Source organism: Aureitalea sp. L0-47 (genome assembly GCF_026126405.1).
In the GTDB taxonomy this organism is placed as follows: Bacteria; Bacteroidota; Bacteroidia; order Flavobacteriales; family Flavobacteriaceae; genus Pukyongia.
Genome location: NZ_JAFMTQ010000020.1, coordinates 1 through 40,377, shown reverse-complemented (window position 1 = coordinate 40,377; position 40,377 = coordinate 1). Strand labels below are relative to the sequence as shown.

At 42.9% G+C, this 40,377-nt stretch carries 50 protein-coding genes; 41 read left to right on the top strand and 9 right to left on the bottom strand.

All coding sequences use genetic code 11. From position 1 onward, the window contains the following. Window positions 1–155 precede the first annotated feature (155 nt). A complete protein-coding gene (locus J1N09_RS14605) occupies window positions 156–3,401 on the bottom strand; it encodes a SusC/RagA family TonB-linked outer membrane protein (RefSeq protein ID WP_265201008.1) in 3,246 nt (1,081 codons plus the stop codon). Window positions 3,402–3,521: 120 nt separating this feature from the next. Beyond that, the gene (locus tag J1N09_RS14600; protein ID WP_265201007.1) at window positions 3,522–5,219 is read right to left on the bottom strand and encodes a BamA/TamA family outer membrane protein; all 1,698 of its coding nucleotides are present in this window, start codon (window positions 5,217–5,219) and stop codon (window positions 3,522–3,524) included. Window positions 5,220–5,405: 186 nt separating this feature from the next. Between J1N09_RS14600 and rpsL the strand changes: the two genes are divergently transcribed. The 37 genes from rpsL to J1N09_RS14415 all read left to right on the top strand — a co-directional run bounded on the left by rpsL (window position 5,406) and on the right by J1N09_RS14415 (window position 28,518). After that, entirely contained in the window at window positions 5,406–5,780 is a 375-nt protein-coding gene (gene rpsL / locus J1N09_RS14595; RefSeq protein WP_104812874.1) for a 30S ribosomal protein S12, read from the top strand. 24 nt (window positions 5,781–5,804) lie between these two features. After that, on the top strand, window positions 5,805–6,281 hold the full coding sequence (gene rpsG, locus J1N09_RS14590; RefSeq protein WP_265201006.1) for a 30S ribosomal protein S7: 477 nt from the start codon (window positions 5,805–5,807) through the stop codon (window positions 6,279–6,281). A 7-nt stretch (window positions 6,282–6,288) separates the two neighbouring features. Next, window positions 6,289–8,421 carry an elongation factor G gene (gene fusA / locus J1N09_RS14585; protein WP_265201005.1) on the top strand — a complete coding sequence of 711 codons (2,133 nt, stop codon included), beginning with the start codon at window positions 6,289–6,291 and terminating at the stop codon, window positions 8,419–8,421. 10 nt (window positions 8,422–8,431) lie between these two features. Further along, on the top strand, window positions 8,432–8,737 hold the full coding sequence (rpsJ, locus tag J1N09_RS14580; RefSeq protein WP_010181931.1) for a 30S ribosomal protein S10: 306 nt from the start codon (window positions 8,432–8,434) through the stop codon (window positions 8,735–8,737). A 201-nt stretch (window positions 8,738–8,938) separates the two neighbouring features. After that, window positions 8,939–9,550 (top strand): 50S ribosomal protein L3, encoded by a 612-nt coding sequence (rplC, locus tag J1N09_RS14575; RefSeq protein WP_265201004.1) that lies wholly within the window; start codon window positions 8,939–8,941, stop codon window positions 9,548–9,550. Beyond that, window positions 9,550–10,179, top strand: a complete 630-nt coding sequence (gene rplD / locus J1N09_RS14570; protein ID WP_265201002.1) for a 50S ribosomal protein L4 — start codon at window positions 9,550–9,552, stop codon at window positions 10,177–10,179. The genes rplC and rplD overlap by 1 nt, the downstream gene beginning before the upstream one ends. Window positions 10,180–10,186: 7 nt before the next feature. Then, complete coding sequence (gene rplW / locus J1N09_RS14565; RefSeq protein WP_265201001.1) at window positions 10,187–10,477, top strand: 50S ribosomal protein L23; 291 nt, start codon at window positions 10,187–10,189, stop codon at window positions 10,475–10,477. A 25-nt stretch (window positions 10,478–10,502) separates the two neighbouring features. Further along, window positions 10,503–11,327, top strand: a complete 825-nt coding sequence (gene rplB / locus J1N09_RS14560) for a 50S ribosomal protein L2 (RefSeq protein ID WP_265200999.1) — start codon at window positions 10,503–10,505, stop codon at window positions 11,325–11,327. 3 nt (window positions 11,328–11,330) lie between these two features. After that, the gene (gene rpsS / locus J1N09_RS14555) at window positions 11,331–11,609 is read left to right on the top strand and encodes a 30S ribosomal protein S19 (protein WP_265200997.1); all 279 of its coding nucleotides are present in this window, start codon (window positions 11,331–11,333) and stop codon (window positions 11,607–11,609) included. A 6-nt stretch (window positions 11,610–11,615) separates the two neighbouring features. Further along, window positions 11,616–12,023 (top strand): 50S ribosomal protein L22, encoded by a 408-nt coding sequence (rplV, locus tag J1N09_RS14550; protein ID WP_265200996.1) that lies wholly within the window; start codon window positions 11,616–11,618, stop codon window positions 12,021–12,023. A gap of 7 nt (window positions 12,024–12,030) precedes the next feature. Continuing rightward, entirely contained in the window at window positions 12,031–12,747 is a 717-nt protein-coding gene (rpsC, locus tag J1N09_RS14545; protein WP_265200995.1) for a 30S ribosomal protein S3, read from the top strand. Between the two features lie 18 nt (window positions 12,748–12,765). After that, a complete protein-coding gene (rplP, locus tag J1N09_RS14540; protein ID WP_265200994.1) occupies window positions 12,766–13,185 on the top strand; it encodes a 50S ribosomal protein L16 in 420 nt (139 codons plus the stop codon). Window positions 13,186–13,196: 11 nt separating this feature from the next. Next, on the top strand, window positions 13,197–13,388 hold the full coding sequence (gene rpmC, locus J1N09_RS14535) for a 50S ribosomal protein L29 (RefSeq protein WP_265200993.1): 192 nt from the start codon (window positions 13,197–13,199) through the stop codon (window positions 13,386–13,388). 17 nt (window positions 13,389–13,405) lie between these two features. Further along, window positions 13,406–13,663 (top strand): 30S ribosomal protein S17, encoded by a 258-nt coding sequence (rpsQ, locus tag J1N09_RS14530; protein WP_265200992.1) that lies wholly within the window; start codon window positions 13,406–13,408, stop codon window positions 13,661–13,663. A gap of 2 nt (window positions 13,664–13,665) precedes the next feature. Further along, on the top strand, window positions 13,666–14,034 hold the full coding sequence (gene rplN / locus J1N09_RS14525; RefSeq protein WP_265200990.1) for a 50S ribosomal protein L14: 369 nt from the start codon (window positions 13,666–13,668) through the stop codon (window positions 14,032–14,034). Between the two features lie 12 nt (window positions 14,035–14,046). Beyond that, complete coding sequence (gene rplX, locus J1N09_RS14520; protein ID WP_265200989.1) at window positions 14,047–14,361, top strand: 50S ribosomal protein L24; 315 nt, start codon at window positions 14,047–14,049, stop codon at window positions 14,359–14,361. A 2-nt stretch (window positions 14,362–14,363) separates the two neighbouring features. Continuing rightward, window positions 14,364–14,915, top strand: coding sequence for a 50S ribosomal protein L5 (gene rplE, locus J1N09_RS14515; RefSeq protein WP_265200988.1), 552 nt, complete (start codon window positions 14,364–14,366; stop codon window positions 14,913–14,915). A gap of 3 nt (window positions 14,916–14,918) precedes the next feature. Beyond that, window positions 14,919–15,188: a 30S ribosomal protein S14 gene (rpsN, locus tag J1N09_RS14510; protein ID WP_265200987.1), complete on the top strand. Its 270-nt coding sequence runs from the start codon at window positions 14,919–14,921 to the stop codon at window positions 15,186–15,188. 66 nt (window positions 15,189–15,254) lie between these two features. Further along, on the top strand, window positions 15,255–15,656 hold the full coding sequence (gene rpsH / locus J1N09_RS14505; protein WP_265200985.1) for a 30S ribosomal protein S8: 402 nt from the start codon (window positions 15,255–15,257) through the stop codon (window positions 15,654–15,656). A gap of 18 nt (window positions 15,657–15,674) precedes the next feature. Continuing rightward, window positions 15,675–16,217 carry a 50S ribosomal protein L6 gene (rplF, locus tag J1N09_RS14500; protein ID WP_265200984.1) on the top strand — a complete coding sequence of 181 codons (543 nt, stop codon included), beginning with the start codon at window positions 15,675–15,677 and terminating at the stop codon, window positions 16,215–16,217. A gap of 11 nt (window positions 16,218–16,228) precedes the next feature. Continuing rightward, window positions 16,229–16,585 (top strand): 50S ribosomal protein L18, encoded by a 357-nt coding sequence (gene rplR / locus J1N09_RS14495; protein WP_265200983.1) that lies wholly within the window; start codon window positions 16,229–16,231, stop codon window positions 16,583–16,585. 5 nt (window positions 16,586–16,590) lie between these two features. Then, a complete protein-coding gene (rpsE, locus tag J1N09_RS14490; protein WP_265200982.1) occupies window positions 16,591–17,115 on the top strand; it encodes a 30S ribosomal protein S5 in 525 nt (174 codons plus the stop codon). Window positions 17,116–17,126: 11 nt separating this feature from the next. Next, on the top strand, window positions 17,127–17,306 hold the full coding sequence (rpmD, locus tag J1N09_RS14485) for a 50S ribosomal protein L30 (protein WP_265200979.1): 180 nt from the start codon (window positions 17,127–17,129) through the stop codon (window positions 17,304–17,306). A 10-nt stretch (window positions 17,307–17,316) separates the two neighbouring features. Next, window positions 17,317–17,769: a 50S ribosomal protein L15 gene (rplO, locus tag J1N09_RS14480; RefSeq protein WP_265200978.1), complete on the top strand. Its 453-nt coding sequence runs from the start codon at window positions 17,317–17,319 to the stop codon at window positions 17,767–17,769. 13 nt (window positions 17,770–17,782) lie between these two features. After that, window positions 17,783–19,135, top strand: a complete 1,353-nt coding sequence (secY, locus tag J1N09_RS14475; RefSeq protein ID WP_265200977.1) for a preprotein translocase subunit SecY — start codon at window positions 17,783–17,785, stop codon at window positions 19,133–19,135. 2 nt (window positions 19,136–19,137) lie between these two features. After that, a complete protein-coding gene (infA, locus tag J1N09_RS14470; protein WP_034259287.1) occupies window positions 19,138–19,353 on the top strand; it encodes a translation initiation factor IF-1 in 216 nt (71 codons plus the stop codon). Window positions 19,354–19,475: 122 nt separating this feature from the next. Continuing rightward, window positions 19,476–19,592, top strand: coding sequence for a type B 50S ribosomal protein L36 (gene ykgO / locus J1N09_RS14465; RefSeq protein ID WP_010519235.1), 117 nt, complete (start codon window positions 19,476–19,478; stop codon window positions 19,590–19,592). Window positions 19,593–19,595: 3 nt separating this feature from the next. Next, complete coding sequence (rpsM, locus tag J1N09_RS14460; RefSeq protein WP_265200973.1) at window positions 19,596–19,970, top strand: 30S ribosomal protein S13; 375 nt, start codon at window positions 19,596–19,598, stop codon at window positions 19,968–19,970. An 11-nt stretch (window positions 19,971–19,981) separates the two neighbouring features. Further along, window positions 19,982–20,380 carry a 30S ribosomal protein S11 gene (gene rpsK, locus J1N09_RS14455; RefSeq protein ID WP_265200972.1) on the top strand — a complete coding sequence of 133 codons (399 nt, stop codon included), beginning with the start codon at window positions 19,982–19,984 and terminating at the stop codon, window positions 20,378–20,380. A gap of 86 nt (window positions 20,381–20,466) precedes the next feature. Continuing rightward, the gene (rpsD, locus tag J1N09_RS14450; RefSeq protein ID WP_265200971.1) at window positions 20,467–21,072 is read left to right on the top strand and encodes a 30S ribosomal protein S4; all 606 of its coding nucleotides are present in this window, start codon (window positions 20,467–20,469) and stop codon (window positions 21,070–21,072) included. Between the two features lie 21 nt (window positions 21,073–21,093). Then, window positions 21,094–22,086, top strand: a complete 993-nt coding sequence (locus tag J1N09_RS14445; RefSeq protein WP_265200970.1) for a DNA-directed RNA polymerase subunit alpha — start codon at window positions 21,094–21,096, stop codon at window positions 22,084–22,086. A 73-nt stretch (window positions 22,087–22,159) separates the two neighbouring features. After that, entirely contained in the window at window positions 22,160–22,639 is a 480-nt protein-coding gene (gene rplQ / locus J1N09_RS14440; protein WP_265200969.1) for a 50S ribosomal protein L17, read from the top strand. Between the two features lie 86 nt (window positions 22,640–22,725). Then, on the top strand, window positions 22,726–23,847 hold the full coding sequence (gene carA, locus J1N09_RS14435; RefSeq protein WP_265200968.1) for a glutamine-hydrolyzing carbamoyl-phosphate synthase small subunit: 1,122 nt from the start codon (window positions 22,726–22,728) through the stop codon (window positions 23,845–23,847). After that, window positions 23,844–25,130 (top strand): phosphopyruvate hydratase, encoded by a 1,287-nt coding sequence (gene eno, locus J1N09_RS14430; protein ID WP_265200967.1) that lies wholly within the window; start codon window positions 23,844–23,846, stop codon window positions 25,128–25,130. The genes carA and eno overlap by 4 nt, the downstream gene beginning before the upstream one ends. Window positions 25,131–25,314: 184 nt before the next feature. After that, on the top strand, window positions 25,315–26,601 hold the full coding sequence (locus J1N09_RS14425) for a citrate synthase (RefSeq protein WP_265200966.1): 1,287 nt from the start codon (window positions 25,315–25,317) through the stop codon (window positions 26,599–26,601). 63 nt (window positions 26,602–26,664) lie between these two features. After that, entirely contained in the window at window positions 26,665–27,582 is a 918-nt protein-coding gene (locus J1N09_RS14420) for a dimethylarginine dimethylaminohydrolase family protein (RefSeq protein WP_265200964.1), read from the top strand. Window positions 27,583–27,600: 18 nt separating this feature from the next. Continuing rightward, the gene (locus J1N09_RS14415) at window positions 27,601–28,518 is read left to right on the top strand and encodes an FKBP-type peptidyl-prolyl cis-trans isomerase (protein ID WP_265200963.1); all 918 of its coding nucleotides are present in this window, start codon (window positions 27,601–27,603) and stop codon (window positions 28,516–28,518) included. A gap of 5 nt (window positions 28,519–28,523) precedes the next feature. Here the strand turns inward: J1N09_RS14415 and J1N09_RS14410 are convergent, their stop codons facing one another. Further along, window positions 28,524–29,546, bottom strand: a complete 1,023-nt coding sequence (locus J1N09_RS14410) for a hypothetical protein (RefSeq protein WP_265200962.1) — start codon at window positions 29,544–29,546, stop codon at window positions 28,524–28,526. Between the two features lies 1 nt (window position 29,547). Continuing rightward, entirely contained in the window at window positions 29,548–30,105 is a 558-nt protein-coding gene (locus tag J1N09_RS14405; RefSeq protein ID WP_265200961.1) for a sugar O-acetyltransferase, read from the bottom strand. A 98-nt stretch (window positions 30,106–30,203) separates the two neighbouring features. Here J1N09_RS14405 and J1N09_RS14400 point away from each other — a divergent pair, with 98 nt between their 5' ends. Together J1N09_RS14400 and ctlX are read left to right on the top strand one after the other, a co-directional pair. Then, window positions 30,204–31,028 carry a transporter gene (locus J1N09_RS14400; protein ID WP_265200960.1) on the top strand — a complete coding sequence of 275 codons (825 nt, stop codon included), beginning with the start codon at window positions 30,204–30,206 and terminating at the stop codon, window positions 31,026–31,028. A 53-nt stretch (window positions 31,029–31,081) separates the two neighbouring features. Beyond that, window positions 31,082–32,014, top strand: a complete 933-nt coding sequence (ctlX, locus tag J1N09_RS14395) for a citrulline utilization hydrolase CtlX (protein WP_265200959.1) — start codon at window positions 31,082–31,084, stop codon at window positions 32,012–32,014. A 3-nt stretch (window positions 32,015–32,017) separates the two neighbouring features. Here the strand turns inward: ctlX and J1N09_RS14390 are convergent, their stop codons facing one another. Then, the gene (locus J1N09_RS14390; protein ID WP_265200958.1) at window positions 32,018–33,448 is read right to left on the bottom strand and encodes an SDR family oxidoreductase; all 1,431 of its coding nucleotides are present in this window, start codon (window positions 33,446–33,448) and stop codon (window positions 32,018–32,020) included. 74 nt (window positions 33,449–33,522) lie between these two features. On the opposite strand from J1N09_RS14390, the gene J1N09_RS14385 reads away from it, so the two are divergent. Continuing rightward, window positions 33,523–33,717, top strand: a complete 195-nt coding sequence (locus J1N09_RS14385; protein WP_265200956.1) for a DUF1700 domain-containing protein — start codon at window positions 33,523–33,525, stop codon at window positions 33,715–33,717. On the opposite strand, the gene J1N09_RS14380 is transcribed toward J1N09_RS14385, so the two are convergent. Continuing rightward, window positions 33,714–34,148, bottom strand: a complete 435-nt coding sequence (locus tag J1N09_RS14380; RefSeq protein ID WP_265200955.1) for a hypothetical protein — start codon at window positions 34,146–34,148, stop codon at window positions 33,714–33,716. The genes J1N09_RS14385 and J1N09_RS14380 overlap by 4 nt on opposite strands. 200 nt (window positions 34,149–34,348) lie before the next feature. Here J1N09_RS14380 and argS point away from each other — a divergent pair, with 200 nt between their 5' ends. Further along, window positions 34,349–36,121 (top strand): arginine--tRNA ligase, encoded by a 1,773-nt coding sequence (gene argS, locus J1N09_RS14375; RefSeq protein ID WP_265201009.1) that lies wholly within the window; start codon window positions 34,349–34,351, stop codon window positions 36,119–36,121. Here the strand turns inward: argS and J1N09_RS14370 are convergent, their stop codons facing one another. From J1N09_RS14370 to J1N09_RS14360, 3 genes are read right to left on the bottom strand one after another with little or no spacing between them, the layout of a single operon-like run. Further along, on the bottom strand, window positions 36,122–38,701 hold the full coding sequence (locus J1N09_RS14370; protein ID WP_265200954.1) for a TonB-dependent receptor plug domain-containing protein: 2,580 nt from the start codon (window positions 38,699–38,701) through the stop codon (window positions 36,122–36,124). Continuing rightward, window positions 38,664–39,569: a FecR family protein gene (locus J1N09_RS14365; protein WP_265200952.1), complete on the bottom strand. Its 906-nt coding sequence runs from the start codon at window positions 39,567–39,569 to the stop codon at window positions 38,664–38,666. The genes J1N09_RS14370 and J1N09_RS14365 overlap by 38 nt, the downstream gene beginning before the upstream one ends. A gap of 58 nt (window positions 39,570–39,627) precedes the next feature. Further along, a complete protein-coding gene (locus tag J1N09_RS14360; RefSeq protein ID WP_265200951.1) occupies window positions 39,628–40,137 on the bottom strand; it encodes an RNA polymerase sigma factor in 510 nt (169 codons plus the stop codon). Window positions 40,138–40,377: the final 240 nt, after the last annotated feature.

Below are 40,377 nucleotides of genomic sequence, written 5' to 3'. Positions count from 1 at the left end.
TTCAAAATGAAGTTCGGATCTGAATTCTCCTCCCCAACCTGGTTGGGATTTACTAATAATTCAAGCTCAACCGTCTCACAAGCTGTGAAGAGCGTCAGAAGCGAAGCAAGAATTGAGATTTTAAATATATTTTTCATAATAGGATTATTAATTTTTTAGAATGTTGCTTTAACGCTAAATGAGTAACGTCTGTTAGAAGGTCCAGTTTGGAATTCAAGTCCCTGACCGTTACCTACACCTGTACTCAATGCCTCTGGGTCAATATTGAACGCCTGAGGGATATTGAATGTTCTTACGTAAAGGTTTTGTCCGGAAACAGCAAAAGTTACATTTCCAAATGGAGTTTTTTCTAACATCTTTTCAGATAGAGAATAAGTAAGAGATACATCACGAAGTCTCAAGTGAGAAGCATCGTAGATACCTTGTCCTACTGGGTCAACTAAACTGATGAAGTAAACATCATTCGCACCAATTTGAATTTGGTTTTCGATAGGGTTACCGCCCTCATCCAGAAGTAGCTCACCGGTGTTCGGGTTAGCTAGTATACCTGGAATAACGAAGGTACCTTCACGATTATCTGTATTCACGGTTGTTACACCACGTCTGTAGTACTGAGTAGCAGTCTGAGAGAAAATATCACCTCCGTGCTGGTATTCTACCTGAGCAGATAATGTTAAATTTTTGTACGTAAATGAGTTGATAGACGTAACATTCCAGTCTGGGTTAGGATCACCCACAGTTTCAATTGGAAGACCTAAGTCATCACTGTCGAAAATCTTACCTGAGTCAGGGTTGATCAATAGTGCACCATTTACACCTAGACCTGGACGATCCTCGAATCCTTCGATCACAGGGTTCGCTGGGTCATAACGAACAGCGTAGCTACCTTTGATTACACCTAAAGGCTCACCTTCAGCTGCGTAGTTACCTAGTCCGATAAATCCGGCAAATGGGAAATCTTCAAGATCACCTAATTCAGTTACTATGTTTTCGTAAGCTGTGAAATTGTTTTTAATATCCCAGCTAAAATCTTTTGTCTTAAGTGGAGTAAGATCTAAACCTACTTCAATTCCTTCGATCTCAGAACTTGCAATGTTATCGGCGATAGTACTGAAACCTGTAGAAGGGTTAAGCGGTCTACCTGGTACAATTTGATCGTCGATGAAACGCTTGTACAAGGTAAGGTCTAGAGAGATTCTTCTGTTGAAGAAGTCAGCCTCAGCACCTACTTCAAACTCTCTTTGAAGTTCAGGCTGAAGGTCACGATTCAATCTTGCCCCAGGGTTAGATGCAGTTGTAACGTTAGCACCTCCAGGAGGGAAGAAGGTACCGGAAGCCTGAGCTAGTACTCCTCGAGTGTTATATGGACCAGGGAAGGCCGCAGACGTACCATAAGCAGCTCTGAACTTAAGGAAGTTCAATGCTCCGTTCGTTGACACACCGTCAAGAGAAGTCGGGATGAAAGAAAGGGAAGCACCAGGATAGAACAGTGATCTGTTCTCAGATTCCAATGTAGATCCCCAGTCATTACGACCAGACAGTACTAAGAAAAGGAAGTTGTCATATTCGAAAGTTGCTTCAGCATAAGCACCAAGAATGTTACGCTCCTGGAAGAAATCCAATCCACCGTCATCATAGGCGGTAAAGTTGTTGTGATTCCAGAAGTTAAATACAACCTGTCCTGTACTCAAAATACCTGAACGCTCAAACGTATCACGTCTTGCGTTGAAACCAAGAACTGTAGATAGTCCTAAGTTCTCAGCAAGGTTAATGTTACTGAAACTCACGTTGAAGTTGTGGTCGTAAATATAATTGCTGATGTTAGCCGTACGGAATACACCGGATAGGTTAACAACGTCACCCTTTGCCACTCGGAATTCCTGAGTTTCTGCATAGGTATCGAGACCGAAACGGTAAGTTGCTAAGATGTTATCTGAAATTTCGTAGCTGGTAGTTAGCTGTCCGTAGAAACGGCTGTTCACCTGCTCAGTTCCTGAATAATTCAATAACCAGTAAGGGTTATTCTGGTCACCACGATAGTAAACACTCTCTCCAGTAGAAGGATTCTCGAAAGGAAGACTTTGAAGATCCAGGTTTCTAGGAATGAAAAGAAGACGTGTAAATAATGACACAGATCCTGCGGCGTTATTCGCTGCAATTGGAGGTGTGTTTACACGAAGGTTACTGTAGTTTGCAGTTGCTGAAACTGAAAATTTATTTGAAAGTTTAGTAGTACCACCCATACCAATATTGTAACGGGTAAGTCCATTGTTTGGGATATAACCGTCTTCAGTGGTATAACCAAAGTTCACGTTGTACTTACTTCCACCGTCGCCAGGAGAACCAGCGATGTTTACGGAAGTGGCATGACCTAATCCCGTTCTGAAGAAATCACTAACGTTGTCAGGAGCTGCTTCATAAGGAATTTGAAGTCCGTCGAACTGAGGGAAGATATCTCCCTGAGATGCATACGGGTGATCGATCATTAAACCAAGGTCAAAACGCGCACCCCAGTTACCAACGAATCCAGGGTTAGGAGCGTTGTTCGCACCTTGACCATAATCGTTTTGATAATCTGGGAGGTTAGAGATTTGAGTGGCATATACCTGTTGAGAGAAAGTAATCTCGAATTTTTTGTTTTGGTCTTTCTTACTACCACCTTTGGTTGTGATCAATACTACACCATTTCTACCTTGCTGACCATATAGTACAGCGGCACTCAAACCTTTAAGTACCTGAATAGATTCGATGTTGTTTGGATCTAAGTCAAGGAAACGGCTACTAGTAATCGAGTTACCACCGGCAAAACCTGTAACGTTGTTAGTTCCACTGTCGAAAGGAACACCATCTACTACGAAAAGTGGCTGGTTGTTACCGTTAATCGAACTCTTGGAACGAATCACGAAGTTAGTACCAGAACCAGTAGCACCACCAGTACCTGTTACCTGTACCCCGGCAACTTTACCGTTCAGTGTTCTAACTACATCGGATTCCGGCTTGTTCTCAACGGCTTCCGCTTCAATTGTACTTACGGCATAACCTAGCGTCTTACGCTCCCTGGCAATACCATAACCGGTTACAACTACTTCGTCAAGAACGGCTGCGTCTTCCTCCATTTGCACACTCATAGTGCTCGTAGCAGCAGTAACGGCTTGCTCCATAGTTTTGAAACCAACGTAACTGTATACGAGTTTCTGGCCTACACTAGCCTGAATGGAATAGTTACCATCGAAATCAGACTGAGTACCAGTAGTCGTACCCTTTACGACAATGTTAACTCCAGGTAAGGGTAATCCGGTATTATCAGACACCGTTCCGGAGATTGTTTTTTCTTGTGCGAACGTAAGTTGCACTACAAACGCTAGTAATAGCGTTAAAATTCCACTAAACTTTGTTCTCATTTTATAATTTATTTGAATTAGCCAATGCCAAAAATCACAATAAAAAGTTAATTACACAACTTTTCACACTTAAAATTTGCTTTTTTTTTTACCGAATTGTTAAGCCATTGTTAGCTTTATTCAGAATCGTGAAGTGAGACTCAGGTGGATTTTTGTGTTCGAAAATTTGAAATTCTGATTTTCCGAAATTCCATTGGCAAAACTGAATTTTAAAAGTCCGGCTTTTGTGAATAATCCAAGCCCGATTCCGAAGCTGTAAAGTTCTTCTTCCAGCTGGTTTATTTCATTCTCAAAATATCCGAAATCAATAATACTGTGAAGATAGAATCCGGCATTGAAACGATAACGGTATTCTGTGTTGAAAACCGTGTACAGGCTGGCGTCTATACTGTTTTCATTAAAGCCCCGAATGCTGTTGATTCCCCCGAAGCGAAAAAGCTCATTGGTTAGAAAACGATCACTTAATAGAACACTGGTGTTATTCTGGATGAAAACTAAGTTGTTATAATTAAGCTCGAACAAATTGTAAGCCCATAAACTCAGCCGTGTCTGATCTTCGGAGACTTCACCAAAGTCCCTGCTTCCGAATTCCGAATCAATTGTCACCTGGGTCTTAGCAGGAAAGAGCGGGTCGTTTTGCCTTCGTATGAATTCAACTCCGGCAAGGAAGAAGCGTCCATCGTAATCCTCAATTGCACTACCGACCAGGTTTTCATCCAGCAGGTTGCTGGACTCCGAGGCCTTGTAGCCAACATAAATAGATGAAGGGGGTGTGATCTGGTAACTCACTTTGGCGATCTGATCTGTGGTCACAAACGTGCTGTCCCGCTTAAAGATCTTTAATTCGAGTTCGGCACCAACAGGGCTTCCGAATAAATAAGGCAAGCGAACCCTTGCTCGGAAATTTTGCTGTTCGTTTCCATCTGCCTTGTAGTTAACGAGTAATTGCTCACCAAAGTTCAGATTGTTGTTAAGTTCAAGATTAAGATAACCGTTGAACTGTATCCTGTTTGTTTCTTCATCTGTTGCAAACCCCAATATCCCGTCGAACAAATTGTTGTTCCTTTTTTCCAGGTAGAAGTAAATGGTTGTCTTCTCTTCCTCGAATAATACCTCCGGAGCTTTCCGGGTGTTTACAAATCCCAGGCTGTTCAAAACATCATTTTGTTCGTTTATCTTGTTTCTGTCGAATGGCCTTCCCGTCTTTATCCCGGCGAAATGCTTGAGGAAAGATTTAGGGAATTTCGGGTATCCCTTTACCGCGATGGAATCTATTCTTCTCGCAACACCTTCATCCAAAAGCAGGTTGGCGACTATACTATTGTCTTCCCCTTTTCTGAAATCGCTGAGTCGTATTCGTGCAAATGCTTTCCCGTCTCCGGTTTTGATTTCATTCAGAAGGGTAAGTGCATTTTCAACATTTGGGAAGGTGAGTATGAAATGATCGGTTTCCACCTTATCGGAAATTCGCGATAATTCTTTTTTGCTGAATAGCTCGCGGTTGTAAAGTACTTTCAGGTATCGATACTTGGTCCCGAGAATATAGCTGGCTTCAAATACTGAATCATTCTTCCGGTCGATCTGCTGAAGCGCTGCTTCCAGGTAACCGTACCTTTGAAGCTTGTATTGTAGGGTGTCGGCCTCCTTTTGAAGAGAACTTAAATTGGGATGCTTCGGAACGATCTCCAGGCTGTCTTTCAGTTCATTTGGAAAGGATGTTTCAGCATTAACTTCAAGAAACAATTCCTGAGCGATCACATTTCCATATTGCAGGTTATATATATTAAGGTATAAGAAAATGTAGAAAATTTGCTTCAAAGAGGTGTTCTTTCAACTGTAAAACTAACGTTTCGACGGTAGTTTTCATATCTCATTGACTTGATTTTTACAAAGGGTCTAAAAATAAATTTTCTATGGTTTGATTAATCCATATTAATTTTTACCTTTGCACGCCCTTTTATAGGGGAAACTGTATAAATTATTTAAGTATAACAAGGATTTTATATGCCAACTATTTCACAATTAGTACGAAAAGGAAGAGCCAAAATAACCAAGAAGAGTAAATCGGCTGCTTTGGATTCGTGCCCGCAACGCCGCGGTGTGTGTACACGTGTATATACTACTACTCCTAAGAAACCAAACTCTGCTATGCGTAAAGTAGCGAGGGTTAGGTTGACAAACGGAAAGGAAGTAAACGCGTACATCGGTGGTGAAGGTCACAATCTCCAGGAGCACTCGATAGTATTGGTTAGAGGTGGAAGGGTGAAGGATTTGCCAGGTGTTAGATATCACATTGTACGAGGAGCTTTAGACACCGCTGGTGTTGAAGGTCGTCTGCAAAGAAGATCTAAGTACGGTGCAAAACGCCCTAAGAAGTAATTCAAAAAACTTTAAAGAGAAGACATGAGAAAAAGAGCAGCCAAGAAAAGACCACTTTTACCGGATCCACGATTTAACGATCAGTTGGTTACGCGTTTCGTGAACATGATGATGTGGGACGGAAAGAAGTCGGTGGCTTTTAAAGTATTCTACGACGCGATCGATATCGTGGAAGAGAAAAAACAAGACGAAGAAAAAACGGCATTGGAAATGTGGAAAGATGCACTCTCGAACGTGATGCCTCACGTGGAGGTACGTAGCCGACGAGTAGGAGGTGCTACATTCCAAATCCCTATGCAGATAAGACCAGATCGTAAGATCTCTACTGCGATGAAGTGGTTGATCCTCTTTGCACGTAAGAGAAACGAAAAGTCGATGTCACAGAAATTAGCTGCCGAGATACTGGCAGCTGCGAAAGAAGAAGGTGCAGCGGTTAAAAAGCGCGTGGATACGCACAAAATGGCCGAAGCTAACAAAGCATTCTCACATTTCAGATTCTAAATAAAAAATGGCACAAAGAGATTTAAAATATACTAGAAATATAGGTATTGCTGCGCACATTGATGCTGGTAAGACCACAACAACGGAGCGTATCCTTTATTATACCGGAGTGAGCCATAAAATTGGTGAGGTACACGATGGTGCTGCAACTATGGACTGGATGGAGCAGGAGCAGGAGCGTGGAATTACCATTACTTCCGCTGCAACTACTTGTACCTGGAACTTTCCAACCGAAAACGGACAACCTACTGCGGATGCAAAGGGATACCACTTCAATATTATTGACACTCCGGGTCACGTTGACTTTACGGTTGAGGTGAACCGTTCACTGCGGGTCCTTGATGGACTTGTTTTCCTTTTCAGTGCTGTTGATGGTGTTGAGCCACAGTCTGAAACGAACTGGAGGCTAGCGGACAACTACAAAGTACCTCGTATGGGCTTTGTGAACAAAATGGACCGTCAGGGATCCAATTTCCTTATGGTTTGCCAGCAGGTAAAAGATATGTTAGGTTCAAATGCGGTGCCAATCGTATTACCTATTGGAGATGAAATAGATTTTAAAGGAGTTGTAGACCTGGTAAAGAACCGTGCGATCGTATGGCACGAAGAATCCATGGGATCTACTTTCGATGTGATCGAAATTCCCGAGGAACTCAAGGCTGAAGCAGCTGAATACAGAGGAAAACTAATCGAAGAGGTTGCGGCTTATGACGAGAACCTGCTTGAGAAATATATGGAGGATGAGGATTCTATTACTGAAGATGAGGTGCACGCTGCGCTTCGTGCTGCGGTAATGGACATGAGTATCATCCCGATGATCTGCGGTTCGGCATTTAAAAATAAAGGTGTTCAGTTCTTACTGGATGCTGTTTGTCGTTACCTACCATCACCGGTTGATAAAGAAGGGATCACAGGAATTAATCCTGATACTGAAGAAGAAGAAATTCGCAAACCCAATGTGAACGAACCATTCGCGGCATTGGCATTTAAGATCGCAACCGATCCTTTCGTAGGTCGTTTGGCTTTCTTCCGCGCATACTCTGGTCGTCTTGATGCTGGTTCTTATGTTTTGAACAATCGTTCAGGTAAGAAAGAGCGTATTTCACGTATCTACCAGATGCACTCGAACAAGCAGAACGCTATCGATTATATAGAAGCCGGAGACATTGGAGCTGCGGTAGGATTTAAGGATATCAAAACGGGAGATACGCTTTCTGATGAGAAGAACCCGATCGTTCTCGAATCTATGGACTTCCCGGATCCGGTAATTGGTATCGCTGTGGAGCCTAAGACGAAAGCTGATGTTGATAAGCTAGGTATGGCACTTGCCAAGTTGGCGGAAGAAGATCCAACTTTCCAGGTACGTACTGATGAAGCTTCAGGGCAAACAGTGATCTCTGGAATGGGAGAGCTTCACCTGGACATTATTGTAGATCGACTTAAACGTGAGTTTAAAGTTGAGGTAAACCAGGGTCAGCCACAGGTTGAATACAAGGAGGCAGTTACAAAATCTGCAGATCATCGCGAGGTTTACAAGAAGCAAACCGGTGGTCGTGGTAAATTCGCCGATATCGTATTTACTTTAGGGCCTGCAGAAGAAGGAAAAGTAGGACTTGAATTCGAGAACAATATCAAAGGGGGTAATATTCCTAAAGAATTTGTTCCTTCTGTTGAGAAAGGATTCAAAGAAGCAATGAAGAATGGTCCATTGGCCGGATTTGAAGTAGACAGTATGAAAGTGACTCTAAAGGATGGATCGTTCCACCCTGTGGATTCGGATCAATTGTCTTTCGAATTGGCTGCCAAATTAGGATTTAAAGCGGCAGCGAAGGCTGCAGGAGCTGTGATCATGGAGCCTATCATGAAACTGGAGGTATTGACTCCGGAGGAAAATATGGGTGACATTGTAGGAGACCTTAACCGTCGTCGTGGTCATGTAAATGATATGAGCGACCGTGCAGGATCTAAAGTTGTTAAAGCGGAAGTACCTCTTTCAGAAATGTTCGGTTATGTAACCACATTGAGAACGTTGTCTTCAGGTCGTGCAACATCTACCATGGAATTTTCACACTACTCGGAAACACCATCTAGCATTTCCGAAGAGGTGATCGCAGCAGCAAGAGGAACCGCTAACGTTTAATATTTCAGCAATGAGTCAGAAAATTAGAATCAAACTAAAATCTTACGATCATAATTTAGTGGACAAATCTGCTGAGAAAATCGTTAAGACCGTAAAAAGTACAGGTGCAGTAGTAACAGGGCCAATCCCACTACCAACGCACAAGAAGATCTTTACCGTATTACGTTCACCACACGTGAACAAGAAGAGTAGAGAGCAGTTCCAGTTGAGCTCTTACAAAAGGCTACTGGATATCTACAGCTCTTCTTCCAAGACCATCGATGCGTTGATGAAATTGGAATTGCCAAGTGGTGTTGAAGTAGAGATCAAGGTATAATGAACAACTGAAGCGAAAATGCTTCAAGACATGTCCGGAGCTGCGAGCAAAGGAAAAACGGAAACAAAATAAAATTCAGGGCTGAATTTATTTTGGCCCTGTTTTTTTGAAAAGCAAGTTTCCGTCCTCTTTCGCTAAAGCTTCAGAGGATAAAAGACAAGAACAGAAATAATAAATAGTAATAATTAATAAATAATAAATATGTCTGGGTTAATTGGAAAAAAGATAGGGATGACCAGCATCTTTGACGAGAACGGAAAGAACATTCCGTGTACCGTTATAGAAGCAGGCCCCTGTGTTGTTACCCAAGTCAGAACCGAAGAGGTTGACGGGTATAATGCTCTTCAACTTGGTTTCGATGACAAAAAGACTGCAAACAAAGCTGCCGAGGGCCATGCAAAAAAGGCCGGTTCAGCTGCGAAACGTCGTGTTGTTGAATTCCAGGGATTTGAAGAGGAGTATAAATTAGGTGATACGATCACCGTGGAACACTTTGCAGAAGGCGAGTTCGTGGATATTGCCGGAACGAGTAAAGGTAAAGGATTCCAGGGTGTGGTAAAACGCCACGGCTTTGCCGGGGTGGGACAAGCGACTCACGGTCAGCACAACCGACTACGAGCTCCTGGATCCATTGGTGCGGCTTCATATCCTGCGAGAGTATTCAAAGGAATGAAAATGGCCGGACAAATGGGGAATGAAAAAGTAAAAGTACAGAACTTAAGAGTGTTGAAAGTGGTTCCTGAAAAGAACCTGCTTGTTGTAAAGGGATGTGTTCCTGGTCACAAGAACGCTTATGTAACTATCGAGAAATAATGAAGGTAGCTGTAGTAGATAAGAATGGAAAAGACACCGGAAGGAAAGTAGAACTTTCTAAAGAGGTGTTCGGAATAGAGCCTAATGACCACGCTGTATACCTTGATGTTAAGCAGTACCTGGCCAATCAGCGTCAGGGAACTCACAAGGCGAAGGAGCGAGGTGAGATCGTGGGTAGTACCCGTAAGATCAAAAGGCAAAAAGGAACCGGAACCGCACGTGCAGGTAGCATCAAATCTCCTGTATTCAGAGGTGGAGGTAGAATCTTTGGTCCTAGACCAAGGAACTACGGGTTTAAATTGAACAAAAACGTCAAGCGATTGGCTAGAAAATCTGCCCTTAGTATGAAGGCAAATGACAAAGCGATCGTGGTGATGGAAGATCTTAGTTTTGATGCACCAAAGACAAAAGAGTTCACTTCTGTATTGAAGTCACTAGGACTCGAAAACAAAAAGTCTTTGTTCGTATTGGGAGAGTCGAATAATAATGTATATTTGTCGTCTCGTAATTTGAAAGGTGCTGAAGTTGTAACTAACACAGAATTAAGTACTTATAAAATTATGAATGCAAACAGCCTTGTGTTGTTTGAAGGTTCTTTGGAAGGAATTGAAACTAACTTGAGTAAATAGAAGCGAGATGAATATCTTAATCAAACCTATTATTACTGAAAAAGCTACTAACGATGCTGAGTTGAATAACCGGTATGGTTTTGTAGTTAATCCTAAGGCGAATAAGGTAGAAATCAAGAAGGCGGTTGAGTCTATCTATGGCGTTTCTGTTACTAAAGTTCGCACAATGAATGTCCGCCCGGACAGGAGAGTACGATATACAAAATCGGGAATCCAATCTGGTAAAACAAACGCGTATAAAAAGGCGATTGTACAGGTGGCGGAAGGTGATACAATTGATTTTTACAGTAACATCTAAGCAATTAGATATTAATTAGACGACAATGTCAGTAAGAAAATTAAAGCCTATCACTCCAGGTCAGCGTTTTAGAGTTGTTAATGGGTTTGACGCCATTACAACTGATAAGCCGGAGAAAAGTTTACTTGCTCCGAATAAAAGATCTGGTGGTAGAAACAGTCAAGGTAGGATGACCATGCGCTACAGAGGTGGTGGTCACAAGAAAAAATACCGAATTATTGATTTTAAACGCGACAAGGATGGGATACCAGCTACTGTTGCGTCTATTGAATACGATCCAAACCGTACAGCGTTCATCGCTTTGGTTAATTACCAGGATGGAGAAAAGCGTTATGTGATTGCACAGAACGGACTTCAGGTTGGGCAGAACATCGTTTCCGGGGAGAAAGTTGCTCCTGAGATCGGAAACAGTATGACACTTGCCAACATTCCACTGGGTACCATTATTTCCTGTATAGAGTTACATCCCGGTCAGGGAGCAGTGATGGCACGTAGTGCCGGAGCTTTTGCTCAGTTGATGGCACGTGATGGTAAATATGCTACTGTCAAATTGCCTTCAGGAGAGACCCGTATGGTTCTTACTTCTTGTAAGGCGACCGTTGGAGCTGTTTCTAACAGTGACCACCAGTTGCTTGTTAGTGGTAAAGCCGGTAGATCGAGATGGCTTGGTAGACGACCTAGAACAAGACCTGTGGTTATGAACCCGGTTGATCACCCAATGGGTGGTGGGGAAGGTAAGTCTTCAGGAGGACACCCAAGATCGAGAAATGGTATTCCTGCGAAGGGATACAGAACTCGTTCTAAATCTAAAGCGAGTAACAAATACATTATCGAACGTAGAAAGAAATAAGCTATGGCAAGATCATTAAAAAAAGGACCTTACGTTCATTATAAATTAGAAAGTAAAGTTCAGCAGAATGTTGAGTCGAACAAGAAGACAGTGATTAAAACCTGGTCTCGTGCTTCTATGATCACTCCGGATTTTGTAGGACAGACCATTGCGGTTCACAACGGGCGACAGTTTGTTCCTGTATATGTAACCGAGAACATGGTAGGACATAAATTAGGAGAATTTTCACCCACCAGATCATTCCGTGGTCACGCAGGTGCGAAAAACAAAGGAAAAAAGTAATAAGCCATGGGAGTTCGTAAAAGAGAAAGAGCAGAACAGATCAAGGAAGCGAAGAAGACACAGTACTTTGCTAAGTTGAACAATTGCCCTACTTCGCCAAGAAAGATGCGACTTGTTGCCGATCTTGTTCGTGGTGAGAAAGTAGATAAAGCGCTTAATATTTTAAGGTTCAGCCAGAAGGAAGCTTCTCGTCGATTAGAGAAGTTATTGCTTTCTGCAATCGCCAACTGGCAGGCTAAGAACGAAGATGCTTCTATCGAGGATGCAGATTTGTTTGTGAAGGAGATTCGAGTGGATAGTGGTACGATGTTGAAAAGACTTCGTCCGGCGCCACAGGGTAGAGCGCATAGAATTAGAAAACGTTCCAACCATGTTACATTGGTTTTAGGAGCTAACGATAACACACAAAGCTAAATTTTAAATGGGACAGAAGACAAATCCAATCGGGAATCGCTTAGGTATCATTAGAGGATGGGAATCCAACTGGTACGGAGGCAACGACTACGGTGACAAGCTCGCCGAAGACGACAAGATTAGAAAATATGTTCACGCTCGTTTAAGTAAGGCTAGTGTGTCCAGAGTGATCATTGAGCGTACGCTTAAACTTGTAACCGTTACTATCACCACGGCTCGCCCCGGTATCATTATCGGTAAAGGTGGCCAGGAGGTAGACAAGTTAAAAGAGGAGCTTAAAAAGATCACAGGTAAAGAGGTACAGATCAACATCCACGAGATCAAGAGACCCGAGCTTGATGCGCACCTTGTTGCTGCGAGTATCGCAAGACAGATCGAGAATCGTATTTCGTATCGTCGAGCGATCAAAATGGCAATCGCCGCTGCAATGCGTATGAATGCAGAGGGAATTAAGATCATGATCTCAGGACGATTGAACGGAGCTGAAATGGCGCGTTCAGAATCGTACAAAGATGGTCGTATCCCTTTATCAACCTTTAGAGCCGACATCGACTATGCATTAGTTGAGGCACACACTACCTATGGTAGACTGGGTGTTAAAGTATGGATCATGAAAGGTGAAGTATATGGTAAAAGAGAGCTTTCTCCCCTTGTTGGCCTGGCCAAGAAAGGTGGAAAAGGCGGATCCGGGCGAGGTGGTAATAAATCACGTCGTAGAAAGTAATTTTTTAAAGAAAAGAAAATGTTACAACCCAAGAGAACAAAATACCGTAAACAACAGAAGGGACGGATGAAAGGAAATGCCGGAAGAGGTAATCAGCTTTCTTACGGAACTTTCGGTATCAAGTCTTTAGATTCGAAATTCGTGACCTCACGTCAGATCGAAGCTGCGCGTATTGCCGCTACCCGTTATATGAAAAGGGAAGGATCCATTTGGATCATGATATTCCCGGATAAGCCGATTACCAAGAAGCCTCTTGAGGTACGTATGGGTAAAGGTAAGGGTGCTGTCGAATATTGGGCAGCCGTTGTAAAACCTGGTCGTATACTCTTTGAAGTATCTGGTGTAACTGTGGAAACAGCAAAAGAGGCCTTGCGTCTCGCTGCACAGAAATTACCGGTAAAAACGAAGTTTATTGTGTCCAGAGATTATCAAGAATAATTTATTGAAAGATGAAACAATCAGAAATAAATCAGGCGTCGACAGCTGAACTGCAGGAAAAACTTGCAGAGACTAGACAGGCGTATTCAGACCTGAAGATGGCACATACCATTTCACCGTTAGAGAATCCAATTCAGTTAAGAGCACATCGAAAAGCTATTGCGAGAATTGCGACAGAACTAACAAATAGAAAAGAACAATAACGGTACGAAGCTGAAAGATGGAAAACAGAAATTTAAGAAAAGAGCGTATAGGTGTAGTAACGAGCAACAAAATGGAAAAATCCATTGTTGTTGCCGAGACTAAAAAAGTTAAGCACCCTATGTATGGGAAATTCGTTTTGAAGACGAAGAAATACGTAGCACACGACGAACAGAACGACTGCAACGAAGGGGATACTGTAAAGATCATGGAAACACGACCTTTGAGTAAGACCAAGTGCTGGCGTTTAGTAGAAATCATTGAAAGAGCGAAGTAATCATGATACAGCAAGAATCAAGACTTAAAGTAGCAGATAACACAGGAGCAAAGGAAGTTCTTTGTATCCGGGTGTTGGGCGGAACCAAAAAAAGATACGCTTCCATTGGAGATAAGATCGTAGTAACTGTTAAAGACGCTACGCCTAATGGACAGATAAAAAAAGGTGCCGTTTCTACCGCAGTAGTGGTACGTACCGTGAAAGAAGTAAGAAGACCGGACGGATCTTATATCCGTTTCGACGACAATGCTTGTGTACTTCTGGGACCGCAGGGTGAAATGAGAGGAACACGTGTATTTGGCCCAGTGGCGAGAGAGCTTCGTGATAAACAATTTATGAAAATAGTATCATTGGCACCCGAGGTGCTTTAATGCGATATCAAGATGGCAAAGCTTAAGATAAAATCAGGAGATAACGTAGTAGTGATCGCAGGAGAACACAAGGGATCCGAAGGTCGCGTACTAAGGGTGTTTCGTGAGAAGAACAAAGCAATAGTAGAAGGAGTGAATACGGTAAAGAAGCATGAGAAGCCAAGTGCGGCAAATCCTCAGGGTGGAATTACCGAAAAAGAGGCTCCTATTCATATCTCTAACCTTTCACTAATCGATCCTAAATCAGGAGAGCCAACACGTGTAGGGTATAGAATGGAAGATGGAAAAAAAGTACGATTTGCTAAAAAATCGAATCAAGTATTATAGTTATGGGATATACACCAAGACTTAAAGAAGAATATAAGAGCAGAGTAATGAACGCTCTTACCGATGAGTTCGGTTACAAGAATATCATGCAGGTGCCTAAGCTGGAAAAGATCATTGTATCTCAAGGTGTAGGAGCTGCCGTAGCCGATAAAAAACTCATTGATAATTCAATTGAAGAATTATCGAATATCACAGGACAAAAAGCTGTGGCCACAATGTCTAAGAAAGACGTGTCCAACTTTAAGCTTCGTAAAGGAATGCCAATTGGTACAAAAGTGACCTTAAGAGGGGAGCGTATGTACGAATTCCTGGACAGGCTTATAACAACAGCTATTCCTCGTATTCGTGACTTCAACGGAATCAAGGCAACAGGTTTCGATGGAAGAGGTAACTACTCTTTGGGTGTTACTGAACAAATTATCTTCCAAGAGATCAATATCGACAATGTGAAGAAGATCGAAGGTATGAATATTACTTTCGTGACTTCTGCCAAGACCGATAAAGAAGCAAAATCATTATTAGCAGAATTGGGATTACCTTTTAAAAAGAACTAAGAGATGGCTAAAGAATCAATGAAAGCCCGTGAGGTTAAAAGAGCAAAAATGGTTGAGAAGTACGCCGAAAAGCGCAAGGCTTTGAAAGAAGCCGGCGACTGGGAAGGACTTCAGAAGTTACCAAAGAACTCTTCTCCGGTACGTAAGCACAATCGTTGCAAACTAACTGGAAGACCTAAAGGGTATATGAGACAATTCGGACTTTCACGTGTAATGTTCCGTGAAATGGCAAACAAAGGATTGATCCCAGGAGTACGCAAAGCAAGCTGGTAAATTAGTAACAGGTAGAAGGTTTGTTCAAACCAGTAGAACGAAAACCACTATCGTAAATAGAAATAAATGACAACAGATCCGATCGCAGATTATCTAACCAGAGTTAGAAATGCAGTGAAAGCAGGACACCGCGTAGTTGAGGTGCCGGCTTCCAATCTTAAAAGAGAGATCACGAAAATATTGTTCGACCAGGGTTATATCCTGAGCTACAAATTCGAAGATGAGAAAGGTCCTCAGGGAACTATTAAGATCGCTTTGAAATATGACAAGCTCACTAAAGATCCGGTGATCAAAAGAATGCAACGAATTAGTAAACCCGGTTTACGTAAATATTCAAGTGCTAACGAAATGCCAAGAATTCTAAACGGACTTGGAATTGCTATCGTGTCTACTTCAGCAGGAGTTATGACAGGTAAGCAAGCAGAGTCTCAGAATGTTGGTGGAGAAGTACTTTGTTACGTATACTAAAATTAAGACAGCGAAGAAATGTCAAGAATAGGTAATAACCCGGTAGCGATTCCTGAAGGAGTGACCGTTGAAGTAAACGACAACGTAATCACTGTAAAAGGGAAATTAGGCGAGTTGACTCAGGATTTTGACGGAGTTAGCGTAAGAGTGGAAGACGGAAACGTAATTGTGAACCGTCCTTCCGAGGCAAAAGATCACAAAGCGAAGCACGGTCTATACAGATCGTTAGTCAATAACATGATTAAAGGTGTTTCTGAAGGTTGGTCCAAGGAACTGGAATTGGTTGGAGTAGGTTACAGAGCTTCAAACCAGGGTCAGAAACTGGATTTGGCAATTGGATTCTCGCACAATATAGTGTTGGACATCGCTCCTGAAGTAAAAATAGAAACGGTTTCTGAAAAAGGTAAGAACCCGATCGTAAAATTAACATCACACGACAAGCAACTTGTGGGACAGGTAGCGGCTAAGATCCGTTCGTTCCGTAAGCCTGAGCCTTACAAAGGAAAAGGAATCAAGTTTGTAGGTGAACAAATTAGAAGAAAAGCAGGTAAGTCTGCATAAGAAATAAAGTTATGGCATTATCAAAGAACGATAGAAGAGATCGAATTCGATTCCGAATCCGTAAGACGGTTTCAGGAACGGCTGAGCGTCCGCGTTTGGCTGTCTTCAGAAGTAATAAAGAGATCTATGCACAACTTATTGACGATGTTTCCGGAGTTACGATTACTGCTGCATCTTCAAGAGATAAAGATATAGACGCCACTAAGGTGAATAAGACAGAAGCTGCTAAACTGGTAGGAAAGGCTATCGCAGAGAAAGCCCAAAAAGCCGGAGTAGAGGTTGTGTCTTTCGACAGAGGTGGGTATTTATACCATGGAAGAGTTAAATCATTAGCTGAAGGGGCTCGCGAAGGCGGTCTTAAATTTTAAGAACTATGTATCAGGATTATAAAAACGTAGAAACAGTAAAACCCGGTGGTCTTGAATTAAAGGACCGATTGGTAGGTGTACAACGTGTAACCAAAGTAACCAAAGGGGGTAGAGCTTTCGGATTTTCAGCTATTGTAGTTGTTGGGGACGAAAATGGAGTTGTTGGTCAAGGACTTGGTAAGTCGAAGGATGTTGCCAGTGCGATCGCTAAAGCCATTGAAGACGCGAAGAAAAACCTAGTGAGAATCCCGTTGAATAAAGCAACTCTTCCACACGAACAAAAAGGTAAATACGGTGGAGCCCGTGTTACATTGTTGCCAGCGGCTCCCGGTACCGGGGTAATCGCCGGTGGTGCGGTAAGGGCTGTATTGGAAGCAGTAGGAGTTCACGATGTACTTTCAAAGTCTCAGGGATCTTCAAACCCACACAACGTGGTAAAAGCAACCTTCGATGCACTACTTCAATTGAGAAGTGCCCAGATGGTAGCGAAGCAAAGAGGGATTTCTCTGGACAAATTGTTTAAAGGATAAAAGACAAGAAAATGGCAAAGATTAAAGTAACAAAGGTTAAAAGTGCGATCAATCGCACCAAAAACCAAAAGCGTACGCTTGAAGCTTTAGGCCTTAAGCGCATCGGTCAGACGGTAGAGCATGACGACACGCCAAATATTCTTGGTATGGTAAATAAAGTAAAACACTTGGTTTCTATTGAAACCGCTTAAGATAAAAAGAATGGATTTAAGTAACTTAAAACCAGCAGACGGTTCTGTCAGCAGACAGGGAAAGCGAGTAGGGCGAGGCCAGGGGTCCGGTAAAGCCGGAACTTCAGGTCGTGGGCACAAAGGTGCGAAGTCACGTTCCGGATATTCTAAGAAATTAGGATTCGAAGGTGGACAGATGCCATTGCAGCGTCGTGTTCCTAAATTCGGATTCACGAATATTAACCGCAAAGAGTACCAGGGAGTGAACCTGGACACTCTTCAGAAACTAGTGGATGACAAGAAGATTAAGGATACAGTAGACTTTGATACATTTGTAAGTCTTCGTTTGGCTGGAAAGAATGAAATGGTGAAGATCCTGGGAAGAGGAGAATTGAAAGCCAAGCTGAAAGTATCTGCACATAAGTTTTCTGCCTCAGCGAAAGAAGCGATTGAAGCTGCCGGTGGTGAAGCAGTAACCTTATAAATAAAACGCACCAATGAAGTTTATAGAAACCATAAAGAATGTTTTTAAGATCGAGGAATTACGTGATCGTATCGTTGTAACCCTCGGACTATTATTGGTATACCGTTTTGGTGCACAGGTAACGCTTCCTGGGATTGATGCTTCCAAACTTGCTGAATTTGCAGGGAAGTTCGATGCCGGTGGAATTGGAGGGCTTTTAAATGCCTTTACCGGTGGAGCCTTCGCGAATGCTTCCGTATTTGCTTTAGGGATTATGCCGTATATATCGGCCTCCATTGTTGTGCAATTAATGCAGATTGCAGTTCCTTACCTTCAGAAATTACAAAAAGAAGGTGAAAGTGGGCGTAAGAAAATAACCCAGATCACTCGTTGGTTAACTATCGGTATCTGTTTGATCCAGGCACCTAGTTACCTGGCAGGACTACCTGCATTGGGAGTACCAAGTGATGCCTTCATAATGGTACAACAGGGAATGGGAACCATGTTCTACGTTTCGTCTGTGATCATCCTTGTAACAGGTTGTGTATTCGCAATGTGGCTTGGAGAGAAGATCACCGACAAAGGAATCGGAAATGGTATCTCTATTCTGATTATGGTTGGGATCATCGCGACGCTTCCTCAGAGTTTTATTCAGAGTGTGGCTGCAAGATTACAACCCGGAGCCGGTGATGTGATCATGATCCTTATTGAAGTGGTAATTTGGTTTATTATCATCCTTGCTTCTGTGATGCTTGTAATGGCGGTTCGTAAGATCCCTGTGCAGTATGCCAGAAGAACAGCAAGTGGTGGTTATGAAAAGAACATATTTGGAGCGCGACAGTTCATTCCTTTAAAACTGAATGCCTCCGGGGTAATGCCTATCATCTTCGCTCAGGCGATCATGTTTGTACCCTCGGCGGTAGCGAGTTTATCGGACAGTGAATTTGCGAAAACCATCCAGGCTAATTTTAGTGATATTTTTGGTCTTTGGTACAATGTTGTTTTTGCTGTACTGATCATCATATTTACGTATTTCTACACAGCGATCACAGTACCGACCAATAAAATGGCCGATGATCTGAAACGTAGTGGCGGATTTATCCCGGGAATTAAACCTGGTACCGATACCGCGGAGTTCCTTGACAGGGTAATGTCGCAGATCACACTACCTGGTTCGTTGTTCCTTGCGTTGCTCGCTGTAGCACCGGCTTTCGTGGTGAAGCTAATGGGAGTACAACAGGGATGGGGATTGTTCTTCGGTGGTACATCACTACTTATTATGGTAGGTGTTGCTATCGATACCATGCAACAGATTAATTCGTACTTGTTGAATCGTCACTACGACGGTTTGATGAAGTCAGGTAAAAATAGAAAAGCAGTAGCATAATTATGGCAAAACAACCAGCAATTGAACAAGATGGGACCATTGTAGAGGCATTGTCTAATGCAATGTTCCGTGTAGAATTGGAAAACGGTCATATTGTTACCGCGCATATTTCGGGTAAGATGCGCATGCACTACATCAAGTTATTACCCGGAGATAAAGTGAAATTAGAAATGAGCCCTTACGATTTAACCAAGGCTCGTATAACATACAGGTACTAGAAGTTATAAAATGAGCTTTTATTGTTTAATTAAAAGCTTATCATACTAATTAAAGAATAAAAGTGAATTCCTGAATCTGAATAATTTTTTTACAATTTAGAAAAAGGAAAAAATTAGAAGAGATGAAAGTAAGAGCTTCCATTAAGAAAAGAAGTGCCGACTGCAAGATCGTTCGCAGGAAGGGCAGATTATATGTAATTAACAAAAAGAACCCTAGGTTCAAACAAAGACAAGGATAAGTTATGGCAAGAATCGCAGGTGTAGATATTCCTAATTATAAAAGGGGTGTAATCGCGTTAACGTACATCTATGGTGTTGGCAAGAGCCGCGCTCAGGAGGTACTGAAAGAAGCCGGAGTTAGTGAAGACAAAAAGGTAAACGAATGGGACGATGAAGAGATCGGGAAGATTCGTGAAGCCGTTGGGTCTTATAAGATCGAAGGTGAATTACGTAGCGAAGTTCAATTGAGTATTAAACGCTTGATGGACATCGGATGTTACAGAGGTATTCGTCACAGAATTGGTCTTCCTTTACGTGGACAACGTACTAAGAACAATTCCAGAACGAGAAAAGGAAAACGTAAAACTGTTGCTAATAAGAAGAAAGCAACTAAATAATACCTAGAGATATGGCAAAGACTGGCTCAAAAGGAAAAGGTACTAGAAAAAGAAAGGTGAATGTTGAATCGGTTGGGGAAGCTCATGTAACAGCTTCTTTCAATAATATCATCATTTCCCTTACCAATAAGAACGGAGATGTGATCTCTTGGTCTTCGGCCGGTAAAATGGGCTTCCGAGGATCTAAGAAGAACACACCTTACGCTGCTCAGTTAGCTGCTGAAGACGCAGTAAGCGTAGCAAAAGAAGCAGGATTGCGCAAAGTGAAGGTATACGTGAAGGGACCTGGAAATGGTAGAGAATCTGCTATCAGATCTATTCACAACGCCGGAGTTGAGGTAACCGAGATCATCGACGTTACTCCAATGCCGCACAATGGCTGCCGTCCTCCAAAAAGACGTAGAGTATAATTTCAATTAATATCAATCTGAAGGACAAACGGAGCTAGAGGATAGTGAAGACCTTAATTTAGTTCTACCTTCATAATCAATTAAAAATGGCAAGATATACTGGTCCAAAAACTAAAATCGCCCGTAAATTCGGAGAGGCGATCTTCGGAGACGATAAGTCTTTCGAAAAAAGAAATTACCCTCCGGGACAGCACGGAAACAACCGTCGTCGTGGGAAAAAATCAGAATACGCAATTCAGCTGGCTGAAAAGCAAAAGGCTAAATATACCTATGGTATCCTTGAGCGTCAGTTCAGAAATATGTTTAAAAAAGCAACTGCTTCTCCCGGAATTACCGGTGAGGTGTTGCTTCAGCTTTGTGAAGGAAGATTAGACAATGTAGTATACCGAATGGGAATTGCTCCTAGTCGTCGTGCTGCAAGACAATTAGTTTCTCACAGACACATCACGGTTAACGGTGAAAAAGTGAACATCCCATCATTCCAGTGTAAGCCTGGAGATGTTATTGGAGTTCGTGAGAAGTCAAAATCTCTCGAAGCTATCCAGGATTCGATGGCAAACGCCAATCACGTTTATGAGTGGATCACCTGGAACGCTGAAACTATGGAAGGGACTTATGTTTCCGTTCCTCAGCGTCTGCAGATCCCGGAAAACATCAACGAACAGTTCATCGTTGAACTTTATTCTAAATAATAAAAACAGAGGAGTCACACTATGGCAGTATTTAGTTTTCAAAAGCCTGATAAAGTTATCATGATCAACTCGACAGACTTCGAGGGGAAATTCGAATTTCGCCCTTTGGAGCCTGGTTACGGATTGACAATTGGTAACGCACTAAGACGAGTATTACTTTCCTCACTAGAGGGATTTGCAATTACTTCAGTTCGTATTGAAGGAGTTGACCACGAATTTTCGACTATCGCTGGTGTTGTTGAAGACGTTACTGAGATCATCCTGAACCTTAAGCAAATTCGCTTCAAGCGTCAGATCGATGAGATCGATAACGAAACCGTAACAGTTTCTGTTTCGGGAGCACAGCAACTTACCGCCGGAGATTTCCAGAAATTCATTTCAGGATTCCAGGTTCTTAACCCGGACCTAGTGGTTTGTAATATGGACCCCAAGGTAAACCTGAACTTTGAGATCACTATCGAAAAAGGTAGAGGTTATGTTCCTGCTGAAGAGAACAAAAAAGCAAATGCACCTCTAGGTACCATCTTTACCGATTCTATCTACACACCTATCAAGAATGTGAAGTATAGCATTGAGAACTATCGTGTAGAGCAGAAAACCGACTATGAAAAACTGGTTTTCGAGATCATCACTGATGGATCGATCCATCCGAAAGATGCACTTACTGAAGCGGCTAAGACACTAATCCATCACTTTATGTTGTTCAGCGACGAGCGCATCACCCTTGAGGCCGATGAGATCGCTCAAACTGAAACATATGATGAGGAATCATTACACATGCGACAGTTACTGAAAACCAAGCTTGTGGATATGGACCTGAGTGTTCGTGCCCTGAACTGTTTGAAAGCAGCTGAGGTAGATACGCTTGGTGACCTGGTTTCGTATAACAAGAATGACTTGATGAAGTTCAGAAACTTCGGAAAGAAATCCCTTACGGAACTTGAAGAACTAGTAAGCGTGAAAGGCCTGAGCTTTGGAATGGACCTTTCAAAATATAAATTAGATAAAGACTAATCCATCATATTTTGCTCCTTTGTAGCTCGTGCTATGGGGTTTGGTAGCAAGATGATGATTAAATGAAAATGTCATGAGACACGGAAAAAAAGTAAATCACCTGGGAAGAAAGACAGCACATCGTAAAGCGATGCTAGCCAATATGGCATGTTCCCTGATTGAGCACAAACGAATCAATACTACTGTGGCAAAGGCGAAAGCCCTTAAGCAATTTGTTGAGCCGTTGGTGACTAAGTCGAAAGTTGATACTACCCACAATCGTCGTATCGTATTTAGCAAACTTCGTCAGAAGGAAGCTGTAACTGAATTATTCAGAGAAGTAGCGACAAAGGTTGGGGATCGCCCGGGAGGTTACACCCGAATTATAAAATTGGGTAATCGATTGGGAGATAACGCCGATATGGCAATGATCGAATTGGTTGATTACAACGAATTGTACAATGCTGGAAAGCCTGGCAAGAAGAAATCAACCAGACGTAGCAGAAGAGGTGGAGGAAAAGCAACAGCTGCTGCTCCGGCCGCCGAAACTAAAGCGACAAAAGAAGAAGAATAAATGAACATTCATTTGTAAATAACTAAGGGACGAGTTTTAAAGCTTGTCCCTTTTTTTATGTTATTTTTGTGAAACTCTTGAAAAAAATGAAGTACCAGAAAAGAAAAAAAGCAATTGTACTGCTAGCTGACGGAACCATTTTCTACGGAAAAGCAGTCGCGGGAAAAGAAGGCTCGGCCTTCGGAGAAGTATGTTTCAACACCGGGATGACCGGCTACCAGGAAATTTTTACCGACCCCTCCTATTTCGGGCAGATCATGGTGACCACCAATGCCCACATAGGGAACTATGGGACCAGTTCAGAAGAAATCGAATCGGAAGGCATTAAAATAGCCGGCCTAATCTGTAGAAACTTTAGCTATAACTATTCCCGGCCAGCCGCGGACGCTTCTCTTGAAGATTTTCTCGATAAGAACAATTTACTCGCCATTAGCGATGTGGACACACGGGCCCTCGTCAATTATATTCGGGAGAACGGTGCAATGAATGCCGTAATCTCCACCGAAGTGGACAACATCGACGGACTGAAAAAACAATTGGCAGAGATCCCCGATATGAAGGGATTGGAGCTAGCCAGCAAAGTATCTACTAAAGAACCTTATTTTATGGGTGATGCGAACGCAACTTATAAAATTTCGGCTCTTGATATAGGAATCAAAAAGAACATTCTTAGGAACCTAGCGAAAAGGGATTGCTATATAAAAGTCTTCCCTCACAATGCTAGCTTCGAAGATATGAAAGCTTTTGAACCAGATGGCTATTTCATTTCCAACGGCCCCGGAGATCCGGAACCACTAACCGAAGCCATCGAAACGGCAAAAGGAATTATCTCCTCAGGTGCGCCCTTGTTCGGCATCTGTCTTGGTCACCAGGTGATTGCTCGGGCCAATGGTATTTCTACCTATAAGATGCACCACGGGCACCGCGGGATCAATCACCCGGTTAAAAACCTGCTTACAGGGAAGGGTGAGATCACTTCTCAGAACCATGGATTCGCCATTAACCGGGAAGAGGCGGAAGCCCATTCGGACATCGAACTTACTCATGTTCACTTAAACGATCATACGGCTGCCGGGATCCGAATGAAGAACAAACCTGTCTTTTCGGTACAATATCACCCCGAAGCAAGCCCGGGACCACATGACGCGGAATACCTTTTCGATCAATTTATATCAACTGTTAAAGCTAACAAACTAGAAACCGCATGAGCATAATTATAGACATTCACGCGCGACAGATCTTTGATTCTCGCGGAAATCCTACTGTAGAAGTAGATGTTATTACTGAAAACGGATTCATCGGTCGTGCTGCTGTACCCTCGGGAGCTTCTACGGGAGAACACGAAGCGGTTGAATTGCGCGATGGTGGAAAAGACTATATGGGGAAAGGTGTACTTCAGGCAGTTGAGAATGTAAATGGGAAGATCGCCGGTACCCTGCTTGGAGTTAGTGTGTTCGAACAGGCAGAGATCGATAAGATCATGATCGAACTCGACGGTACAAAGAATAAATCTCACCTGGGGGCAAATGCCATTCTGGGTGTTTCCCTGGCTAGTGCCAAGGCGGCCGCCAATGAACTTGGAATGCCTCTTTACAGGTATGTGGGTGGTGTGAACGCTACAACACTTCCCGTTCCCATGATGAATATTATCAATGGGGGATCACACAGCGACGCACCTATCGCATTCCAGGAATTCATGGTGATGCCTGTGAAAGCAACATCCTTTTCGCATGCAATGCAAATGGGTTCCGAGATCTTTCACAACCTTAAAAAAGTACTTCACGACCGTGGACTGAGCACGGCAGTGGGTGATGAAGGAGGTTTTGCTCCAACCCTGGACGGAACTGAAGATGCCCTGGATACCATCGGACTTGCAGTAGAAAAGGCCGGATACAAAATGGGTGACGAGGTAATGATAGCACTAGATTGTGCCGCTGCTGAATTCTACGTGGATGGAAAATATGATTATAAGAAATTTGAAGGTGACAGCGGTAGTGTTAGAACTTCGCAAGAACAAGCGGATTACCTTGCCGAACTATGTGCCAAATATCCGATCATATCCGTTGAGGACGGAATGGACGAGAACGACTGGGAAGGTTGGAAATACCTGACCGAGAAGATTGGTGACAAAGTACAGTTGGTGGGTGATGATTTGTTTGTGACGAATGTTGAGCGCCTAGGGAGAGGTATAGACGAAGGAATTGCTAATTCCATCCTTATCAAGGTGAACCAGATCGGTACACTTACCGAAACCATCGATGCTGTGAGTATGGCTCAGAATGCAGGATACACCACGGTGATGTCGCACAGAAGCGGTGAGACAGAAGATAACACTATTGCCGACCTTGCTGTTGCACTGAATACAGGTCAGATCAAGACCGGATCAGCCTCCAGAAGTGACCGTATGGCGAAATACAATCAACTTCTGAGGATAGAAGAACAGCTTTGCGATGTGGCCTATTACCCCCAGCGCAAGGCATTCAAAATATAGTTTTCAATTTTTCTTTTCTGAAGCTCCGCAAATCGCGGAGCTTTTTTTGTTCGGAAAATTTTTCGGAAAATTGATTTGTTTAAGGATTATTTAACCTATTCGCACGCTGCAATTGTTAAAAAAATCGCCGGATATTTCGTAAATTAGCATCTCTTACATCAAATATAATTATCAAATTAAAAATATGTCAAAAACTGCTTCCATAGTCATAGATGGCACTTCTTACGAATTTCCAATAGTTGAAGGTACCGAAAACGAGCAAGCGATCGATATTAAAAGTCTGAGAGCTGCTACCGGTGGTGTTACCACAATCGATCCGGGATATAAGAATACGGGTTCGTGTGAAAGTGCAATTACTTTTCTCAATGGAGAAGAGGGAATTCTTCGATACCGAGGTTATGCCATAGAGGATCTGGCAGATAGAGCAGACTTCCTGGAAGTGGCGTATTTATTGATATTTGGTGAATTACCTTCAGCAGAAACACTTACGAAGTTTCACGATGATATTAAGGCACAATCTCGAGTAGATGAGGATGTGAAGAAGATCCTTGATGGTTTCCCGAAAACGGCTCATCCGATGGGAGTACTTTCATCCCTTACCTCTGCGCTGGTTGCGTTTAACCCGTCATCGGTGAATGTCGATAGTGAAGAGGAGATGTACAAGGCCATTGTTCGATTGTTAGGTAAGTTCCCGGTTTTAACAGCCTGGACTTATCGCAAGAATGCCGGACTTCCGCTCGATTATGGGGATTCCTCACTGGGTTATGTGGAGAACTTCATTAAGATGATGTTCAAACGTCCGGATAGCGAATACGTATCCAATAAGATCGTGGTGGAAGCTCTGGATAAATTACTTATCCTTCACGCAGATCACGAGCAGAACTGTTCCACCAGTACGGTGCGAATTGTAGGTTCTTCTCACGCGGGGCTTTTTGTATCTATTTCGGCGGGTATCGCTGCTTTATGGGGGCCGCTTCATGGTGGTGCAAATCAGGCAGTGATTGAGATGCTGGAAGCTATTAAGGAAGATGATGGAGATACTAAAAAATACATGGCCAAGGCTAAAGACAAGAGCGATCCTTTCCGTTTGATGGGCTTTGGGCACAGAGTATATAAGAATTTCGACCCAAGGGCGCGAATTATCAAGAAAGCCGCCGATGAGGTCCTCGCAGACCTCGGTGTTGAAGATCCGGTGCTAGACATTGCCAAAGGACTTGAGAAGGAAGCTCTTGAGGATCCTTATTTTGTAGATCGTAAACTTTATCCGAACGTAGATTTCTATTCAGGTATTATCTACCGATCTATGGGTATTCCGGTTGAAATGTTCACCCCGATGTTTGCCTTAGGGCGACTTCCAGGCTGGATAGCTCAATGGAGAGAAATGAGACTCCGTAAGGAACCAATTGGAAGACCAAGACAGATCTACATTGGAGAAAATCACAGGCCATTTAAAGAAGTGTCAGAACGATAATCCAATAAAATATTTCATACAAAAGCATCTCTTTACAGCAGATGCTTTTTTTATATTTGCGCTATGGTAACATTGAATATCACCGATGAGATCTCCCCCCTTAAAGCGGTCATACTCGGAACGGCAAAGAGCAATGGCCCAATGCCGAAAATCGAGGACGCTTACGATCCCAAATCGGCAGAACACATCAAAGCCGGAACCTATCCAACCGAAGAATCCATGATTCGTGAGATGGAAGAGGTTGCCGACTTATTCAGAAGTTATAATATTCGTGTTTTTCGACCTCACACTCTTGAAGACTACAACCAGATATTTTCGCGCGACATTTCCTTTGTGATAGAGGATAAGATCATAATTGCAAATATCCTGCCCGATCGCGAGCGTGAAGTAGACGCCATTGAACATGTGTGGAGTCATGTTAAGAAATCGTTTCGTGTGATCTTACCCGATGACTGTCACGTGGAAGGTGGCGATGTAATGCCATGGAACGATCATATTTTCATGGGTACCTATAGGGGCGATGATTATGCGGATTACATCACAGCCAGGACCAATATGGAAGCTGTGGAGGCAATCCAATCACTTTTTCCGCACAAAACTGTAAAGTCGTTTAATCTGCGCAAATCCAACACCGATGCGAAGATGAATGCCCTTCACCTGGACTGCTGTTTTCAACCCATAGGAAAAGGAAAGGCGATCATTCACAAGGAGAGCTTTCTTGAAGAGGAAGAGTATGAATGGTTGGTGAATTTCTTCGGAAAGGAAAATTGCTTTCATATTACAACAGATGAAATGGCATTGATGTATAGCAACATTTTCTCGATCTCTCCCGAAATCGTTGTTTCTGAAATAAAATTCACCCGCTTGAATAATTGGCTGCGATCTGAAGGTTTTATCGTAGAGGAAGTTGGTTATTCCGAAATAGCCAAGCAGGGAGGATTGCTTAGGTGTAGTACCATGCCTCTTGTTCGGGAGAAATAGATTGAGTAACTTTCACCCATGAAGTTCAAACTCATATTTACATTTTTCATTCTTTGTGGAGTAATGATGTATTCCCAGGAACAGGTCACCGAATCAGGAATCGCTTACAAACTTATAGAAGCCGGTGCCGAGATCGTACCCGATGATCACCGGATCATGATGAGATTTACTCATAGGAATACAAAGGATTCAATCTATTTGGGGAACCTAACGGATAAGTATCCGGCGTATTTCAGAAAAGCAATGTTTGCCGATAAGCCTGGAAAGGTAGAGGAGATCATCTATAATGCCAGGATAGGAGACAGTATAGAAATTCGAACCTCCGTAAAAAATATCCTTGATCCGCTTCCTCCGGGAGTAGATTCAACCGAAGTTTGGACCTCGAACTTCAGGGTAGTGGGTTCGGCGTCTAATGAGGAATACCGGGAACACCGTAAACAACTTATCATCGATATGCGTCCGGATGATGACAAGGACGGCATGAAACAATTCTCTGAGGACATCGCTTTGATCGAAGCATATCTCAAAGAAAACAAAATAGAAGCACAGCGAACGGAATCCGGTTTGTTCTATAAAATTTGGGAAGAAGGAAGTGGGGATCGCGTAAGGGCCGGCGATACGATCAGGACTGAATACACAGGATTTCTGCTTTCTACAGGCTTTCATTTTGATACTAGTTTAGAAACCGTGGCAAAAGAACATGGTTTGTATTCCCCTCGAAGGACCTACGAGCCATTAAAATCTGTAATTGGAAAAGGCATGCTGATTTCCGGTTGGGATGAAGGTTTTCAGTTACTGAGAAAGGGAGACAAAGCCTCGTTTTACATTCCCTCCATACTAGCTTACGGCCCAAGGGAATTATCGGAAGACATTCCGGCAAATTCAATAATGATCTTCGATGTAGAATTAGTCGAGATTATTCGAGTAGACGATTAAATCCTCTATGATACTTTGTTTAGTGGAGGTTGGAGCTTTCGGTAAATTACCAGTGCCATTAACACAATAAGCACTAATCCCAGGGAGATCCAGAACAAGTTCAGGGTTTCGTTATCGTTTTCATTTTTTTCTTCGGTCCCCGTGGTTTTAACTGCCTGGTAGGATTCATAGTTAAAAATTACTTCCGAACTACCATCGACGGAAACTTTTGTTATCTGTGGTCCTTCATAGCCATTATCCATTTTTGATTCAAGTATGTATGCAGACCCGTTTTGAAAGGTGATTCCGCAGGGGAACCAATCTCCTTCCGCAGTAAAAAAGGTTTCCCTTTCTCCCTCTTCTGAAAATTTAATGATCCGTTTTCCGGCGGTTTCCGCTATATACAACCATCCTTCTTTATCCTTACCAATTCCGAGGAGTACATCCTGGTGCGGATCGAACTCGCCATTCGTAAGTGTTATGAGTTCTGTTGCAATTACATTGGCCTGTCCGCTAGTGTCGATCTTTATCACGGCACCATTATCCCTTCCTATATCCGGAGCGTACACATTTCCATCGGTGTCGCTGAATAAACCCTGGTTCCACTCAAAGCGATGATTGGAAATTGCACTGAGGTTTCCTTCAGTATCAATTCGCCATATTTTTTTATTTATTCCGAAGAGAATATCGCCGGCCTTGGTATAGGTGCAGTTTCCTCCAAAGAATTCCTCAATATCAGTAGTGGAATACAATGTGTCTGAAACCACGCTGCCCTTAAGTCGCACCATGGTATGGTGCTCTTCCCCGTGAGCAGAAACAGGATTCCCGTCAACATCCAGACTCACATTATGGGCGTGAAAGTCACTTAGCAGAAGCTCCAGCGTTCCGTTAAAATGAAGTTTCCACAACGATCCTCGTTCATTATGGAAGATATCGGTGAAGTAAATATTACCTTGTTCGTCTACTGCGATACCCCATGCAGGATGTGCTAGTCCGTTAAGAATTGGCAGGGCAAACAGTATTGCGAAAAGCAGTGCTTTCAGGCTCATATCAGTTATCTATTGTGCGTATCACTTTAGCAGGATTTCCAGCAGCGAAAACATTATCGGGTATATCGCGTGTAACTACCGAACCTGCCCCAATAACCACGCCATTTCCTATCGTTACTCCCGGACAAATAATAGCCCCCCCACCGATCCATACATCGTTCCCGATGGTTATGGGTTTCGAATATTCCCTGCCTGAGTTCCTGGCTTTAGCTTCGAGCGGATGAGTAGCTGTGTATATTTGAACATACGGTGCTATCATCACGTTGTTACCTATGGTTACTTCACACACATCCAGAATGCAGCAGTTGAAATTCAAGAATACATTGTCACCTGCTTGTATGTTATAACCGTAGTCGCAATAGAACGGAGGAACTATATTCAGTTTTTTTCCGGCTTTACCCACCATTTCATGTAGTAAAGCGTCCCGCTTCTCCCGCTCCAGTTCTCCCATGGTGTTGAATTGTTGCAACTTGAGTCGAACATTTTTTCTGTCCCTGCTTAATTCAGCATCCAGTGGATCATACATCTCACCTGCAAGCATCTTATCCTTCTCGGTCATTGTTTTTCTTTAAAGGTATAATTTTTCCGGTTTTAGCACGATTTTTTATAAAGTTGTAAGCAAAATGAATCATTCTCGTCTAAGCGGAAAAAATTGTTATGAAGAAGATTCTTATCATCGTATTGCTATTGAGTGGTAGTTTAATGTATTCCCAGGGAAGAGTGGATGGATTCTACCGCGGACAAGAAAATGGAACCGTGGTACTTGGTCTTGGATTTGAAGATGGACAAAAGTACTTTGCCGGAGATGTTACGGGTAAACTGGACCTCACCAGGAGTGTTTTTTATTCCAGTATTTTTGGGGCCTACGGAATAACGGATGACCTGGATGTAAATGTTACTATACCCTATATCGTTAGCGATGATAATGCAGATCTCCAGGATATCGCTATCTATCTAAAATACCGCCTGGCTAGCTTGAAAACCGAAAACGGAAGATTTGAATTTAGCGTTGCCGGTGGTTTTTCAACCAATTTAACCGACTATGACCTTGGTGGTTTAAACGACATAGGACAGCAGGCGACCATCATCGATACAAGGGGAGTTATTCATTTTCAAACGAATACAGGTTGGTTTGCTACACTGCAGAGTGGTTACGCCTTCAAATTCGACCCCACGCCTAATAGTATCCCGGCCACATTCAAGGCGGGTCGAGCCCTCTCAAAGTGGTACTATGATGTGTATTACGATTTTCAGCACTCCTTTGGAGGGATTGATTACAGAGCAACACCCGCACCCCAGGATTTTCGAGAGTTTGGAGTCGATTTCCAGAAGGTAGGAGGTACGGCATATCGATCTCTGGGAGATTCCTTCGGAGTATATGCCAGCTTGTCGTATGTCTTCGACGGCCGCAATATATTCAAGGGTCCTGGTTATGGAGTTGGCCTGGTGTATAACTTCAGAAAAAATAATACCAGCAACTAAAGTTTTTTAAATTTCGGCAGGGAATTTGGCGTATTTTTACGCAAAATTTTTGAATGCAACAGATCACAAATACCATCCTGATGATTCGCCCTGTTTCTTTCAGAATGAATGAAGAAACAGCCGTGAACAATTATTTCCAGGAGGACCTTGATATTCGTAATCAGGATATCAATCGCAAAGCGCAACAGGAATTTGATGCCTTTGTGGACAAGTTACGCGAAGTTGGTATTACAGTGATCGTTGAAAGTGATGATGCCTGGGCGGACACTCCGGATTCCGTATTCCCCAACAACTGGGTAAGCTTTCACTCTAATGGAGACGTTGCGGTTTATCCTATGTTTGCGGAGAACAGGCGAAAAGAGCGTAGGGATGAGGTTTTTATGCGACTCGAGAATGAAGGATTTCACATAGAGAATATTGTTGATTACACCTCTGCTGAAGATGAAGGTTATTTCCTGGAAGGAACAGGAAGCATCCTTATGGATCGTGTGAACAAAAAAGCGTATTGCGCGTTATCTCCCAGGGCGGATGAAGCCCTTTTTATTGAATTCTGTGAAGATTTTGAATACACTCCCGTAGTCTTCACCGCATTCCAGGATGTGGACGGGCAGCGCTTACCAATTTACCACACCAATGTGATGATGTGCCTGGCGGAGAATTTTTGTGTGATCTGCCTGGACAGTATTGATGATCCCAAGGAGAAGAAAAACGTTGTAAAACAGCTCAAAGCGGATGGCAAGGAAGTTATAACTATATCAGAGGTGCAAATGCACCAGTTTGCCGGTAACATGCTGCAGGTGAAGGGAACGGATGATAAGCGTTATTTGGTGATGAGCTTAGCTGCTCATCAGAGTCTTACAAAAGATCAACTATCGAGGATAGAAAAACATTGTGAGATACTTAGCAGTGACCTTGAGACTATTGAAACCTGCGGTGGTGGAAGCGCACGATGTATGATGGCCGAGGTGTTTCTTCCGAAGAAATAAAAACTACGAATTTGTGTTCGCAATCCTGCGAATCATCCCACCGAAAATAAAATAATGAAAGGGTAGCATTGCAAACCAGTAGATCCTACCCCACAGTCCTTTGGGTCTGAAGGTTGCCGTTTGATGAAGAACATTTTTCTCATCTATTTCAAATTCCAGCCAGGCTTCCCCGGGAACACGCATTTCGGCAAAAAGCAGTAAACGCTTCTCTTCTTTGTCGGCCAGGATAACCCTCCAGAAATCAAGTGCATCCCCCTCAAAGATCTTATCCGGATGCGTTCGTCCCCTTCGCAGTCCGACACCTCCCACCATTTTATCAATGAGCCCGCGGATCTTCCAAAGAAAATTACCGTAATACCAACCGTTCTTTCCGCCGATGGCCCAGATCTTTTCCAGTACTTTGTCCGGATCGGTCACCTCAATATTTTGCTCATCCAATAAGCAACCGTACTTGGGAACTTTGATGTATTGGTTGAGATCTTTTCTGAATCGCCCGCTGACCATGGAATCCTTCCAACTGGAAAGCACCTGGTTTTGTTCAATTTTCTTGAAGGCCATTTCAATGGCTTGTTCGTAAGGAATGGGTTCTATATCGAGAGCCTCCTGAAGGCGGTTGTCCTTGGTGATCACTTCTACCTTCATGCTATCCACGAGGTTCAGTGCCAGCTTATAAGAAGTTGAAGTCACAAAATAGAGCCAGTATGAAGAAAACTTGGGGGACAAAAAGGGCACGTCAATAATATATAGCCGCAACTTCCTGATTTTCGCATACCGCTGCATCATCTCTTTGTAAGTGAGTACGTCGGGCCCACCAATATCAAAGGATTCATCGTAGAATCGTTTATCTCCCAACACGCCTGTCAGGTATTGGATCACATTACGGATAGCGATCGGTTGACAGCGAGTCTTTACCCACTTTGGTGTGATCATTATTGGAAGTTTTTCACAAAGATCCCTGATGATCTCGAAGGAGGCACTCCCCGAGCCAACAATAATGGCTGCCCGAAGCACGGTCAGGGCGGCACGGCCACTACTCAATATTTCTTCTACGTTCTTTCGGGACGAGAGATGCTTGGACAGCTTATCTTCGTTAACTATCCCGCCCAGGTAAATCACCTGCTTACACTGGGTATGGGAAAGATGTGCATTGAAATTCTTTGCTGAAATCTCTTCTTTTTCGTCAAAGTCCTTGGTGGAACTACTCATGGAATGAATGAGATAGTAGGCCGCGTCAATATCAGCTGGGAGTAATCCCTCCTTAGGTTCGTCCAGGAAATCGATTTCAACAACCCGGATCTTTTGGCGCGTTTGTTTTGAAACGGATAGCCTTCCTGCATTCCGTACAGCACAAACAACCTCATGTCCTTGTTCAAGAAGCAAAGGCAGCAATCGCATACCTATGTAACCATTAGCACCTGTAAGAAGTATTTTCAAATTTTTCTTTTAAAGATACGGATTATAGCGGTGGGATATTTCTTCGGAATTCAACTTAATTGTAAATTTATCCAATGAAGATATTGCGTATTGTTCTTGTAGTTGGCGGACTTGCATTAATCGGGTATGGTTTTTATTCCGGCTTTTTTGCTGAAACCTCCGAAGTGATGGAATCGGGGAGTAGCGGGCTAAACAACCAGGTTGCTGGAATGATAGGCGTTGGATTACTCGCTTCAGTTGCCGGCCTCTTCATGGGTAGAAGACGTTAAGAAACATCGTGGGGGTGCGATGGCGTGTGCCTTGCCTTCTCAGCCAGTATCTTTGCCATGAATTTATGGTTGAATTTTTCTTTTTTCCTTACCCCAAACTTGATAAAATACGTGTCCATGTGAATGCTGTACTCTTCCGCCCTCCCTTTATAGAGCGTTAATTTGTAATAGGGAATTACCAGGGCGTACGATTCCAGGAGCGAACGAAACCCAACCAGTATGCCTTTAGGTCGCATTTCTATCCCGCAAACGTTGCGATTGTTATCGAGAATGAGCAGATTATTGATCTGGACACTGGCCTCGTTAATAGGCAGCCGTCCTACACCAATTCCACCTCTTTTTAAACGTTCTTTTAATGTGAAGGGCTTCCCAAGGATCTCATCGATCTTTCGAAAGACTTCTTTGTTGTGATAGGAAACATTAAGTAGCATTTTTTTGTTTTAAAGGTAGGGAATATGGCTCCCCTTTTTCCTAAAACTTAGTTAAGCTTGTAACTACAGTAGTGATCCATTGCGAATTGGGATGAAACCGGCCGTTGTATTCTCCGGAGTATGGAATAAAAATTTTATCTTTGCCCGTGAACAGCGAAGCTCACGGCGATGCTGTTCTTTTCATATCAAGGAAAAAACCTATGTCACTTCAGCAGAAATTAACCGAGCAAATAAAAGCCATCACGCTAGAGCATTTTGGAGCCAGTCCCGAAACGGTTGAATTCCAGGCTACGCGCAAGGAGTTTGAAGGGGATATTACAGTGGTTGTTTTTCCGATGCTGAAAGTGATAAAAGGCAATCCTGTAGTGATAGGTGAGACCATCGGGAATCACCTTAAAGAACATTCGGATGAAGTAGTGAATTTCAATGTGGTGAAAGGTTTCCTGAACCTGGTCCTGAGCGATAAATACTTTCTTGAATTTTTTAAAGGAGTGGGCGATTTCTCTTCCTTCGGAACCCATCCAACTGGGACAGATGCCATGATGGTTGAATATGCCTCGCCAAACACCAACAAGCCACTACACCTGGGGCATATGCGAAATATTCTCCTTGGTTACTCCGTTGCTGAGATCCTTAAAGCAGCCGGGAAGAAAGTATACAAGACTCAGATCATCAACGACCGTGGAATTCATATCTGCAAGAGTATGCTGGCCTGGAAACGATACGGAAACGGTGCTACTCCCGAATCTACAGGGTTGAAAGGTGACAAACTTGTTGGGAACTTCTATGTGGAGTTCGACAAGGTGTATAAGAAAGAGATTGAAGAACTCATCAATTCAGGGCAGTCTGAAGAGGAAGCCAAGGCAACGGCACCGTCGCTTGTGGAAGCGCAGGAAATGCTTCGAAAATGGGAAGCCGGACACACTGAAACGGTCGAACTGTGGAAAATGATGAATGGCTGGGTGTACAAAGGTTTCGAACAGACCTATTCGTCTATGGGCGTGGATTTCGATAGTTATTACTACGAAAGTGACACCTACTTGTTAGGAAAAGACAATATTAAAGAAGGACTGGAAAAAGGAGTATTCTTCAAAAAAGAAGACGGTTCGGTTTGGTGTGATCTCACGGACGAAGGCCTGGATGAGAAAATAGTACTTCGCAGCGATGGAACTGCTGTTTATATGACCCAGGACATAGGTACTGCCATCCAGCGTGTGAAAGACCACCCGGATGTGAACGGAATGATCTATACCGTAGGTAATGAGCAGGATTATCACTTCAAGGTGCTTTTCCTGATCCTGAAGAAATTAGGCTATAAATGGGCTGAGAATCTCTATCACCTGAGCTACGGCATGGTGGATCTGCCTTCCGGGAAGATGAAAAGCCGAGAGGGAACCGTAGTGGACGCAGACGATCTAATCGCTGAAATGTCTAATACTGCTCGTGAGATCTCTGAAGAACTCGGAAAGATCGAGGACTTTTCAGAAGAAGAAAAAGGGAAGCTCTACCATACCATAGGAATGGGGGCATTGAAGTATTTTATTCTGAAGGTGGACCCACGTAAAGGTATGTTGTTCGACCCTAAGGAAAGTGTAGATTTCCAGGGAAATACGGGACCTTTCATTCAATATACCTATGCCAGGATACAATCCATCTTGCGAAAAGCGCAAGGGCAGGGAGAAGAAGATATTTCTGGAATAAGTTTACATCCGAAGGAAAAGGAACTATTGAAACAACTACAACTATTCCCGGAGATCGTCCAGGGAGCGGCTGCTAATTACAGTCCGGCACTAGTTGCCAATTACATCTACGACTTAGTGAAAGAGTTCAATTCTTTCTATCAGAATGTCACTATACTCGGTGCTGAAAATACCAGAGAAAAGGACTTCCGCGTGCGCTTATCGGATGCCGTGGCAAAGGTGATCAAGACTGGCTTCGGATTGCTCGGTATTGACGTTCCGGACAGAATGTGATTAGAATAACAACTTCAATGAAACATTGGGTGTAAAACCAAGGGAGAACTGCTCAACCCGGTTCAAAATGGTATTCCCTTCATCGTCTTCGTCTAGAACGTAGTAGCTGTCAAGGGCATTCTTTCGATTAAATATATTCACCATTCCAACACTTAGTTTACCTGTAAAGGTTTCATCGAGTTGCAGAGTGTAGGAAGCGGAAAAGTCTGTTCGGAAGAAATCCTTTAGTGTCGCATTGTTTGGTGTATTGAAGTTGATCAAAGCCTGGTTGCCCTGCTGGACTATGGCATTTCCTTCTACTGGTGTTGTATAAGGAATCCCACTGTGGTAGGTTGTTCCCAGGGAAAAAAGGAAGGATTTCCAGGAATATGATGCCGCTAGAGAAAGTACATGGTTTATGTCATAGTTACTTCTGAAAGCTGACGGTTCCAGTTCGCTAAAATTGAATTCATTATTCATGTACGTATAACTAAGCCATGCATTCAGTCGATCCGTCTGTTTACTGATTGAGAACTCCACTCCTTTAACTGAATATTCCCCAATGGCATCCACGTCTGCCAATTGATTCCTGAATCCCTGGTTCATTAAATTAAGTCCTTCTACTTCTTTATAGAACCCTTCCAGACCGAGTGACCAGTCATTCTTGCTATAAGTAGTTCCCAGGGTGAGCTGTGAACTTTCAAGTATTGGCTGATTGGAGGATCCTAGGATGATCCAGCGTTGATTTTCTATTCCCAATAGGCTATTGTCGATATCGATGCTTTGGGCTATGGACTGGTGTTTTTGCTCATAGGTAGTGTTGATACTCATGTTGCTGGTCAGCTTGTGAGAAACGCTTAGGCGGGGTTCCAGGAACTGCTCCTCAAGTTCTGAATAAGATGTGTATCTAAGACCAGCGGAAACTGTTGTTTTATTCTGAAAGAAATCCAACTTGGAATTAGCATAAAAAGCATCGGAGGTCAGTTGTTTTTCAGAAATAAATATTTGATTGATCTCGAAAGGACTGCTCTCGTTTATGATTTCCGTTTCGGTACGTTGATACCCTAAACTTAAGGAAATGTCGGAATTCAGACTGTAGTTCAAAGCTGCCCTAAGCTGATTTTCGTTTATATCGTTTCGTTGCGATTGCAATTGGCCAGTATCTATATTCTGGTTCCCTCCATTATTTACGTAATCTGAAAAACTATAGGAAATTTGAGTTGAAAATTCGGCTGTCCAGTCTCTGTCCCAATTAACGCCATGCACCAGTGTCTGTTGCTTCAACTCACTTACGTTTTTACTCAGGGTAGTTTCTCCGGTAAATCGCTCGGTGAAATTCAGTTTATTGAATATGGTGAGGAAATTATATTGAATTTTGTCCCTGTCGGTAAGCTGCCATATCGCTTTCCCGTTAATATCGTAGAAATTGAAGGCCTCATCTGTAGATCGTAGTCCGAGTGAGGTATTTGTCTGGAAATTCGTCACAACCGTATTCTGAAACACCCGCTTAAAAAACTGGTTGTACACCGGGTTACCCAGACCGGTGTTTATCGAGGTCCGCCCGGATAGATGAAAGGCGAAGCGCTCCGAGGCCGGAATCTTAGCGTAGAACTGCGTACTGATAAAGTCGAGAGATGCGGCACCGGTTACCTGCTCAGGGATGTCACTGTCCGATTTCATACTGATCACCCCTGAAACACTTTCCCCGTATTGCGGATGTGTGCCTCCTTTGTATATCGTTACGTTCTGGGTTAGATTTGGATTGAAAGCAGAGATAAGTCCGAAAAAATGCCCGCTTTGGTACATCCTGATATTGTCCCAAAGCAAAAGTACTTCGTCGCTTTTTCCACCCCGAATATTTATGTTTGAAGCTGTTTCGTTAAAACTTTCAATTCCCGGGAGGATCTGAGCAATTTTCAACACATCTGCCTCAATTAAGCTGGGAAGGATCTCGTAATTCCGATTAGAAATTGAAACGGAACCTTCGGTATGTTTGTAGATGCCTTTGGTGAGGTAGCTATTAAGCAAAACGGCAGGAAGATAATTGAAACGCTGATCTATGAAAACCTGGGGGCATCCATTTTCAGAATTAAGTTCTCCGGCTACTATTTCTTTCACTTTGAAACCGAGGTGATAGATGAAAAGTGTAGCATCCTCCGAAATACCCGAGATGGTGAATTGCCCACCGCGACCTGAGCCGGACTGAAATCCGTTTCCAATAATCGATGCACCGGATAGGGGAGCTCCGCTAGTAGTTTCTATGAGTGTTCCACAAATAGAGATCAGTCTGGAGTCACCCACGGTAACCGCAATATAACGCTCATCGATACGAAAAAACTGAACAGCACAATTGGCTGATATGCTTTCCAGCAATGCCTCTAAATTCGTAGTATCGGGGATTTGGCAACGGATCTTCTTAAGATCCCTGCGGTTGTATGAAAAACTAATGTTGAAGTCTTTTTCTGCTTGCTTGAGTACAGAAATTACCGGTTGCGGATCAATGATATCATTTTGCGCAACAATTGAGGTGGTAGTAAAAAGAAATAGGAATAAGATGCAGGAATTAATCTGAAGTATCTGTTCCGAAAATCGTAATCGCATCCTTATTCTCTATTGTGTAGTTCAGTCCTAGTGGAAGTGTAATGGCCTGTAAGGCCGCCTCCAGGTCGTTATTCGGGAAACCACCTGTAAAACGTAAATTTACATCAATATTTTCAGTTACTACATTCAATCCGTATTCGCTTTTCAGAACAGAGATTACTCCCGCGATCGGACTATCCTCGAACCTGCTTTCATCGTAAATCCAACCCGGTTCAGTGGTGTAGATATCTGCCAAAAACAATTCTCCTCCCACCAGGTTCACGGATCTTCCGGCAGGGATATCAATAGAAATGTCATCCTGGATAATGCGTACCAGTCCTTCAAAACATTCAACATTAAGGCTGTTTTCGAAGGCTGCTACATTAAATTTGGTGCCTAGCACAGTAATCGACCCCTGTTCTGTCTCTACAGTGAATGTACTTCCTTCTTCTACTTCAAAATAGGCTTCGCCCTGGAATTTCACAGTTCGGTTGTTTCCCCAATTGAAGCGTTTCAGCTCAATCCTGGAGAATTCATTGAGAGTCACTTTACTATCGTCGGGAAGCAAAAATATTTCGTTTTGTGCAATTTGAGTGGAGGTGCCAATTTCGTAATTCGAAACAAATAAGTAACTGGCCAAAAGAAGGGTAAGAACGGCAGCGATCTTGATCAGGGAAGCCATACTGATAACCTTTGGTTCCTTTTTTGCCTTACGTTCATTGAGATCGATTAGTCCCTGGTCAACATCGTGTTGCGGGAGCTCTACTTTCTCAATAAAGTCCTGGATTCTGAGATAAGACGAAAACTCCGGAATCGTTCTAAAAACCTCAAATTCTTCCGGAGTTAGTTCGCCGTTTAACCATTTATCCAGTAAATCTTTCTTTTCCATGTTAGTTGGCATGTTCAATTGTATAACAGTTTCAACTTCAATTTACTACCCCTGAGTATCATATTTTTTCAATTTGGGTGCGTAATGCTTCCAGCGCATCGTGTATTCTCTTTCCTGCAGCCTTTTCCGAAATACCCAGAATTTCTGCTATTTCCCGATATTTTTTCCCTTCAACGCGGCTAAGTAAAAAAGCAGTTCGTTGCATCTCGGTTAAATTTGCGATGGCTTCAGACAATCGTTCCCCGTATTCTTTTTCTTCCAACAGGAATTGCGGAGATTGCTCGTTGAGATCCATGTCTTTATGTTTTCTGAATTTCAGCACGACCTTCTGATGAGAAACTGCATTCAGAAATAAATTATTAGAAACAGTATATAAAAAGGACTTTGCTTTGGCAGGAGGAACCTTACCGCAATTGTTCCACAGTTTGATAAATGCTTCCTGAACTATGTCCAGGCTCTGATCCCTGTTACCACTTTTAAAGAAGATAAAATTGTGCAGCGCAGGGGACAATTCCCGATACAGGGAGTTGAACACTTCTTCGTTACAACTGTTTTTCTCTTTATTCATAGAAACTTTTCCGCGTATAAACTTAGAGAAAAAATTTTTTTACCATCCGGGGTAGCAATTTTACTTCTGAACTGTTCTACTACTGAACACCAAAAATATTCCTATGAAAAGTATATTCAGACTTTCCCTATTTATCTCCTTCTTCACGCTCTTCACAGCTTGTGAGACGGTTGAGCTTGAATTATTAGTAAATCCCAACCAGGTTGGGGAGGAGAATTCAGATCCGAACTTCATTTTGAA

Excerpts from the sequence above, each read along its gene's own strand:
- J1N09_RS14605 (WP_265201008.1), bottom strand. The coding sequence starts at position 3,401 with ATGAGAACAAAGTTTAGTGGAATTTTAACGCTATTACTAGCGTTTGTA.
- rpsL (WP_104812874.1), top strand. The coding sequence starts at position 5,406 with ATGCCAACTATTTCACAATTAGTACGAAAAGGAAGAGCCAAAATAACC.
- rpsG (WP_265201006.1), top strand. The coding sequence starts at position 5,805 with ATGAGAAAAAGAGCAGCCAAGAAAAGACCACTTTTACCGGATCCACGA.
- fusA (WP_265201005.1), top strand. The coding sequence starts at position 6,289 with ATGGCACAAAGAGATTTAAAATATACTAGAAATATAGGTATTGCTGCG.
- rpsJ (WP_010181931.1), top strand. The coding sequence starts at position 8,432 with ATGAGTCAGAAAATTAGAATCAAACTAAAATCTTACGATCATAATTTA.
- rplC (WP_265201004.1), top strand. The coding sequence starts at position 8,939 with ATGTCTGGGTTAATTGGAAAAAAGATAGGGATGACCAGCATCTTTGAC.
- rplD (WP_265201002.1), top strand. The coding sequence starts at position 9,550 with ATGAAGGTAGCTGTAGTAGATAAGAATGGAAAAGACACCGGAAGGAAA.
- rplW (WP_265201001.1), top strand. The coding sequence starts at position 10,187 with ATGAATATCTTAATCAAACCTATTATTACTGAAAAAGCTACTAACGAT.
- rplB (WP_265200999.1), top strand. The coding sequence starts at position 10,503 with ATGTCAGTAAGAAAATTAAAGCCTATCACTCCAGGTCAGCGTTTTAGA.
- rpsS (WP_265200997.1), top strand. The coding sequence starts at position 11,331 with ATGGCAAGATCATTAAAAAAAGGACCTTACGTTCATTATAAATTAGAA.
- rplV (WP_265200996.1), top strand. The coding sequence starts at position 11,616 with ATGGGAGTTCGTAAAAGAGAAAGAGCAGAACAGATCAAGGAAGCGAAG.
- rpsC (WP_265200995.1), top strand. The coding sequence starts at position 12,031 with ATGGGACAGAAGACAAATCCAATCGGGAATCGCTTAGGTATCATTAGA.
- rplP (WP_265200994.1), top strand. The coding sequence starts at position 12,766 with ATGTTACAACCCAAGAGAACAAAATACCGTAAACAACAGAAGGGACGG.
- rpmC (WP_265200993.1), top strand. The coding sequence starts at position 13,197 with ATGAAACAATCAGAAATAAATCAGGCGTCGACAGCTGAACTGCAGGAA.
- rpsQ (WP_265200992.1), top strand. The coding sequence starts at position 13,406 with ATGGAAAACAGAAATTTAAGAAAAGAGCGTATAGGTGTAGTAACGAGC.
- rplN (WP_265200990.1), top strand. The coding sequence starts at position 13,666 with ATGATACAGCAAGAATCAAGACTTAAAGTAGCAGATAACACAGGAGCA.
- rplX (WP_265200989.1), top strand. The coding sequence starts at position 14,047 with ATGGCAAAGCTTAAGATAAAATCAGGAGATAACGTAGTAGTGATCGCA.
- rplE (WP_265200988.1), top strand. The coding sequence starts at position 14,364 with ATGGGATATACACCAAGACTTAAAGAAGAATATAAGAGCAGAGTAATG.
- rpsN (WP_265200987.1), top strand. The coding sequence starts at position 14,919 with ATGGCTAAAGAATCAATGAAAGCCCGTGAGGTTAAAAGAGCAAAAATG.
- rpsH (WP_265200985.1), top strand. The coding sequence starts at position 15,255 with ATGACAACAGATCCGATCGCAGATTATCTAACCAGAGTTAGAAATGCA.
- rplF (WP_265200984.1), top strand. The coding sequence starts at position 15,675 with ATGTCAAGAATAGGTAATAACCCGGTAGCGATTCCTGAAGGAGTGACC.
- rplR (WP_265200983.1), top strand. The coding sequence starts at position 16,229 with ATGGCATTATCAAAGAACGATAGAAGAGATCGAATTCGATTCCGAATC.
- rpsE (WP_265200982.1), top strand. The coding sequence starts at position 16,591 with ATGTATCAGGATTATAAAAACGTAGAAACAGTAAAACCCGGTGGTCTT.
- rpmD (WP_265200979.1), top strand. The coding sequence starts at position 17,127 with ATGGCAAAGATTAAAGTAACAAAGGTTAAAAGTGCGATCAATCGCACC.
- rplO (WP_265200978.1), top strand. The coding sequence starts at position 17,317 with ATGGATTTAAGTAACTTAAAACCAGCAGACGGTTCTGTCAGCAGACAG.
- secY (WP_265200977.1), top strand. The coding sequence starts at position 17,783 with ATGAAGTTTATAGAAACCATAAAGAATGTTTTTAAGATCGAGGAATTA.
- infA (WP_034259287.1), top strand. The coding sequence starts at position 19,138 with ATGGCAAAACAACCAGCAATTGAACAAGATGGGACCATTGTAGAGGCA.
- ykgO (WP_010519235.1), top strand. The coding sequence starts at position 19,476 with ATGAAAGTAAGAGCTTCCATTAAGAAAAGAAGTGCCGACTGCAAGATC.
- rpsM (WP_265200973.1), top strand. The coding sequence starts at position 19,596 with ATGGCAAGAATCGCAGGTGTAGATATTCCTAATTATAAAAGGGGTGTA.
- rpsK (WP_265200972.1), top strand. The coding sequence starts at position 19,982 with ATGGCAAAGACTGGCTCAAAAGGAAAAGGTACTAGAAAAAGAAAGGTG.
- rpsD (WP_265200971.1), top strand. The coding sequence starts at position 20,467 with ATGGCAAGATATACTGGTCCAAAAACTAAAATCGCCCGTAAATTCGGA.
- J1N09_RS14445 (WP_265200970.1), top strand. The coding sequence starts at position 21,094 with ATGGCAGTATTTAGTTTTCAAAAGCCTGATAAAGTTATCATGATCAAC.
- rplQ (WP_265200969.1), top strand. The coding sequence starts at position 22,160 with ATGAGACACGGAAAAAAAGTAAATCACCTGGGAAGAAAGACAGCACAT.
- carA (WP_265200968.1), top strand. The coding sequence starts at position 22,726 with ATGAAGTACCAGAAAAGAAAAAAAGCAATTGTACTGCTAGCTGACGGA.
- eno (WP_265200967.1), top strand. The coding sequence starts at position 23,844 with ATGAGCATAATTATAGACATTCACGCGCGACAGATCTTTGATTCTCGC.
- J1N09_RS14425 (WP_265200966.1), top strand. The coding sequence starts at position 25,315 with ATGTCAAAAACTGCTTCCATAGTCATAGATGGCACTTCTTACGAATTT.
- J1N09_RS14420 (WP_265200964.1), top strand. The coding sequence starts at position 26,665 with ATGGTAACATTGAATATCACCGATGAGATCTCCCCCCTTAAAGCGGTC.
- J1N09_RS14415 (WP_265200963.1), top strand. The coding sequence starts at position 27,601 with ATGAAGTTCAAACTCATATTTACATTTTTCATTCTTTGTGGAGTAATG.
- J1N09_RS14410 (WP_265200962.1), bottom strand. The coding sequence starts at position 29,546 with ATGAGCCTGAAAGCACTGCTTTTCGCAATACTGTTTGCCCTGCCAATT.
- J1N09_RS14405 (WP_265200961.1), bottom strand. The coding sequence starts at position 30,105 with ATGACCGAGAAGGATAAGATGCTTGCAGGTGAGATGTATGATCCACTG.
- J1N09_RS14400 (WP_265200960.1), top strand. The coding sequence starts at position 30,204 with ATGAAGAAGATTCTTATCATCGTATTGCTATTGAGTGGTAGTTTAATG.
- ctlX (WP_265200959.1), top strand. The coding sequence starts at position 31,082 with ATGCAACAGATCACAAATACCATCCTGATGATTCGCCCTGTTTCTTTC.
- J1N09_RS14385 (WP_265200956.1), top strand. The coding sequence starts at position 33,523 with ATGAAGATATTGCGTATTGTTCTTGTAGTTGGCGGACTTGCATTAATC.
- J1N09_RS14380 (WP_265200955.1), bottom strand. The coding sequence starts at position 34,148 with ATGCTACTTAATGTTTCCTATCACAACAAAGAAGTCTTTCGAAAGATC.
- argS (WP_265201009.1), top strand. The coding sequence starts at position 34,349 with ATGTCACTTCAGCAGAAATTAACCGAGCAAATAAAAGCCATCACGCTA.
- J1N09_RS14370 (WP_265200954.1), bottom strand. The coding sequence starts at position 38,701 with ATGCGATTACGATTTTCGGAACAGATACTTCAGATTAATTCCTGCATC.
- J1N09_RS14365 (WP_265200952.1), bottom strand. The coding sequence starts at position 39,569 with ATGGAAAAGAAAGATTTACTGGATAAATGGTTAAACGGCGAACTAACT.
- J1N09_RS14360 (WP_265200951.1), bottom strand. The coding sequence starts at position 40,137 with ATGAATAAAGAGAAAAACAGTTGTAACGAAGAAGTGTTCAACTCCCTG.